Source organism: Wolbachia endosymbiont of Wuchereria bancrofti, from assembly GCF_002204235.2.
Taxonomy (GTDB): Bacteria; Pseudomonadota; Alphaproteobacteria; order Rickettsiales; family Anaplasmataceae; genus Wolbachia.
Genome location: NZ_NJBR02000002.1, coordinates 1 through 57,671, shown reverse-complemented (window position 1 = coordinate 57,671; position 57,671 = coordinate 1). Strand labels below are relative to the sequence as shown.

The following is a 57,671-nucleotide window of genomic DNA, read 5'->3' as shown; positions in this document are numbered from 1 at the left end:
AAGTATGGAAACATAGCAGTTTTCTGTGATTTGAGTATAATTCTAACTTTACCTAATTAAAAAGATGAATTATTTGGTGGACTATATTTTAGCATCTCTTTCCTTACCATTTTTTATTACTGAAAATTATTTGTTAATTACTGCACTGGTTCCGCTTTTAAGCGCAGTAATTATTCTTTTTACTGGCAAATGGCCTACGGTAAGCAATGGCATTACTGTTGCTTCTTCTGTGCTTCTATTTGCATATACATGTTTATGCACTTTATATTGGGCATATGGCGATCATTCTCAGTTTATCCTCATGAATTTTGGCAACAATTTGCATGTTAGTTTAAAGCTAGAGTCTACTGGAGTAGTGTTTAGTTTATTAATATCATTTTTATGGATATTAACCAGTATATACACAATATATTATATGCAGAACAACTATCCTGATAGTAATTACTCAGATTTCCTATGCTTTCTTTTGGTATCGATCAGCTGTACAATGTTTATTGCTTTTTCCGGCGATTTGCTTACTACGTTTGTTTTTTATGAACTTTTGACTATCAGTACTTACCCTCTTGTTACTTATAACGCAACAAATGAGTCAACAATAGCTGGACGTTATTATTTTGGTGTGTTGTTTTTTTCTTCCTTAGTACTGTTTTTTCCAGTTCTTGGTCTCTTGTATAATGAATTTCATACTTTAGACTTTGTGAACAGTGGAATATTTGAATTTGATACCTCACTCGTTACTTTTACTGCAGTGTGTTTTACTATGCTAATTTATGGCTTAGGCAAAGCTGCATTAATGCCAATGCATTTTTGGTTACCAAGGGCGATGGTTGCACCAACTCCTGTAAGTGCATTGCTACATGCTGTTGCTGTTGTAAAATCTGGGGCTTTTATTATCATAAAAGTCATATTATACACTTTCGGTATCGATAATCTGCAGCGCTTTGCACAACAAAATTGGTTTGCTGGAGGGTGGCTTCCGTATGCTGCAGGATTTACCATCATTGCTGCTTCACTTATTGCATTAAAGCAGAAAGAATTGAAAAAATTGCTTGCTTACTCTACTGTTTCTCAGTTGTCATATATTATACTATTTGCTTCAATTTTTAGCGACCTCAGTGCAAGAGTTGCAATTTTTCAATTAGTTTGTCACGCATTTGCAAAAATCACTTTATTTTTCATTGCAGGCAGTATAATAACGAAAACAGGTGAAAAATATATAGATAGAATGCACGGCATAGGACGAAGTATGCCAATTACCATGGTAGCATTTGCTATAGGTGCGTTATCTATGATAGGAGTGCCACCTGCTTCAACTTTCTGGGGTAAGTTTCTCATTTTTCAAGCTGTTTTTAACTCTGGTAATATAGCACTTTCTGTGTTTGTCACTCTAGTATTAACTGTAGGCACTGTACTCAATGCTATGTACTTTTTGCCAATAATTTACAACGCTTTTTTCTCAAAATCTTCCAAGAATTTTTTTATTAAAAAAACACCTGTTTTTCTAATTTTACCACCAGTTATCACTGCGATATGTACTTTTATTATTTTCCTTGTGACACCATTTATTTTGCCACTTTGCTGAACAGATGTGACTTTGAGTTTATATTAGTCACTTACCCTTTGCAAAAGGCATGTTTTCGTTAAATAAACAGACTGTACTTGATCCGTTTCTTAAGGTAAACACCGAGCCTACTCTTTCAATTATAAGGTAATCATCAACTGTACGGAAATTTACTAGAGACTCATACCCTGCAGAATCAACCATAAAAACTGCCGGAAAATCAGAATTTACCTTATTAAATTGCAGATATGTAAATCTCCCGTCATCGAAGGCTTTAGTTGGTATTATTGACTGGCTGCCCTTAACATGTGAGATGGAATAATTAAAATTTATGCCCTTCTTTACAACTTCAATATCATTTATATCGGGAATAGTGGTAGGGTTAGCTTGTTCAAGGATATCACCATTGTTTGTTGTGTAAATTTCATCACTGCTAAATAGTGGATAAAGAAATCTTACTTCGTATGCTAATCTTGGATCATCCAATCCGGTTGCTTCCTCAGCATGAAGTTCAAAGTAATAGACTCTTTTGTTAGTAATTACAGTTGCGTTAGTGTCAGCAATATCATCTATAGGCTTGATAAATAACCTGTTACCTTGAGGAACAAGCTGCCAACCAGTTGGATCACCCATTGAAAGGTTTTGTATTGTCTCACCTGGTTCAAACAATATACTGGATTGGTAACCATAAAAACCAGTGTACTTATGTATAGCCTGTGGATTATAGTTTATTACCTTTATGTGACTGTCTGCAGCTATTGAACGTGGTTCCTGTTTTGCAAATGCGTCACCACCACAAAAAAGCAATAGTACAACAAGCAGTAAGCTAATCATGATATTAAAACTATATACTAATCCTCATTTTATCATTGAGAGACATGAACTGCAACTGTTAAGGCATCAACTCTTATGTACTACTTATTTGTCATTTCTTCAAACTCACCAATTAAAGTTCTCATGTCTTTTGGTAAGTCAGATTTAAATTCTACATATTTTTTACTTTTTGGATGATATGAACCTAGTTTATAGATGTGTATGCTTGTCCATTGAATTTACAGATAAAGTCGGAGCTTTTAACGTATTTTTACACTTTTGCTACTTATTTTTTCCGTAAACTTGTTCACCGACAATGGAATGTCCTATGTGACTCATGTGTACTCGATTTGGTGTGTTCTATCTGTTTCTAAAACACATCTAACTAGGCTTGCTTGCCCTATAACTTTCTGCACTGAGTAATGGGTGACTGCTAACTTGCCAATTATTTTTGTTACGTACATCATTTCTTTATTTACCACGTTGGGAGCAATATTAGTTTTTATAGTTTCCAGGTTAAAAAGTAATATTACCTAAACTACTGCTCAATATTCACGCTTTATTTCACGATTTAATAATATTTCAGACAGAAAACTATGGATTTTCTCATTTTTTGCAATTACCATTAGTCCACTACTGATATCTTTATCGAGTCTATGAACAATTCCTGGCCTTACATGGATATATAGGATTTTACTAAGATGCCGATAACTGTATTTAAGAGCGTGTCATTGTTTGTTCCAGCACCTGAGTGAACGGTTAGTCTACTTTATTTGTTGAGAACTATAATGTCCTCATTTTTGTAGATGATATCAAGTTTTATGTTGTGATTAGGCTCAATTAATGTAGATTCGTTGTTAAAAGCAAGATGCATTACATACTCCTCACCTAGTTTTACTACGTGATCGTTATTAGTTATGGGCACGCTGAGTAACTTTACTTACTCATTTTGTATCAATCTTTGAGCTTTACTGCATGATATATTGCGTTTTTCAGCTATATAGGTAGCTAATCTTCATTTTTCTCAGCACTATTGATATTTGAGGTTTTATCTTGTGGCAACTAACCTACTTCGTTAACTGAGCTATATTGTGATCTACCTTGAGATTAAAAAAACTTTCTGTAGTGCCTGGACCCATGAATTTTCTTATACTTCAATTTAGTTAATTGTATATGAAACAGACTTCAAAAACGAGCTTTTTGGCTCAAATGCACATGCCGGGGCTGCGGTTAGAACACACTTTATTAATCTTTATGTTGTGATTTGTTAACCAAATTGAATGTGTACTATATGTTTCTAGGTCAGCATGTTTAATAATTTGAGTGTTACAAGCTGGATAGTCAAATTTGCTTAATTGAACTATTAGATCAACATTGTTACAATTTTCTAACATATCTTCTTTTTTATAAGCTAGCAGCACTGATTTATCGTTTCCCTTGTTGTGTATATAACTATAATTATAGCATTTTAATCTTTTGTCTGGATTGTTATATTTAGTATGATTCAAAATTTAATTCTGCCCATTTTGCTTTGCCCAAGTTTTAACAATAAAGTTTCTGCTTTTTCTGGTAAGAGAATATAGTAAGTTGTTGCTCTCCTTTACTGCAACATTATCAGCACTGACTAAGATGTTAGGAGTTCTATGTATAGCACTAGAGAAAATACTCAGCACAATAAAGAGAACTCCAAAGAAACGCCAATTCCCTTCCCATAAGCACGGCCATGATAATCCAAATATTATGATGAAAATTGATGATGCAGGAAAAACCCGAATAGGAATAACTAAATATTGAAGGCTAACGATTACGTTTGTTATATACAAAACGCTATACAATAGGACGCTCTATAAGTGGCGCTATAATTCACTCAATACCTAAAGGAATCGATAAAACATAAATTATTCCAAATGGAATAATAATCAATGTGGCTATCGGTATAGCAATTAAATTTGTAATAATGCCACTGATTGAAAAATAGTTAAAATTGTATATTGTGTACGGAACAGTTACTAAGCTTGCTATTAATGAGCTAATCATTATTGACACAAAATATTTCATTATTTTTATTTTTGAATAACTTGTTGGCATTAATCTGATAACTGGTAACCGGCGCCAAGACAGCAGAAAACGACATCTGAAAACCAGGCTATAAATTGCTTCCGGTTCTATTATGAGTATCCTGAAGCAGCAAACGCAATTACTATTAACCCTCAATATTTTCTATCTATCATTATTGCAACAAGTACTAAAATTACCATAATGTATGCGCGCTAAGCGGGAATTTGCATACCAGTGATTAATAAATAAAACGTGGTTGGCAAAATGGTAAGAAATGAAGATATTTTCTTAGTATTGTACTTAAGAGTCAAAATCTCAGATATTGCAAATAAATTACAGAATGCTATAAAAAATAGACCATCAACGAATGTGATAAATGTAAACCAGATATAGCAAACAAATGTGCTATATCTTAATCCTCATATTGCTATTCATAGTTTTTTGTTCTATTCCATCTTTTTTGCCAATTATTAATGCAGAGACTATATCTGCATATGGTTCTTTAGTATTTTGCTTCAGATTTTCGTAGGAGCTATTTTACTTGTTGCAAGACCTGTTGCACTTATTTTCTGATAATATGCTACTCTTACAAAACCATGTGCCTACTCTGAAGGTGCAATTTAGAGGAAAAAGCTTTGCTGATAATTTTACCTGATCGACCTATTTTAATGCTTTTTCCCACTTTAGTTCTAACTGATATTCTTATGTTGTTCAACTTGAACTTCGTGTTTTTTTTCATAAAGCAAAATTGTTTATATGAGCTCCCTGTCATTAACATCTTTCGCTGTGGCAACGATATTCTTTACGTACCTTCTTTATTAAGAATGTTGAGTATCGACTACTAAAACTGTTCTTAACTTGCTGACTGTAAATCCTATGATCACTGCAATTAAAGCAGTATATAATATCACATATCTTTTATGCAGCGTTGCAATCAAAATTAATGTAGGTAAAAGTGCAAAAAAAATAGGTATAACAAAGCTGGGTTCAGAGTTTTAAGAGAAGTAGATTAAAGTTCCCACACACTGAAAAACAGGGAACCACAGTATTAAGTTATATTTTTCATTGCGTAAGTTGCTACGTATATAACTAACTATTATGCAAGGAAAGTTAACAAATACACAAAATATACACCGTAGTGTAATTTTATTCTTTTATTTCCTATTATTCATATATAATAGCTAAATAAATAACGATGCGGGGTGGAGCAGTTCGGTAGCTCATCAGGCTCATAACCTGAAGGTCGTAGGTTCAAATCCTACCTCCGCAACTTTTACCTTCATCTCGGAAAAGTGATGTTTGAGGTGATATACAGGATTTAAATACTAAAAAAAAACTAAAATTTTGAACATGAAAAAGGTGCATTTACTTATATCGTTATTTATAATCTGTACTACAAACTTGGGCTATACAAAAATATCTTATTGTAAGCACCACCAAAATTTCTGAAAAAATTATCGATAAAACAATTGTTCAGACTATTCTAAGTGAAATGAAGTAGACTACCTGTTTTAATTCAGAATCTTGTGTCACGACTGAAATTACTGCATAATCCAAGTAGTGATGTTGATGTGTCTTAATATATAATCAAATTTATACATAAGGTGCTAGTACAACCAGATAAAATTATCAAAACCATAGATGACTTCAACGAAACCTGTTTGTATGGTAAGCCAACTAAGGCTCATTATACAGTGAAAAACATAGTTCTGCTAGAAAATTGGCAACTCTTAACTGAGAACCATGACTACTTCACCAGCGTTCAGGTATGGAACTTTTATGCCATGCTAATATAGCAGATAAAATAGATTTTTCTTGGTTAAAGGAAAATATGAGAGATCAGCACATTAGAGAAGTTGATTTTATCATTACAGCTGGGCTAAATAGTGATGAAGTTGGGTTTCTTGCTTTATATAAAAGCACAACCCTAAAGGGAAGATAATTGTAATGAATCTTATACAGCCAAAACATCTTGGAAATGGTGATATATTAATGGTGGGAGATGTGCAGAAAGCTTTGCCTGATCTGCTCAAGAACTTATCTTAAATAACATAACTTAAGGATACAACTGCTCTATTTTCCAGTTTTTTCTCTTAAAGAGAGTGTACCTAAACCTAGTATGTCTTCTGTGCTTACCTTCTTGCCAGAATTCAATTATTTTTGGAATTATGCAGAATCCTACCCAAAAGTCAGGACGAGGGACTTGTGTATTGTAAAATTCTTTCTTCTTCAGTTCAATAACTTGCTCGAAGTCTTGCCAATTTTTCAAAACGCGCGATTGTTTTGAACACCATGCACTAAATTGACTATTGCGTGCTCGAGATGAAAAATATTGATCAGCTCTTTCACTGTCTAGAAGTTTAACCTCTCCTTCAATTCGTACTTGCCTAAAAAACTCTATCCAGTGAAATACTAGTGCAGCCTTGGAGTTCTCGGTCAATTCTTTCCCTTTTCTACTATTTACATTAGTGAAGAACACGAAACCTTCTTCGCTATATTCCTTTAGCAATACTACCCTTGCAGATGGAGTGCAGTCTTTGCTACAAGTTGCTAATGTCATTGCAGTTGGTTGTTTACATGGAGAATTAAGTACTACTTTATACCATTTTGAAAACAAATCAAACGGATCTTTTTCAGGCAAAAACATCATACCCAAAGTGAAGTCTTAGTTCTGACATGCATTGCAAAAATAAGTACTACGACCATTTTGTCGTATAAGTGTTATAATATTATTGCAAATTTTGCAAGGTTTTTGAACTTTACCATATACATAAAAACTATTTTGAAAGTATCCAACAGATCCAGATGGCTGTGCATAATCTTTTAACGTCGACCCACCAGCTATGATTGCATCACTCAGAGTATTTTTTATTTCAGTAGCAAGTTTTTCGCACTCTTTATACGTCAAATCTTGTGCTGATCTCAGTGGTGATATGCGAGCTCTAAACAGACTCTCAGAAGCGTATACGTTGCCTATACCAACTATTAATTTATTATCCATTAATGCTGACTTGATATTGACCGTTTTGTTCTTCAGTAGCTTCTGTAAATAACCTCCATTAAATTCATCTGTAAAGGGCTCTATTCCGAAGTCATTAAAAAAATTTACTTCTTGTTCTTTATTTAAAACAATGACTAACCCGAATTTTCTTGGATCATTAAAAATTATTGAAGTATTGTCAGAAAATGAAAATATCACATGATCATGTTTATTCTGTGCTTGCTCGTCTTTAGCATATATGAGCTTTCCGCTCATGCCAAGGTGTATGGTGACAACTATATCATAGTCTATGTGCCAAATTATATATTTGCCTCTACGCTTGATATTATTTATTACTTTACCCTTTATTACATCATCGATATTTTGTGTAATTGGTACACGCAAATTCCAATTGTTGACTGTAACACCGCTTATTTGCTTATTTTTAATCTTATCAAACAGAAAATTAGAGATTACTTCCACTTCTGGGAGCTCTGGCATCTTGTCTACCCTGCTGCTGTTTTTTTCTTTTTACAATATTTTGCTTTAGAGCTTTTACTAACCTTTTTCTCCCCTCTTTTTTTTCTTTATTCTTTTTTATATTATTCATTATCATTGTATATAAATTCTGCCGTTATAGCTCAGGTGGTAGAGTACATCATTGGTAATGATGAGGTCCCAAGTTCGAATCTTGGTAACGGCATACTGATTATATTTATAGTATTGCATGCTCCATAATAAAAACTTGGAAAAGAGTTACAGAGGTAAGTTATCATGCTTTTTCCATATTCTTTCTATTTTTTTATTTTTTAGTAGCTCTAATGCTTTGTAAAAATGATACCTCGTTTTGCTTGGCACTATTATGTCATCAATATATCCGTGTGATGCAGCAAAAAATGGATTAGCAAATTTTTCTTTATATTCTTTAATCAGTGTTTGTTGATCTTTTTCATGCCGAAATATAATTTCAACTGCACTTTCTGGACCCATCACGGCTATTTCAGCAGTTGGCCAGGCATAATTTATGTCGCCTTTTAGATGTTTAGAATTCATCACAATGTATGCACCACCATACGCTTTTCTGGTAATAAGGCTAATCTTTGGTACAGTCGCTTCAGCATAAGCATAAAGCAGCTTTGCCCCGTGTTGTATTATATTATTGTATTCTTGATTTGTACCTGGCAGAAATCCTGGAACATCAATAAGTGTAGTAATAGGAATGTTAAATGCGTCACAGAACCTTACAAATCTTGCAGCTTTTCTTGAAGAATCAATATCCAAACATCCTGCAAGATACATAGGTTGATTTGCAACAATGCCAACAGTATTTCCTTTAATTCTACCGAACCCAATTATAATATTACGAGCAAAATCAGGTTTTAGTTCAAAAAAATTCCTTTCATCACAAACTTTTTCAATGAGTTCATGCATATCATAAGGGGTATTAGGATTGTGAGGAATTAGGGTATTTAAAGATTCATTAATGTCATCAACATCATCACAGATTGGTACAGATTTCGGTAATTCTTGATTATTTGCTGGTAGAAAAGTAAGGAATTCACGTATTTTTAGCAACATTTCAACATCATTATTAAACGCAAAATCTGCCACTCCTGTTTTACTTGTGTGAATTTTTGCTCCGCCGAGATCTTCGTGATTTACGTCTTCGTAGGTAACTTTTTTTACTACATCTGGTCCGGTTATAAACATATATGAACTATTTTTTACCATGAAGGTAAAATCAGTTAATGCTGGGGAATAGACTGCACCACCAGCGCATGGACCCATGATTAAGGAAATTTGTGGTATCACGCCTGATGCATTTACATTTCTTTGAAAGAGTTCTCCGTAACCAGCAAGAGAATTTACTCCTTCCTGAATTCTGGCTCCACCAGAGTCATTTAGTCCAATAATGGGAACTCTGACATTAATTGCCATATCCATAATTTTACATATTTTTTTTGCATGTGATGCACCGAGAGACCCCCCAAAAACAGTGAAATCCTGAGAATAAACAAAAACTTTTCTGCCATAAATGGTGCCATGGCCAATTACAACACCATCACCTAAAAAATTAGCGTTTTGCATACTAAAATCAGTTGCATGACGCTTTACGAATTTATCGTATTCTTCAAACGAATTTTCGTCGAGCAATATACTAAGCCTTTCTCTAGCAGTTAATTTCCCTTTTTCGTGTTGTTTGTTAATCCTATCAAGACCACCCCCTTTTTCAGCTTCTAACGTTTTGGTCTGTAAGTTTTCCAGTGCTTTAAAGTCTTGCATGTGGTAAAACAGCTTTCAAATTGATTGTAAACCTTATTAAGCTTATAAACTCCATTAACTATACACATACACCGTTGCTGTATGCAACAGTGTATATGTAGTAATTGGTTAATTTCCTGATAACTCCTGTCCATTGCTCTGAGAATGCTGCGATTCACTAACTTTTTCTAAAGCAAAGGAAGGTGGACTAACTTCACTCTTTTTTGCTTGCACAAAACCTTTGGCAGCCTCAATAACCTTGCTTATACGAGGTTCTTTTGCTAATTCTTCACAATACTTTGAAAAAATTTCACAATTTTTGTCGTCCATATACACCATTATTTTGCTAAAGCCTGAGGTATTTTCAGAAGATAAAATCATTTCAATTTTTTTCTCACCTACTGGGAAAGTCATCTGAAGTACGCCCTTCATATCACAATATTGTCCGTTTTGTATTCGGATTATATTATCTCTTTTCCCAATCTTTAATGCTCCATCTAAACCTTGAAATTCTGGGTTATTCAGAAACTTTGCAGGGACCACAACACTTTCTTCTGGACATCTTACATAATAAAATCCATTATCTCTTTCTACTGTAACACCCTTTATCACATCTTTTTCTTTGTTTTTTTCAATGCCGCCACGTACAATCTGTTTTAGATTTGACAAGTAATCTTCACGCTTTTGCAGTATATTGCTTGGTAGTATTTTCGAGACTCTTGTGCTTATATTGTTACCTTTTGAAACTAGATCAGACATTTCTAACCAAAGAGGCCGTAGTTTGCTTTTTCCAGTCTCAGTAACATTGGCATCGCTTTCCATAAGATGTTGTAAAACCAGCATTAAATAATCTATTACTGATAACTTTTCTCCTTCTCGAAATACATCAATATGACATGGTACACTAAACATGATCTTGTTCTTTTTTGCATCTTTTATAGATTTTCGAAATTCCTTTGCTATATTTTCTATGGCTATATCATTAGGTAAGTTTTCCAATTCATTATATAAGATAAGAGCATCATATATTTCACGCAGCGTATTTGAAATATTTTCTTCCATATGTTCATTAACATGTCCATAAATTGTCTTGCTTGATTGCAAATTCCCCATTTTTTCTGAATATCCTGGTTGTTTTGATCTTTCACTACTTGCACTTTCTATTTTCTCTAACACTGGCATAACCACCCCCTACTTTACATAATAAAGTTAAAATAAAATCCCTTAATTTTAGGATATTGATGTAATCTACAAAGTCAATAGTTAAGTTGAAAAGTTTCAGTTATAATTTACTTCATATAGGACATGCTCTTAAACTATGTTAAAAATCGCTATAGTAGGCCTGCCAAATGCTGGCAAGTCAACCTTATTTAATAGGCTAGTGGGAAGAAAAGCAGCAGTAGTTAGTAACATTCCAGGGATAACAAGGGATAGACAAGAAGGAGTCGGGAGAATTAGTGATTTGGAGCTTAAAATTATAGATACAGGAGGATGGAATGATCGAACTAAATTCTCCCTTCAGGTTGTTGAACAGATAGAATTTTCTTTATTTAGTGCAGATGTAATTTTCTTTCTTGTTGATGCAAAAGTGCCAAATGAGCAAAACAAAGAATTTGCAAAATGGTTAAAAAGAAGAACAAATAAGTCTGTGATACTTATAGCAAACAAATGTGAAAGTTATAAATCTGAAAATATTGATTACCTGCAGTTTTTTAATTTCATAGGCCCAGTATACATCTCAGCTGAACATAATCTTGGCATGGTTGATCTTTACAATGCATTGGCTGGTGTTATTGATTCTTCTACAAGTTCCTCCTCTGTTATTCCAAAACCCTTGCCTGTCATCAAAGTAGCTGACACTGGGATCCAAAAAAAAAATGAGCAAATTCCAACGTTACATGCTAAAAATCAATTTAATGAACCTAATAGGCTGAGGGTTGCAATAATTGGCCGTCCAAATGTTGGAAAGTCAACTTTTTTAAACAGTTTACTTTCAGAAAACAGACTAATAACAAGTTCAGAACCTGGCACCACACGTGACTCCGTAGATATTACATATAATCACAATGGAAAGCTTATTACTCTCATCGATACTGCGGGAATTCGCAGAAGGGCAAATCTTATAGATGATCTAGAATTAAAGTTTATTAAAAAAGGCATGGAATCAATAAAGCGCTCTCATGTGGTAGTTTTGATGCTAGACTCTTTACTTGGCATTAAGCAGCAGGATTTATCAATTAGTGAAGCTGCAATCAAAGGAGGGAAGGGGATTATCATTGTTTTAAATAAGTGGGACTTAATAAATAAAGATGATAGAAGCAAGTTGATAAAATTTGTAAGACAACAGGAGATAACTAGGTTGTTCTTGGAAGTGCCAACTGTAACGATTTCTGCACTGAAAGGCATTCGTTGCAGTGATGTAATAGACAAGTGTCTTGAAGTGAACGAATTCTTGAATAAGAAAATCAGCACTGCAAAAGTGAATAAGTGGCTAGTTGATGCTTTAGGTAGGCATCCTCATCCATTTGTAAAAGGTAGAGCAATTAGGATGAAATATATTGCTCAAATTGGTACTAAACCTCCGGCTTTTTCTTTAACATGTAATGTGCCTGAAGGTGTTGATGAGAGTTATAAACGCTATTTAACTAATGATCTTAGGAAGAATTTCTTTATAGATGGTATACCTGTTAGACTTCTTTTAAAAAAGAATAAAAATCCCTATGTAAAATGAAATTCTGCTTTATACTTTCAGAGGTATGTATAATAATTCACTTAAAATTATGTATAGTAACTCTAGAGTTTCTGCAATCTTTCTACTATCAAGTGCTGTTGCTCTAATTTTTGCATATGTACTAGAGTATTTTTTCAATATGCTACCATGCAAGTTATGTATATACGAGCGGATAATTTATTATGTTGCAGGATTACTTGCAGTGGTTTATATGCTCAAAAATAACAAGATTCTGATTTATGCAATGTTTTGCAGCTATCTTATAGGTGCAGTAATATCTTTTTATCATGTAGGTCTTGAATTCCACTTGTTTCATGATGTTTTAGGCTGCGCAGAGCAAGCAAGTAGTAACGCTAGCGTAGAAGAGCTGAGAAATAATCTATTAAACCCTGATTACTCTCCATTTTGTGACAAGCCTCGTTATATCTTAGGTGTTTCCCTAGCAACATGGAATCTTATTTATCTTATAGCAGCTCTGTTCTTATCAGGTAAAATTTGTTGTGGAGAAGGAAAGAAATCTGAACAGCTTAAGGTATAGCAACAGTAGGTTCTTGCATCAAACAATTAGAGTAAATCATGCTGGGGAATATGGTGCTATCTGCATTTATTACGGTCAAAAGTTTATTCTTAAGAAATCTTCTATAATCAATAAAATAATCGAAATGGAAGGGCAGGAAAAGAAACATTTTCACTATTTTAACGAAAAAATTAAAGAGCAAAAAGTTCGCCCTACTGTTTTATTGCCAGTTTGGTATGTATTAGGAGTGTCACTTGGTGTTGTCACTGCAATTATGGGCAAAAAAGCTGCTATGGCTTGCACCGCTGCAGTTGAGGAGGTAATCGGAGAGCATTACAGAGAACAAGTTTCATATTTAGAAGATGGGGAATTAAAAGAAACAATAAGTAAATTTTGCGATGAGGAGCTAGAACACAGAGATATTGCAATTGAACACAACGCTGAAAGTGCGCTTGGCTATAATATTTTAGCTTCGTTTATAAAAACAGGCTGCAAAGTTGCTATTTATTTATCTAAGTTGATTTAGCTAATTCTCAGGCGACTTTTTGTTCATAAAGATGAAATTATGTAAATGTGGCAACTCAAAAGTATATATTAGACCTTTTGCATGGTTTTTGGCAACGCGCTAGTGTATAACAACTGTTGTTCAATAGAAACGAAAAAAATTGCTTGACACATTTTGCCAGCTTTATTATTGATAATAATAAAGCTGTTTCATAATTTAAAGCCTATCGAAAGCCAAAATCTAGAGGTATATGTTTTTTATTGCATTGTACTTAATTTCCAGAGTATTTTTATTATATTCTTTCTGGACTTTTTCTATAGTAGGGTTCCTATACCTAATATCATGAATCGCGCTTATAAAGCGTTCAGGACATTAAAGAACGTCAAATAGACAACAAAGAATGTGGATAATTAGTCACTACAGGGCTTCTTTTACCTTTTTTTACTTGGTAAATTTCTTAAATATTTATAGTTGAAGCAATTTAAAAGCAGCAGCGTTATAAAAGACGCCAATATTTAAAATAATTGCCTTTTTCATAGATTATTCAAGAAGTCTATTGTATAATGTTTACTCTTAAAGTAAGAGATAATCTATGGATTTGAGTAAGATAACTATGGCATCAGATGCAGTAAATGTGATTATTGAAATAAGTGCAAATACTGAGCCCATAAAGTATGAATTTGATAAAGAACTCGGATTATTACGAGTTGACAGGTTTTTATCTACTGCAATGGTCTATCCTTGCAATTATGGATTTGTGCCAAATACCTGTGCGGGTGATGGTGATCCTGTAGATGTTCTGGTGTTAACTCAATTTCCCTTAGCGCCTGGTGTTTTAATATCGGTACGTCCGGTGGGTGCTTTGCTTACTAAGGATGAGAAGGGAAAAGATGAAAAAGTATTAGCTGTGCCTGTTTCCAGTGTTGATAGCTATTATGATCACGTAAAAAACTGTTCTGATTTGCCTAAAAACCTACTGAATAAAATTACTCACTTCTTTTTACACTATAAAGACCTAGAGAAAGAGAAAACAGTGACAGTTGGAGAGTGGGTTGATGCAGAAAAAGCGAAAAAAATTGTTGAGAGCGCTATTAAAAGTAGAAATTAATGCATGTTAATTTTAGTTATTGTGTTATAGTAAAGTCATAGTTATTAACTGGTTTGAAGGATTTTTGGTATAAGATGCTATTATTAAAAGGTTAGACAGGTTGTAAAGTCTTAGTATTATATAGAGTATTTGTCTTGAAGTTCAAGATTTGGAAGGGTGGCTGAGCGGCTGAAGGCGGCGGTTTGCTAAACCGTTATACGATTAAAAGTCGTATCGAGGGTTCGAATCCCTCTCCTTCCGTGTGTTATTAGCACATTATAAGATTTACTGTGTTAACCTATTTTCACCTTATCTAGACATACACAATATACCTAACTTTATTGGACTTTTTGTGAAGCTATAGAGTTCAGATGAGTTCTTATATTTTCCTGCGGCCATACTGCTCCTATGAAAGTTCTGAATCGCTCTTTGTTCCTCATGCTCGTTTTTTACTATAGATTAATTATTTGGTTATAGTATTATCTTAATTAAGCCTATGCTTGGAATATTTATGAGAAGTGTTTTATACTTTACGTTGTTATTTGTCGTATTTGGATCACTAAACCTATTTGCTGTGGAGCAAGTTGAAGAAAAAAAAACTGATGCAGATGAATCAGTTGATTCTGTACATGAAAATGTAGGTGTGAAAAAGGATCTAAAACAAGATTTGCTGGCTAAAGAAAAAAGATTTGGTGTAGACGAATCAGTTGGTTCTGTGTATGAAGATGTAGGTATAAGGAAAAATCCGAAACAAGATTTACTGAAAAACACGACCCAACGGGGAGACGAACTAAAATCTTCCAGGAGCGATTCTGCGAACGTCGATAAGTTGAATGCTGAAGGAATACAGGATACCAAGATCGAAGGAGCGACCAATAAAAAAAAATTGCAACACGATAAAAATAAAGTCCCTCCAATTGAGAAAGTTGTGAGCGGAGATGAGAAAATTAGTAAAGATTTGCTAGACCTTAGTAATAATCCACTGGAAAAAAGTACAGATAGACCTGCTCAAGATTTACCGGATGTTGCCAGCGAGGAAGTGAAAAAAGATGTAAAAAAAGAGCCTTCAAGTGCTGATTTGAATGAAGATATAGCTAACCAACAGATAGATCTACAAGTTGATAAAAAGGTCGATGTAGAGAAAAGTAAACCTTCGGAAAGTAATGCAAGTCAATTGTTGAAGGAAAAAAAAGAAAAGGCAGAAGATCAGGCAGGAAAAGAAAAAGTAGAAAAAGTAACTGGGGACCTTAATGGAAAAGATCGAGAAAAACTTATCACTAAGAAAGATGAAGAAAGCAAACAAGAGGAAAAGGAGAATCTACAAAAATGGACAAAGCTAGATAGAGAACCAATAAAGGAATGGTGTCATAAAAATGCACAAAGCAAGTCAATATATAAGCGACAATACGATAACCTTAATGAGCATCTTCCGACAACCATATTTATTGATGACTACAGTAAACAGCTTTTTTACTGTATTAAAAAGAATAACTTAGTTTGCTTAAGAGGAATAATAAATAAATTGGAAGAATTTGGATCGACAGTTCGAGAGATATTAGAATTTAGAAATAAACTTGGAGATACTCCTTTAATTTATGCAGTTAAGCAAGGTAAGATAGATATAATACGCTTTCTCTTATTACAAGGTGCTAATCCTAAAGTAGTTAATAATAATTTTCAATCTCCTATTGATATAGCAATTGAAAAAGAACAAGTTGATATAATAAATGCAATTGCTGAAATGATACCACATCTTTTAGAACATAAGAAAGTAGATAATAAGGAAAGCCAAATGTATGATTGGGCTGTAAAGACAAAAAAAGATAATGAATTACAATGCAATGAAGACTGAGCAAATGATTAGATTTTTGGTATTAATTTTAGTTGGTCATTTGTGTTACGGGAATGAAATAAATGATGCAAAAAATCCAGTTAGTGATTTTTTAGATACTTTGCATAAAATAAAGTATGTGTCTTACAGTAAAAAAGACTTTGCTAAGTTTCTAGTGCAATGCCACAAAAAAGGTATTCAAGAGGATTTTAGAAAAGGTTTTGGCTCTAACTTAAATGGAGCAGATTTCAGTAAATTGTACCTCAATGGATCTATTTTTAATGGAGTAAGTCTAATTGGTGCTGATTTTTCTCATACTGACTTGTCAGGTGTATCCTTTATTAATTCTGATTTACGTGGTGCTAATTTTTCTAATGCTAATTTGCAAGGTATAAAAGTAAAAGGTACGAATTTGAGTTTTGCGAAATTTATTTCTGCAAATTTGACAGATATTATATTTGATCAATCTGATGTTAGTTGTGCTGAATTTGTCAGCTCTGACCTCAAAAAAGTGAGAATGCAAAGTATGACCGGTTTACATACTAATTTTTCAGATGTCAAAATAAATTTTTCCAGCTTATCAGACTCAAATGTGGGCTATATAAGTTTTAGTGATAGTGAAATAAACAATACTGTTGTGCAAAGAAGCAGTCTTGATAATGCAAATTTTTTTGGAGTGGATTCATATAAACTAAAAATACAATTTTCCTCATTGAAAAATGCTAATATATATGGCACGGAAATAAAAGAATCAGACTTCACAGGCAGCAATCTTTCTAATGTTTGCCTTGATTCTTCTGCTATAATTGACAGCAATTTTGGTGGAGCTAATTTAAGCAAAACTAGAATTTCCTATGTAAATGGTGATAATTCAAGTTTTGTTCAATCTATGTTGAATGGTTCCAAGATAAAACATTCATATGTTTCTGAAGTCAGTTTTCAAGATGCTGATTTATCCAATATTGGTTTTAGTTTTAGCGAGCTACATCAAGTTAATGTTTCTGATTCTGACATTCGCCATGGAGAGTTTCGTAATACTAGAGTTGCACATTCTAATATGAATGGTTCGTTTTTTGACCATTCGTTATTTACCTCTGCGAAGATAGAAAGTACAGACCTTTCCTCAACTTCGATGTATAGGGTAAAAATAAGAGACTCTCAAGTTTATAATAGTAGACTTTTTCACAATAGCATCGATTCTAGTGAAATAGAAAGCTCAACGTTTTTTAATTTAATAGCGAATAATTCAATCTGGTCTAATCTAAAAGTAACTAGTTCAAATTTTGTTGAAAGTGACTTTGGATCTTCTTTACTTCGCGGTAGTGCCTTTAAGAAAACCAGTTTTTTTCTTAGCAACTTCAATAATTCAACGGTCAGTGGTACGTCTTTTCATTCTTCTAGCATATATAAAGGCTCGGTTGTTGATGCTCATTTAGCAGATTGTGAGTTTGATCATTCGATTTTGATTGATAATGAAGGGCAGGAGAAACTTGCTGGCTTAGAGGGTGCTATAACTTCAATTGAGAATTTGCAAGAAAAGATATTACAGGGTGAAAAGTTTGATGTAAATTATTCTTGCTTTGAGTTTAAGGATATGAATCTAGAGAATGCCGATTTCTCTAATTCGATATTGAGTAGAGCGAAATTTATAAATGTTAATTTAGATAAGGCAAACCTTAAGAAAGCTGATTTACGCCATACTATTTTTGATAATTCTTCTCTTATTGGTACCAATTTATCGGATTCCAATTTAGATCATTCTAGCTTTTTTAAACCTGATTCAAAAAGTGCCATATTAGAAAATGCAAAGTCCTAATCAAATGAAGAACCTTGTAGTGTGCTTGTTAACTTATACTTAGAAGAGAAAATGGCTGCAGAGAATGAAGGTGTATTATTGGTTTTATCTTCTCCTTCTGGAGCTGGCAAAACTACTATATTAGAGAGATTACTTGAGCGATCGACTAACTCAGTTAGATCGGTTTCTATGACTACACGCAAACCTCGCCCCGGCGAAATAAATGGAAAAGACTATTTTTTTGTTACCAAGAAAGAATTTCATGAGTTATGTGAAGCTGGTCAAATGCTTGAGTACGCCAGAGTTTTTGAAAATTTTTATGGCATACCGAGAAGTTTTATAGAACAGAACCTGAGCAGTGGAATAAGCGTTTTACTAAGTATAGATTGGCAAGGAGCATTTCATTTATTTAAGCTTATGAGGGAAAAAGTTGTAAGTGTTTTTATACTTCCCCCTTCAATGGAGGAGCTTAGGTTGCGTTTGCAAAAACGTAATAGTGACAGTGCAAGTGAAATAGAATACAGGTTAGCCGAAGCTCAAAAAGAGATGAGCAAGCGCGATAAATATGATTATGTAGTAATCAATGATGATATTGATAAGAGTGTAGAAGAGATAAGTTCTATATTAGATAAAGAAAGACTTAAAAGGTCAGGGGTTTAGGTGACTATATGCAATTAATCATCAGTGTTATATACGTTCTTTTCCTTTTCTAATCTCTCTTGCTCTTCAATGCAATATACAGCAAACGGATTAGCTTTAAGTCTTGCGATTCCTATTTCTTCCCCTGTTCTATCACAATAGCCGTAGGTGCCTAGTTTTATTTTTTCTAATGCCTCCTTGATTTTTTCTTTTCTATCTTTTCTGCGCTTAATTAATTTTTCATTTCCACTGTCTTCATCAGAGTAGTATGCACTATCTTCTAGTTCCTGCTTCTCTAGCTCAGCAAGGATTGATTCCAACTTTAAGTTGAAGTATTCCAACTGTTTTACGCTCATATATTCTTCATCTTCTGAAGGAGTGTAATCTTCTGATAATTTTGTTTTTGATGACTCTTTCATGGTTATGTTATTAATTAATTAATAAACCTTGTATAATTTGTGAGTAAGAAATTATACTATCTAAAATTAAACACTATAATTTATAATAAACATTTAAAAGCCTAGTATGATTAGCTCAATAGGAAGATTAGCGATAGATAGTAAAAATTTTATCTATGCGATATGTGCTTTTATTATAATGTTAAGTCTATCTTCATTTGCACTTGAAAGCAGCAGTAAGCAAGAAATCATGTTAACGCTAATATGGATATGCACTACGTTTGTCTTGCAAATCTCTACAAGTAATTTATTTGTTTTTGATTATCATGATGGAATATTAGAGCAAATTTTTATACAGCCATTTTCCCCTAGGTTTGTAATTGCTTATAAAATTTTTGTTCACTGGTTATTGTTCGGGCTGCCAATCTCAGTGATTTCTTCCATATTCAGCTTCGTAGTTTTGAGTAGTAACATTGAACACTCAATAGCGGTAGGCTTATCTTTATTACTTAATACGCTGATAATAATTAATATCTCAGCTACTGGAAATGCATTAGTGGTTGGTCGAAACAACTTAGCATCGGGAATATCACAAATTCTTGTTTTGCCAATCATAATGCCAACATTTGTATATTTTAAATTACTAGTTCATTTCGAGGGTTTGTTCTTAAGTATTCATATGTTACTTATTACTGCTTTAATTTTTGCCATTTTAATGGTTAATGGTACTATAGCTACTCATATGGCATTGAAATTTGCTGTAGAGCAGAATTAGAAAATTTTGCCATTACTCTATATAGGAAAACTGTTGCTGATAAAATCTAAACCTACCAAATACATTTCTGTAGATTCAGATCTACTTGATTTTGGCTTAAAGTATTTTACTATTTTGAACATTTTTTTTAATTCATTATAAAAGTCTTTGTCAGATTCTCCTTGAAAGATTTTTACTACAAACTTGCCACCATAAATTAGGAAATGTTTTGCAAAGTTCAATGCTGCTTCGCATAAAAGCATGATTCTAATATGGTCCAGCGATTTTAACCCGCAGGATTCTGGGGCCATGTCAGATAGAATTACATCAAATTTTTGATCTTTAAATCTTTCCCTTAAAGTTTCAAGTTCATTTATATTGTATTGTATATATTTCACTCCACTAATTGTGTTTACTGGCTTTATATCAATAGCAATTACTTTTGCACCTTTCTGAGATGCAACTTGTGACCATCCACCAGGAGAAGCACCAAGGTCAACAATTTTTTGCCCTGCTTGGAGTAATTTAAATTTATTATCTATTTCTATCAACTTATATGCTGAACGTGATCTATAACTATCCTTATTAGTTTTTTGTACATACTGGTCATTTAAATGACGGTGCAACCACCTTGTTGAGGATAGTTTTCTGCCTTTAGCTGTTTTTACTCTAGTTTTTATTGCTAACACCTTGTAAAAATCACTTATTATTGATGATATCTTTGAGCTCTTTTTCGACTACTTCTTTTACCAATGTATGGAGGTAATTATTTAGCCACTCAGGCAACTGAGGTTTTAAAAGAGATGTAACTAATTCTTCAATAGTGAGGTTTGATTTTTTTTGTTGTTCGTGCTGTAGTTCGTTTTGCATTTTTTCAAGTAGCTTTTTAATCTCTTCCATGTTCTCTTTTTAAATTAGATGATCGCTATTTTGCCCTTGTAAACCACTATTATTCCTTTGTTATTATCTGTTTGAGGTATTATTGTGCAAACGAACGTCCTTTTCTTTTCTGTGAGTTATAACTGTGGTTATTAAATTGAGTATTATTAAAAACTATTTCCTCGCTCTTATGATCATTGTTGACATCTTGTTTTTCGTTATTCTGCTCTTTAATATCTTTTTCTAAATCTTCTAAATACTCCTCTTCAAGGTACAAAACATCATCATCCTTCTTCTCCTTTTCTATTTCTATTGCATCTTCTATTTCCACTGCATCATTACTTGAGCTTTTACCAGATATAGCTTTCTTTATATCTTCTAGGATATCTTTTACAGATTGATTGCTTTGTTCATCATTCATAACACTAATGCCATCAAATTTAGAGATTTATACTATTTATTATAAAAAGTAAATTATAAACATTAATCACATAATTGCTTTGTGCTTCAACTAAGTCCGAACGTGCTTTGAATAACGTGTCTTCAGTATATAAAAGATCAGTTATACTCTTTAAATTTAAGCTTACTTCTTGTTCAACCCCTTCCAACGCTAGAGCTGCTGCTTTTTCAGCTTCTTGACTTGCTTTAATGATAGCCTTTGCTGTCAACACATCATTCCAAGCATTTACAACCATTTGCTCTATGTTTTTTACTGTTTCATAATAATCGTAAGTGAATTTTTTTGCATCCATTCTAGCTTTACTGATGCCAAAAGCATTTATTCCTCTTTTAAAAATTGGAATATCGAGAGTAAAAGCAACGCTAGCACCTTCTAAAGGCTTTTTGATGTTGATATTTCTTATGTCAAAAATTTTATTTATACTAAGGTGCAGAGAAGGTAGCCACTTAGAAGTTTCAGCAAACACTCCCATTCCTGCTGCTTTTTTTTGATAAACTGCTGTTTTCAAAGATAGATTGTTGGTTCTTGCTAGCTGTAAACATTCATTTAATTCTGGAACAGAAGGTAATTTATCACTAGCTTCAGAAAGTTCATCAGGTTCTTCCCCAATTAGGTGGAAGTAAGCAATGTTTGCCGATTTTAATTTGCCTTCGGCATCAACTCTTTCTGACACTGAAGATGAAAATTTTGCTTTTGCCAGCGAAACTTCAGCGTTGGTCACTTCCCCGAGAGAAAAACGTTTTTTTGCCTCTGATAAATTTTCCAAAGAGACGCGTTCTTTGTGCTCTTTAAGCTGTAATATTGCCCTACTTCGTAGAACATCAACGTATACTTTTACGGCATTAAGTGCAAGCTCTTGCTTTGACTTTTGAAATTGAGTCTTTGCTGCTTTGAGAAGATGACTTGATTGACTGAATGTAGCAAAAGTACCGCCTCCATCTATTATTCTCTGACTTAATGTAAGGAGTTCTCCGGGGTTTTGTATACTGTTGACGATATTAAAATTACTATCAAAATAGTATCGAAGATTAATATCTGGCAAAAATCCAGCTATCCCTAAAGATTTATAGTATTTTTTAGCGATTTTATATTGGTAAAATTGAGACTTGAGCTTTGAACTATTTTTAATGGCTTTATTTACAGCTTCTTCAAGATCAATCGCATAGCAATTTACAGTACTAAAGATAGCCGCAAGTATAATAATCAAATGGAACATTCTACTCCTATATATATTGGCTGTGCAACTAAGTTACTAGCATAAGTTGCTTTAATAATCAATAACTAATATTGTTGACATTGCTTAGAAATTAAGTGTATCATAGCCTACTATTGTTCAGTTAGAGTGATGAAGACTTTTTTCTTAAAAGAGGGACAAATCGATAAAAAATGGTTTGTTATAAACGCAGAAGGGCTAGTAGTAGGAAGACTTGCAGCATTTGTAGCAACAATGTTGCGTGGAAAACATAAACCTGAGTATACACCTCATATGGACTGTGGCGATAATATAATTATCGTCAACGCAGAAAAGGTACATTTTACCGGAAAAAAATTTAAAGAGAAAGTTTACTACAAGCATACAGGTTACCCTGGTGGTTTAAAAAAAACTACCCCAGATAATATTCTTAATGGTAAGTTCCCTGAGAGGGTAATAAAAATGGCGGTGAAAAGGATGCTTGATGATGGTCCTATGGCGCGTAAACGTTTTGGAAATTTATATGTTTATTCTGGTCCAGAGCATAAACATCAAGGGCAGCAGCCTAAAAAGATAGATTTTGCTTCTTTAAATCGTAAAAATAAAAAATAATAGAATAAGAATGGAAAGTTCTGTAATAAATCAATCAGAAAAAGTAACTAAGCCAGCAATTGATTTGTTTGGTTGTTTGTATGCTACGGGTCGAAGAAAAGAATCTGCAGCAAGAGTATGGATAAAACCAGGAAGTGGAAAGTTCAGTGTTAATCAGCAAGACAAGCTGCTCTCTTACTTTAAGAGAGAATCAGTGTGCCAAATAGTGAAAATGCCACTTATTGTAACATCTATGCTAGATAAATATGACGTATTTGCAACTGTAAAAGGTGGAGGACTATCTGGTCAAGCAGGTGCATTAGCTCATGGAATAAGCAAAGCTTTAAGTAAAATAAGCCAAGATTTATATTCTATATTACGTAAGAGTGGGTATTTAACACGAAACTCGTGTGTTAAAGAACGTAAGAAATATGGTCAACGTGGGGCTCGGGCAAAATATCAATTTTCTAAGAGATAATTATTTTGAGTGATATTTTTTTTGTGTATATTATACAAATGTTAAAAAAATGCATAGTATATTCTATTTTCATGATAAATTTAGTTGACTATCGGTATGAACGTAATATGTTGTTTGTGTAATTTTTTCAATATTAAGGTAGTTTATGAGTAAAGAAGACATAATAAATAAATTAAAACAAGCTTGTTCTAGTCAAGATGTAGAAATAACAAAGTCTGATTTGAGCAAGATTTTTGATGCGCTTATGAAAATAATAAAGGGTAAACTAGATGAGGAAGGTGAAATACGCCTGCATGGAATAGGCACATTTTCTACTGCTATAAGCCAGGAGAAACAATGTCGTAATCCTCAGAATGGTGAAATCATGACTGTTCCTCAAAAGACAAGAGTGAAGTTTAAAGCAAGCCAAACTCTTTTAAGTATTTTAAATAAGGAGAAAGGAGAAGTAATTAGTTAGATATTATCATCTTCATTGTTTTTACTACGCTGTATAACCCATCAAATATAGCTTCGCTGATTAAAGAGTGGCCTATATTCAGAGTTGAAATGTGAGGTATTTTTTTCATCCTTTGAGCGTATTTATAAGTTATGCCGTGCCCTGCATGGCATTCTATCCCTAATTTATTAATATACTCTGCAGTATTGGTAATTAATTTTAGTTTTTTTTCTAATGGATTATTGCAGTAATCACCTGTATGGATTTCTACTATGTCAGGCTTTATTTCTGACTTTTCAAGATATTTTAGTTGATTAATATTCGGATTGATAAACAATGAAACCTTTATACCAAAACTATGCATCTCTTCTATTATACTAGAAAGTTTACTATGCATGTTAATTATATCCAGGCCGCCTTCAGTTGTTAATTCTTCTCTTTTTTCTGGTACTATGTTAATTGAATAAGATTTTACCTTTTTTGCTATTTCAAGCATTTCTTCCTTGGCTGCAATTTCAAGGTTTAGTTCAGTATTAGTGTTTTTTTTCAGGTTAAACACATCTTCATCTCTGATGTGCCTTCTATCTTCTCGTAAGTGTACAGTGATAAAATCTGCTCCGGCGTTAATGGCTATTTCTGCGGCTTTCAATGGATCTGGATAAGGGGTTCCACGTGTGTTGCGAAGGGTTGCAATGTGGTCGATATTAACGCCTAGTTTCATGATTTACTACATAAGCTACTTAATAAAGTATACATGTTATTAGGTCTTTTGCTATGAATATTACAGCCTGAAAGCAAAGCTACAAAAAAACCGCTTGATAAACTTCTCCAGCCTCCTTATTATAGCAATGAAGGTGTTTAGTTATTTAATCTGTAGAGTAAACACTATCTACTATGAGGGTGTTTTTTGCCTTTTTTTTCTATTTGGTAAACTTATTAATGTTTGTAAATTTAAATCTACTGCAGATGGTAGCGTGTAACGCTGGGATAACATCATAGAGGCATTATCGCATAAAATTTAGATAACGAGGAAGGAGTAGAATTATCTCTTTACAAAGATTTTATCAATAATACGCATATCAATTATACTCCAATCGCTAAAAGTAAAATCGGTTGTATTTTGTAAGCGATTTAAATAATTCCATGCACTATGAGGATTATCTTCAGGCAGTTTTACTATAGAGCCGTTATCAAGTATGATGTTCCATCTTCTATCTCCTATATAAACACAAGAAGAAATGTGATCACTTAATTGAGTTTTACTTTCTAGTATATCTTTAATAGATTTTAGGTTTGATAGTGCGTTTTGTCCTGTAATTACGATAAAGTTATCTGTAGGATAATCATCTACAATCACTTTACCTTCGGAATCAATTACTGAAGTTTTGTTATTATCCTTCCATAGAGCAAACGGTTTATGTTCATCTACATTAATGTATAGAGTGTTAGGCAAAATTCTATGAATTCTTACGTGCTTTATCCATTTGCTTACGGATTGTATGCTATCAGCAAGCTTTGAAGGTGATATATATATAATTGGCTGCGTTTTATTTACCAGATTTAAAATATCCTTCTCATTTGTAAATTTATTGCCATTTACAACTACTTCATCGATTGAAAATCCACTACTGAGTAGTAGACTAGACAAATAGTCATTACACCAAGTGAGATAATGATTAAATCGACTTGTGATTTTATCAAGTGAGCTATAGAATACTAACGTAAAAAAGAGTACTGTTATGATAACCAAAGCACACTTATGTAAAAAACTTCTTTGACTTCTAGTAGAATTACTCAACATTTACTTGATCTCTAATATTTTTTTGTGCTGTAGACTATCTTCAATGATAATTTTAACTAATTCATTAAAATCAATTCCTTTTGTCAATTTTGCAATTTCTGGTACTAACGATAATTCAGTAAAGCCAGGGTGTGTATTGATCTCAAGCATTTTTAGAGTATTATCCTTAGGATTATAGCGAAAATCTGAGCGAGAAATAGTTTTACATCCTAGAAATCGATGAACTTTCAATGCATGTTCCAAGGTCATTTCATATATGTTGTCAGGAATTTCAGCAGGAAATATGTGCTCTGCAAACCCGTTTGTGTATTTTGCTTTATAATCATAGAATTTATTTTTTGGTCTTATTTCCATAGTGCCAGCTGCTTCATCTAGTAACACAGCAGTGTGTAACTCTATACCTGGTATGTATTCTTCTATGATCATTAAATCTCTTGTTGTCCAAACTGGTTCTTCTTCCTCAATTCCAGCGTCATGCACTGGAATGACGCTAAACATGTTTTTTAATTTTAAATAATCCTCATGCGAGAAAGTTATGTGCACTCCAATACTTGAACCTTCATTAATGGGTTTTAAGACATATGGATAATCAATTTTAATATTATTTTTTAGTATATCTCCTCGACTGATTATGTACCCTTTTGGAGTGTCAATACCAAGGGATCGGAATATATGCTTAGACATTGCTTTATTCATAGCAATAGCCGAGGCCATAACTCCAGAGTGTGTATATTTTATACCTAAAATCTCCAATAAACCTTGAATGCAGCCATCTTCGCCATAAGGCCCGTGTAGAGCAATGAAAGCAAGGTCAGGGTTAATTTTTTTAAGCTTTTCAGCAGTGTTGCTGTCAACGTCTATTTCTATTGCATTATATGAAAGGCTATCAAGCGCCTTCTTTACTGCTTTCCCACTCATCAATGATATTTTTCTTTCACGAGAAAATCCACCGCTTAAAATTGTTATAGTTAGGGCCATGAGCACTTTTAGAAGAACCGTATTAATTATGACTATATACATGAACTTCGTAAATAGAAGAGAAAATTATCTTGAAGATTTATGGGTTGTTGCCACTGTCCTTGCAATTTTATCATGAAAAAACTGCTTGTGTCGGTTAAATATGCACATATGAAAATTAGTATTATGATCATGAAAATTAAGCTTAATGAGGAGTCAAACTACCATTAGAGGTATACTTATAAAAAAAATTCCTTCTCATGAAAAATATAGAAAAGTAAATAACTTCAAACGAGACATGCCTAATTATTGCTTGCACTGGAGTGATATTTTAAAGTGTATTTGCATCTTTTATATTAATTTACACAACAATTGTCCTGGAGTACTACCAAATCTTCTTATCATGAATGCCCGAATACTATCGATAGCAAAAAAGATAAGCAACCACGTGTAATGAATGATTTAGATCGAGCGATGTGAGAGATCGTTCCTACAAGAATCAAACAGACTAAAGAAATTCCCATAATAATAGGATGGTCAATAATATGTGCTGTACACGTCTAGTTACCCCCACATAGCTTAAATTTAAATTACATTCTTCAAGTTTATAGTCTATTACTAACGTGTTTGCAATTTTATCGTGAAAGAACTGCTTGTATTTATCAAATGCTACAAATATTAAAACCAAGATTAGTAAAATTAGAAACCACTCAGCAATATAGAAGGGTACAAACAAAAGCACCTTGAGAGTACTTCTTACTACTATTTGCATTAAAGCAGTGTTTTTAAGTGTGTTTGCATCTTTTATATATACAAGTAACAATTTTCCTAAAGTCCAACCAAGTCTTGTTATCATTAATGCTTCTAATGCTATATATACTAAGATTTCTTAATGTACCTAAGTCTTCTAATATTTCATGTCGTTCTAATATGAGGTTAGTATCAGTGTCAGGAAAGACATGATTTAAAGAGTCGGCAAGAGGTTCTTCTGGTAATATAAATGAAATTAATAAAGATGATGGACAGAAGACTAAGAATACCATATGGTCAACTATATGCGCTGCAACACGTTTAGTAATTTCCGCCTAGTTTACTTTAACATCCATTTTTATCCTCCATATGATCGTCTAATATACCTATTAACAGTTAATAGTAGTAAAATTACTGTATTACTTAACCTATTTTCAAGTTAATATTGTATGTTATCAAGAACATAAATAACACAACTATAATCAGCAACCAAACCATGAGGTACAAGAAGTTTCTTTTTCCTTCAGTAGCATTACTCTAGATTTTCATCGAAATAAGCTATTTTGTCTTTTTTTTCTTTATATTCTTCTGCAGTATGGAGAGGTTGCTTTTTAGCTGTGATATTTGGCCACTTTTGCGAGTACTCTATGTTTATGTTATAAAATGATTTGAAGGTTTTTTGTTCGTTGCTCAATAACTCTTCATCTAGTTCTAAAATGTCTTTTATAGAGTCGTCGGTTACGATTGCATCTACTGGACATTCAGGTATACACACTCCACAATCAATACATTCATCAGGATTGATTACGAGCATGTTTTTGCCTTCATAGAAACAGTCGACAGGACACACTTCCACACAATCCGTATATTTACATTTTATGCATTTATCTGTAACAAAATGCGTCATAAAGTACTATATATTTATAATTTTAGGTACACTAAACTAATAAGAAATTCAAGTCTTTTGGTTGTATTATAGCTTAAATGCTGATAAATATTGGGTATCTTTTAAGTAATTGGAAGAACGTTCCTTTATGAAGATAAGTAAATTGAATAATGAGGAATTGAAAATATGGCTGAGCTTACAGAACCTCGGGACCGAAAAAGTTTTTTAGTATGCTAAAAACACGTGGCCATTGGATGAGGCATTAGAGTGTTTCGATGGACTCACTAAACGATAAAAAGGTATATAGCATTCAGGATGCGCGAAAAGAAATCGATGATACAGAAAAATTCGAGCTAAAATCATGCCTGAATGTGGTCTAGATTACCCTAGCATTTTAGGAAATATACCGGGTTATCCCCTGTAATAACTGCGCTTGGTGATGTGTCGTTATTAAGCTGTGAGATGATTGTAATAATTGGTAGGCGTAACTCTTCAGTAAATGGAAGAAATTTTGCCAGTAAGCTGGCACTTGATTTAAGCGAAGCTGGTTTTGTTATCGTTTCTGAGCTTGTAAGAGGAATAGACACTGCGGCGAACAGCATAATATACAAAATCATCTAACTATTGCTGTCACAGCCAGCGGAATTGATGTAATGTATCCAAGAGAAAATTTTGATCTATACAGGAAAATCGCTGAAAATGGTAGATTAGTAATTACTGAGCTTCCATTTGCTACTAAACCAAAACCTCAGTGTTTTTCTCAGAAGAATCGTGTTATATCTGATTTATCGCTAGGTGTAAAGGTAATGGAAGCATCGAAAAGTTCTGGTTCCCTAATAACAGCAAATTTTGCTTTGGATCAGGTAAGAGAAGTGTTTGTGGTTTCTGGTTTTCTTTTAGATTGGCTCTCTAGTGGTAGCAATTATCTAATAAGAAAGGTGCTAAACTTATCGAATCTGCTAATGATATAATAGAAAGTGTGAGGTTTAATTTACCTTCTTGGCAAAAAAGCCTATTTAATATTGAGCATTGTCCTGTTAACCAAAAACAAGAAAAATTATAACAAGCAAGATCTGTTATAGTTAATCATGTCAACTCTGTCTCCATTGGTATAGATGGGCTCATCTTAACAAGTGGGTTATCTAAACTTGGCTCTGATGGCTCTCTTAGAACTGAAGTTGGAAAGCAAAATAGAACGATCAACAGGGAATAAAGTATCAATGATTTTTTTTATTGTTTTAGCTACAACACTTTACTTTCTTTTAAGCAGTTGGCCAAGTCAAGGAAGGTGAATCTATCTCTTGTTGCAAATGCAAGATCTACCACTTTGCAATATTGCTCTTTATTCCAATTGAGGTGCTCTGGTAAATGTGGAATTGACAGATCTTCAAATATTTTCTGCAGACATTTTGCAGGTAATAAATTTTGTTTAATTAAACTGGAAACATTACTCCATTCCTTATGAATGATCTCTTTGATTTTCTGCTGCAGAATTTTTTTTTGTTCTAGAATTTTTGTAAATTCAGTATTACCGAAACACTTAATTATATGTTCTGTGTCTAGGGTAGTTGGTTTGATGATGGGATTTTGTATTGATAATGTTTTTTCCTGCAAATTAGCCATGGTAATCGTTGTAACGGCAATTTTTTCACCATGTAGTGAGGAGTAATCTTTCGTTACCATTTCCATTGCGTGAGCTATTATGTGCTCTCCTTGGCTTGCAGAATAGCTACCTTTTGATATTACCATCCCAAATCCTGAGATCAGTAAGGCTTCTATGAGTAATAGGACTACTTTTTTGCTTCTTTTAGCAAGCGCTAGATGCTCTCTTAGCAAAATTTGCTCCAGGTCGCGGATAAATGTAAAGGGTGATTCATTGTATTCTGTGCCAAGTAGTAGGTGAGATAGTAACCAGTCGGCTTGCACTGTTGAACGACAGATGAAATCTGCAAATCCGCTTAGTGTGAGACGCGGTGGTGCATTGGCGATTATATCAATGTCGATGTATATTGCCTTAGGAAGATGTGCTTTGAACGATTTTTTATATCCATCTACTAATATTGAAGCATTTGCAGAAGTATATCCATTCATAGAAGCAGCTGTTGGAAAAGATATGTAATTTTTGCCTTCTAGGTAGCTTGCGTACTTACAGACATCATTAACAGTGCCGCTACCGAATGCAACTATTAAACCACTATCTTCCACCTTGTTTCTGACTGAATTTGTAATGTCAAGAGAGGCGGTAGAATTGCCAGAAATGATTAAATTAGGAGTTTTATTGAGTATGTTTTTATTTAAAAGCTCTGCTGTGTTTTTATCTGCAACTAAAAAAATGTCATTTTCGTATTGTGTGCATATTTCATAGATATTGTCTGCAAAGTGATGACCTACTATTACTATAGAGGTTTGTTTGGTTTGATGTAATATTTGTTTTAAATAATGCATAAAATGTTTACAATATAGTAATATCAGTATTTTAAGGTGACATGAAAATTGACCCTGTAGAGCTAACTAAGAAATTAATTTCTTTTAAGAGTATAACACCAAGGGACGGTGGAGCAATAGAGCATATAGCAGCGATCCTCGAGAAAAGTGGTTTTGACTGTGAGATTTTAGAGTTTGGTGATAATAAAACTAAAGTTAAAAATCTTTATGCAAAATATATAAACGGGGTACAAAACTTGTGTTTTGCAGGCCATGTTGATGTTGTACCACCAGGTCAATTAAAAGATTGGACATCTGACCCGTTTAGTCCAGAAGTTAGGGATGGGTTGTTGTATGGGAGAGGAGCAACTGACATGAAAAGTGGGATAGCTGCGTTTATTACTGCTATGGTAGATTTAGTTGCAGAAAAGTTTCGATTCAACGGTTCGATAAGTGCATTGATTACCAGTGCTGAAGAAAGTACGGAAGAATATGGAACAAAGGCGGTTTTGAAATGGATGGAGAGTAAGCATAAGAAAATAGATTATTGCGTAGTGGCTGAACCAACCAGTAGTGAAAAATTAGGTGATACTATAAAAATAGGCAGAAGAGGTTCTGCAACATTTGAGCTAATTTGCCATGGAAAACAAGGGCACGTTGCTTATCCGGATCTAGCGGACAATCCAATATATAAGATGATATCAATATTGAATAGGATAAAAAATACTACTTTTGATAGCGGTAATAAATATTTTCAGCCTTCAAATTGCGAAATTACTACTATCGATGTTGGAAACAATACTGACAATGTAATACTTGATTCAATAACTGCAGGCTTCAACATTAGATACAACAATATGCAAACACCTGATAGTTTATATAAGTTGATTGATGAAATATGCTTCAGTGTAACTAACGATTATAAACTCTCTATGCATAGCAGCAGGGGTGCTTTTCTTTCTACTCCCGATAGAAATACTGATGTTATGTTTGATGCAATAAATAGAGTTACCAATATTGATGCTGTGCTGACTACAAGTGGTGGCACATCTGACGCTGCATTTATTAAAGATGTTTGTCCAGTGATTGAATTTGGGATGATTAATAAAACCTCACATCAGGTAAACGAATGTGTATTAGTGAACGATATACACAAATTAACAGCTATATATAAGGAATTTATAAAAAGTTATTTTTACCCCACTAATAGGATATTAAGTCAGATTAATGTAATTGGTAATGTACCTGATAGCCCATTGTTAGCTTGAGTGTATTTTAGGCTAGTAGAGACAGCTAATTGGAAAAGATCCTTAGGTGGTAAAACTAAAGAAAACTTGCATGTAAATTTCTCAAGGTGTAAAATTAAAGATGTTTTAAAATGAATAGGTTAATTATGAATCTTGTGACAAAATCTGCTATCAATTTTACTGCTCCAGCTGTTCTTCCTAATGGGGAAATAGTTGATGACTTCTGTCTGAGTGAGCACATAGAAGGTAAGTATGCTATCCTTCTTTTCTATCCACTTGATTTTACCTTTGTTTGTCCAACTGAATTGATATCGTTGAATAATAGAATAAGTGAGTTTGCAAAGCGTGATGTTGAAGTAATAGGAGTAAGTGTAGATTCAAAATTCTCACATTATCAGTGGCGAAAAACTTCAGTTAGCAATGGTGGTATCGGAGAAATTAGCTACACTTTAGTGTCTGATATTAAAAAGTCTATATCAAGAGACTATGAAGTGTTGTATGATGACTCAATTGCACTAAGGGCAACTTTCGTTATTGATGGTAAATTTATTGTGCGTCACCAATCAGTAAATGATTTGCCTTTAGGGCGTAATATAGATGAATTTATTAGAATCGTTGATGCAATTAAACATAACGAAAAGCATGGTGAAGTGTGTCCAGCTGGGTGGAAAAAAGGCAAGCCGGCAATGCAGGCAAGTGATGAAGGAGTGACTGATTATCTAAACTCATACAGTGAAGAATTATAGGTTTGGTACAAAAGTTCTTATTATTGGATCTGGGGCAGCAGGTTATGCTGCTGCTATATATGCAGCACGTGCAAACTTGGAGCCAGTTGTAGTGACAGGAATGCAACCTGGTGGCCAGCTTACGATCACTATGGGTGTTGAGAATTATCCTGGTTTTGTTTCAATACAAGGTCCAGAACTAATGGAACAAATGAGGTTGCATGTGGAAAAGGTGGGAGCAGAAATAGTAAATGATGAAATAAAGAGCGTTGAACAACTTGAGTATTCTAATGAGTATAAATTTAAGTCTTCTGGTGATAACGATGACTACTATTCCGATGCAGTTATAATTGCAGCTGGTTCACAAGCGAAGTGGCTTGGTTTGGAAAGTGAAAAGAAATTTCAAGGTTACGGAGTTTCAGCATGTGCAACTTGTGATGGTGCGTTTTTTAGGAATAAGATTGTAGCCGTGATTGGTGGCGGAAATACCGCCGTTGAAGAGGCGATATTCTTAACTCGCTTTGCTAAGGAAGTTATATTAGTACATAGGCGTAATAAATTGAGAGCGGAAAAGATAATGCAAGACAGGCTCTTTGCGAATAATAAAATAAAAGTCATATGGAATCATACTGTAGAACAAGTTCTTGGGGAAGAGAATCCAAAGAAAGTTACTGGTATTATAATTAAATCAACGAAAATTGATGAAATCCAAGAATTGAGAGTGAATGGGGTATTCATTGCAATTGGGCATGCACCAAATACAGGTGTTTTCAAAAGTTTTATTGAAATGGATGAGCAGGGTTATATAATTACAAAACCTGGAACAACTTTAACTAGTAGAGCGGGGGTATTTGCTGCAGGTGATGTTCAAGATAAGGTATATCGCCAAGCAGTGGTTGCAGCAGGTACAGGGTGCATGGCTGCACTTGATGCAGAGAAGTTTTTAGAATGCACAAGTAAATAAAGAGTTAAAGAGTAGGAAATGTGTAAGGTTGCTTTTTTGAGAAGAAGGGAGGGTTTATCACTATTTTCTTTTTTTGTTGTATGGTAATAGTGAATTATTGAAGTAGATTTGATGTGCATAGTAATAGAACAAGTATTACTGGTTACAGATTTAGTTGGATAACTCCTGGACCACTTAATAAATCAACACAAAAGCTATTTCAGGCTATTGATAATGAAAGCCTAGAAGATTTTGAACGGGCTATAGCAGAAGGTACAGATGTTAATACATTTGATGAAGAAGGTATAACACCTTTAATGTCTGTTGCTGGTACCTACATAGCTAGCAGTAATCAGCCCACACTGAAAGAAATGACTAAGTTGCTTATACAAAACAGAAATATCGATATTAATGCTCAAAGTAAGCAATCTGTTTATGAGTAAAGACAAAAGAGAGATCAATTTGGGCGTCTAATATATTTATTTTGTGGTCGGAAAGTGGCAGAGGTACGGCCAGGTTATTATAGATGTTGTGATAATGATCAAGTTGTAAATAGTGTAAATGATCAAGGTGAGTGTGTATACTTAGGTGACTTATACAATGATGTGATGGAGTCTGTTGAAACTTCTAATATGAAAAAAAATACGGCCTTGCATATTGCTTGCCGGGTTGGAGCTGAGGATATAGTGGAAATGTTGCTCACACCTCAAAAATATAAAACTTATATTAGAAATTATGAATATAAGAACCCTCTAGGTTATACTGCAAGAGGATTTGAGGATACAATAAGACTAGAATTTGAAAAGGCATAAAAAGGGAAAGAATTATTGAATGTTCTGCATAGTAGAAACGTTTATCTAGTGAAAATTCTATTGGATACAAAACTTAATCCTAATTGCTAGAGAATAGCCTCAAATGGAGAAAAGAAACACCACTTGACCTAATGTCAAATCGTGTTTAGAAGGAATAACACAAGATAAGCAAGAAGGTATTGATAAAGCTTTTAGAACATAAAGATCTATACTTTAGTCAAGTAAAGTCGACACCTGCAATAAAGCTTAATATACAATTGAAGCAAATAATTGAACGGGCTATTATAGAACGATTAACTGATGCTATTAGTAGAAAAATTTAGATGATGTAAAAAAGTTAGTAGAAGGTAGTTGTTTCATGAATCGTGCAATTGTTACTGCTATATTGAGGAATATTAGTGATCCAATCGGATCTATTACAAATTATCTAGATGAAGAATTTCTTGCAAGTGCAGTGTAACATTTTGCAAGTACAAATGATATACAGGTAGGTTTTGAACAGTTTGTGTGAAAGCTTGTAGACGAACTTGAAAGCACAAAAGCTCAACTTAAAGCTCAACTTATAGAAGAAGAGCAAAAGCTGAATAGGGTTGTGCATGAAGAAGCGATTGAAACTAGCAGAATTTCACGATTAAAAGGAGATTTGGAACGAGCAGAACGAGAAAGAGTGGATCAACGAGTCAAATAGCTCGACTCACTAATGAAAATGCTCAACTTTGTATTCGAAACCAAAGTTTAAATAGTGGAAACCAAAAACCTCAGAAGCAAGCGCTCAGAATAGAAAACAAAGTAACTACGCTTTTGCATCTTTTACATTGTTTGAATATGCGCTGTTGGTGCATGTTTAACAATATCTGATTTAAGCAATATGCATTTCGCTTGTTGCAGCTGCATTGATTTTTCTTACGGCAGGATGTTGTTTAAAGCTAACACAACGCTTAGTAGCAATGTTAAATACGATCAAGTTGCAGACTATCTCAATCGACTAAAAGATAATTTAGAGTTTTAACTTTTTATCTTTTTCCAGGCTTTGTTGGAAATTTTTATACATATTAAAAACATCCTGATAATTTAGGTGAGTATAAACTTGAGTGGTTTCGAGGCTTGAATGACCAAGAAGTTGTTGTATAGATCTTATGTCAACATTTTCTTGAAGCAAATGAGTAGCAAAGCTATGACGGAATGCATGTGGAGATACAATTTCCGGCAAATTTAACATTCTTCTTATTTTCTGCAAACGATTAGCGACATAAGTTCTTCCTAATTTTTTTCCTCTTACTCCCACAAAGAGATGTTGTGCTTCATTGTTAACACTAAGATAAGGGCAAGCTTTTATGTATTCTTGTATGAACGTTTTTACTACTGGGAGAATAAATACCTGCCTTTGTTTATCTCCTTTACCTGTTACTATTAAGCTTTCATTTCTGATATCACTGACTTTAAGATTCAATGCTTCACTGATTCTTAAACCTGTGCCGTATAACAGGACAATAATCGCGATTTCTCTTTTTATTATCCAAGGTTCGCCTAAGTCAAGCAATTTTGTTTCTTTCACTGAAGTTTTTGTATTGCCTTCTGTCATTCCAGCGCTTAACACTGGAATCCAGTTTTTGATCGAAAATGTGCGCTTGTTTGTGATTAATTTTCTGGTGTCTGAGCACTGGAATCCTGGCAGACTTAAATTGCAATGTTTGTACAGTTGTGTGCTTGGCACCGGTTCTTTTTTTTTGGTCGCATACTGGAATAACAAAGAAGAGTGAGTTTCTTGTAAATAATAGTTATGCAAGAAGAAATCTACTAAAGTTTTTATATCAGATATTGATAATGCTTTAGGCAAAGTTCTCCTTTGAATTGGCCTTGACAGGGAAAATACAGCCTCATTGTTTACTTCATAATTGTTTTTTATATACTTGAAGAAGTTTCTGATTACTGATAATGCACGAGTGTTAGATCTTGCGTTTATACCTCTTGCATAGCGGAAACTAAACCAACTCCTGAGCTCAGGTACGCTCAATTTTTCCAAAGAGCCAACATTTACTTCTTCACCAATGTGAGCACTGAGGAAACTGATAAAATCTTTTAGATCCCTCATGTATGATTCTAAAGTGTTAGATGAATAAGACCTATAGCACCTTAGCCACTCATGCCAATTTTCAATGATTGGACCTAAGTCCACAGTTACTTTTTAAAGAAAGCATCTATGCACGCATCACGGAAAGCTTCATTTATGTCAGGATGGGAGTGACAAATTCTATATATATCTTCTGCTGCTGCACCATATGCCATTGCCACCGCTGCCTCGTTAATTAGCGTATCGGCATGTGCACCTATGATATGCACACCTAATATTGTATCTGTTGTACTGCAAGTTAGCACTTTCACGAACCCTTCAGCATCATCAGTGATTTTTGCTCTGCCGTTTGCAGCAAATTGACATTTACCAACTTTGTACTTTCGACCAGCGCTTTTCAGTTCCTCTTCAATTTTACCAATTGAAGAAGCTGCAGGGTGAGTATAAATGACCGATGGTATGATTTCATAATCAACGTGAGGGGACTGCCCAGCTATTATCTCTGCAACTGCCACTCCTTCTTCTTCTGCTTTATGAGCAAGCATTGCTCCACCGATCACGTCACCGATGGCAAATATTCCTTTCACATTAGTTTCATATCTATTGTTGACTTGAATAAAACCACGATTATCTTCCTCTATTTTTTCATCGATACCAAGATCCTCAGTGCATGGTTTGCGGCCTACTGCAATGAGCACCTTATCTGTCTCTATAGTGTTCGTTTGATTATCTTTAATAGAGGAAACTTTCACACTCAAAGAATTACTATTTTGTTTTATTTTCTCAACTTTAGTGCTGAGCAAAAATTTTATTCCTTGTTTTTGTAGACTGGAAAGCAAAGACTTACTTAATTCTCCATCCATTGTTGCAGCAATTCTATCAAGAAATTCTACTACAATAACTTCAGACCCTAGCCTGCTCCATACGGAAGATATTTCAAGCCCTATTGCCCCAGCTCCAATTACGACGAGCTTTTTTGGCACTTCAGTTAAAGATAATGCACCAGTGGATGAAATAATATTCTTCTCATCGATATTAATTCCTGGTAAAGAACTGACGTTGGAACCGGTTGCAATTACTATGTTTTTTGTCTTCAACACCTTGTCTTCAACTGAAACTTTGAGGCTATCTTGATCAAAAGAAGTAATTTTCCCGAGGCCGTTGATTTTAGTAATTTTGTGGAGATTAAACAGATAATCTATACCTTTCCCAAGCTCCTGAACTCTGGCATCCTTGTACCCTAGCATTTCTTTTAGGTTAAAGTTTACATCTTTAGTTTTTATGCCAAGTTTTGGCAGGTTATTTTTCGTGCAGACATACTGGTAAGAGGAGTGAAGTAACGCTTTAGAGGGTATACATCCAACTCGTAAACACGTGCCACCAAAGATGCTGTTTTTATCTATACAAACGACTTTCAATCCAAGTTTTGCAGCAGCAATAGCACACTTATAACCACTTGGACCACCACCTATAACAATCAGGTCATAATTAGTCATGAAAAACAAACCTATTTTCTAAAGAATAAACACCATTTCCTTCAGTTGTTATGTATATCTTGCCATGGGTAAACACTGGAGTATGAAACACATTACCCGGTATTTTAATAGTTTCTTCTGCACTTTCAGATCCAGGGAAAGCAAGCATTGAACCTTTGTTACTTGTAACCCATAGCGTATTAGCATACATAACTGGAGCAAATAATTGCGTATTTTCTATTAAATCAGACGTCCAGACTACTTCTCCACTTTGTATATCGATGCCAATTACTTTGTTGTCTTTAGTCACTGTAAAAATTCTACCACCGGTTTTTTGTGCCTTTACAGGGATAAGCGGACTATAGTATGACTCAATGTCTGATACACTTTTTACCTTTAGTGGCTTGGACCATAAAATATTTCCTGATTTTATGTCAATACTATAAATGTAAGAGTTATTTTTGGCTATTAAAATGTTATCACATACTCTTGGTGTGGTGGTTATATCTGTGAGCGGTGTATCAAAAAGGTTTGTAGACAATTTTTGGCTCCACAATTTTTTACCATCTTCATTGAAGGCTATTAGTTCACCGTTTGAGAATGGTGCTATTATTTTATCATTGAAAATTGCTGGCGATATGGAGTATAAACCTCGAATCTCATTGATACCATTTTGGTAAGTCCAAGCAGGACTGCCATCTTTTACATCAAACGCATGCAGATAGTTATCAATGGTCAAAATTATCAGTTTGTTATTTATTACTACTACTTTTCCTCTTGCAGGAGCTCTCAGTTCTTTTTCCCATTGAATCTCTCCAGTTTTTGCATCTATTGCGTGTAGAACGTTATCTACTACAAAGAAAACATTTCTTCCATAACGCGATAGGCTTATGTTACCAATCTTTTTTCTGTGTGGAAGGTGTAATTTCCAGTTTGTAACCCTTGAGTTGTCAATATCAAAGGAATACAAGGTGCCATGTTTATCTGCCAGAATAACACTATTTTCTGTGAGCACTGGAGCCACATATCCTTGGGATAATTTTTTATTCACTAGACTTATTCGTTCGCTTGCCATTGTGTAACTGCTACACGATAATATTATCATAACAATTATTACTTTCATTACTTATTGAAAACAAGATTTATTAATATACATGCTAGAAATCTTAATTACAATAAAAATGTTCTTATTGCATGTTGAAAGTGTAGGACTTTTTCACAAAAAATCAGTTGCATTCTTTACAGGAATAACGATTTTCAAATCGTCAGGGTATCATGCGAGTAACTGACATCATTTGTTGTGTTTAATAAATTGGCTTCACGTTAGCCATAGATATTTAAGAAGTTTACCAAAATAGAAAAAAGGCAAAAAAAACAAAGTAGCTAATTATTAACTCTTTACTTTATTTGATGTTGGGTGATACCTTAAACCTTTATAAGCACGTTTCAGCTTGTATAAGTAAAAATCTAGAGCTTTTATAAAGCGGTGCACATAGTGCAAAAAATTAAACAGTAGTATACTAAATACAAGATCTTCTTGTCATTTTAATCTGCCCAGATTGGAAAGTTATAAAATAACTTCAATTCTATTGTAAGAGGAATGACAAAGCTTGTCAAGTAGTTTTTTAGTCCTGTTTCTGTGTAGCTAGAAAGATCTAGATGCTAGTTTTAACTATTTAGGGTAACAAGAGGTAACGCCATTGATTGCACGTGTTCCATCTGTTATATATAGTCTTTTGAATACGAGAAAATTAGTGAGTGAGTATGATATCGTAGTTATAGGTAGCGGCCCTGGTGGTTATATAGCAGCAATTAGAGCGGCACAACTTGGGTTTAAAACTGCAATCATTGAGAAGGAAAAAAGTTTAGGTGGTATATGTTTAAATTGGGGGTGTATACCAACTAAATCGCTACTTAGAGCGTCTAAAGTCTATGAACTCATAAAAAGATCAGAGGAATTTGGTATAAAAGTAAAGGATGCAAGCTTTGATATACAGTCGATAGTAAAGTGCTCAAGGAACGTTGTTGGTAAATTGTCAAGCGGTATTGCGTATTTGATGAAAAAAAATGGCATCAAAGTCCACCAAGGTTTTGGTAAACTTGCAGGTAATCATACTATAAAAGTTTCTAGTAGTAGGGAGGAACAAGAGATTTCTTCCAAACATATTATTTTAGCAACAGGTGTGAGAACGCAAAATCTGCATGGGATAGAAGCAGATGGAGATTTATTATGGAATGCACAGCATGCTATGACCCCGAATAGATTGCCAAAGTCACTACTAATTATAGGGTCTGGTGCTATAGGAATAGAATTTGCGAGTTTTTATAGTACTTTGGAAGTTGATGTAACAATCATAGAGATAAAGAACGCTATTTTGCCGCTGGAGGATAAAGATATTTCAAATTTGGCACAAGAGATATTTACAAGAAAGGGAATAAAAATATATACAAACAGTAGTGTAAAAGCCTTTACTAAAGGTAAGAACTCTATTAAAGTGCAACTGAGCAGTGGTGAAAGCAAAGAGTTTGATAAGGTAATTGTTGCAGTTGGTATTCAGGCAAGCACTGAAAATATAGGTTTAGAAAATACAAAAGTTAAATTAAGTGCTTCTGGTTTTGTTGAAACGAATGAATGGTATGAAACTGATGAATCAAGTGTATATGCAATAGGTGATGTAGCTGGTCCGCCATGTTTAGCGCATAAAGCAAGCCACGAAGCCGTGATCTGCATTGAAAAAATCGCTGGTAAAAATGTTCATGCGTTAAGAAAAGAATGCATACCAAATTGCACTTACTCTCATCCGCAAATAGCAAGTGTTGGCCTTACTGAAGAGCAGGCAATAAAAGATGGGTATGATATAAAAATAGGAAAGTTTCATTCCAACTTTAATGGTAAATCTATTACGCTTGGTGAAACCGAAGGATTAGTAAAGGTGGTTATAGATAAAAAAACAGGTGAGCTTCTTGGAGCTCACATGATAGGAGTAGGAGTAACAGAGTTAATTAGCAATTTTGTCCTTGTAAAGCAGCTAGAAGGAACAGACTTTGATATAAAGTCTGTGGTCTTCCCTCATCCAACCATTTCAGAGATGATACATGAATCAGTACTTGCTGCATATGGTGAGTCGTTAAACAGTTGAGTTAATGTTCCATTGTTTTGGAATTGTCAATATCTTGAGTAGTAGCTTGATTTGGTACTTCAGTTCCAACAGATTGATTGCCAGCATCAGATTTTTTTATGCCTTCCAACCCTGCAGCTGCTTCTTTCACTTCACGTTTTTTCTCTGGTTTAAGGTCTTCTAGGCTTTTTCCTTTGCTATCTAAACCTTGTTGTTGATCAGTATTTCTCATTTTATTTTGAGCTTGCTGAGGGAGATCAACAGTTGATTTAAGGGGAACTTTTATTATGTTTTTAACAGTTTAAAAAAACTCTGCTCCTGCTTTCTCTTTGTTCTTTAGGTTTATTTTTTTTCACATTAGATTCTTTTTTGCTATTACTACTTTTGGGCATTGTAACTCACTATCATAAAGCTTAATAAGATTATGTGTGCAAACTATTAAATTATAGTTAATAATCTAGCATCATTTTGTTATTCACAGATGGATATCATTTTAGCAACAGGTGGTACAGGTGGACACATTTTTCCAGCTATAACCTTAGCAAGAGCAATAAAAAGGCAAGGATACGATAGCATATTATTTGCTGATAAAAAAATAGGTAAAAATACTGACGTGAAGGACTATACCCTGCCACTAAATAAACCGAGTGGCAGTAAGTTTAGGTTTTTTCTCTTGTTGATATATAGCTGTGTGTTAGCATTATATCAAATAAGAAAGTTAAAACCAAAGCTGGTCATTGGTTTTGGTAGCTATGCTTCTTTTCCAACTCTTCTTGCAGCAAAAGTTCTTTCTATACCTATAATTTTACATGAACAAAATACAGTTTTGGGGAGAGTAAATAAATTCTTTTTCAATAGTGCAGAATTAATTGCAACTAGCTTTCCAGAAACTAAGTATGCAAAGGGCAATAAATGTGTTTTTACAGGAAATTTTGTTGATGTAAAAGCAAAGAGCCATTCTGGCACTAAGAAAATCCTAACCGTGTTAATCATAGCAGGTAGCCAAGGTGCAAGTTTTTTTGACGATGTAGTAAGTGGCGTAATTTGTAACCTGCCTATTGAAATAAGAAAGAAGATTAGAGTAGTACAACAATGCACGAAGAAAAATATGAATAAGGTAGAAGGCTTATACAAAGGAGGACAGGTTATTTGTGAGTTGAGTGAATTTTTTGACGATGTGGGAAGCAGATTAACCGATGCTCATTTGGTAATTAGCAGGGCAGGTGCAACTTCAATAGCAGAGATCACTCTTGCTAGACGTCCTGCTATATATATTCCTTATCCTTGCTCAAAGGATGATCATCAATTTTATAACGCGAAATATGTTAAAGATTCGGGGGCAGCTGTAGTAGTTGAGCAAAATAGTGAGGCGAAAAAAAATCTAACGAAGTTACTGGTTAATCTGTTATGTGATTCTCAAAAACTACGTGATATGGCTAATAATACTAAGAAAATAAGGATAAAGAATGGGGTTACTGAGTTTATTAGAATAGTAATTCACAAACTTGGTTGACTAATATGGCTGCTGGCTTTTTCTTCAAATACGTCCCATAGGTCTTTTTCTAGTGATATATTATATAATTTATTGATGTAAACTATCCCCGTGGGTGAAGTTATGTTGATTTCAAGAAGAAAGTCATCTACAATATCAATGCCAACAAATATTAGCCCTCTTTTCTTTAATTCAGGGCCAATTTTATTACATATTTCATTGTCTTTATCGTTCATTTCAACAGGTTCAAAACTTGCTCCAAGCCGCAAATTTGTTCTGATTTCTCCACTAACTCTTGGAACTCGTTTCATTACCCCAATTGGTTGACCATCCAGCAACAATATTCTTTTATCTTTGTCTACATTTTTACAGAATGCTTGTGCAATTACAGGACATTTATATTTTGTAATCATGAGTTCCACTACTACTTGAATACTGTTTTCATTTTGTATTCTTATTACATCGTTTCCTCCATAGCTGTACAATGGCTTCAGAATAATACCTCTGTAATCGTGGTAAAAATCTCTGATCATTGATATATTTTCAGTAATCAAAGTTGGAGGAATTAACTCTGGAAATAATGAAGTTATCAATTTTTCAGGACAATTTCTCATTTCTGTTGGATTATTAATTACCAGTGCTCTAGTTTTTTCTAAAATATAGGTGGTTGTAATGTAACGCATATCAAAAGGTGGGTCCTGTCTGATAAATATGATATCCATTTCATTCAAGTTAATAGCTACATCTTCTTTAGAGGTAAAACTACAATCATCAACACTGACTTTCTGAGCAAGAGCAATTGGCTGATTTAGCTTTAGTGCTAAATTGCTAGGGGCATAGGCAAAAACTTTGTACTTCCTTCTTTGCGCCTCTTTTATTAATGCAAATGTAGTATCAGTTTCAAAGTTTATGTTTTCATCCATTTGAAAAGCTACTCTTGTTTGCATATCACTTTGAACATAAGGATTACTGCCGAAAACTAAGTTTCAAAGAAGTCCGTTAATGACGTAACTTGCTGTTTCTGTACCGTATATAGCTCACAACTTGTTTTACTCCCTTTACTTTTCTTGCAATTGCTATTACGGCTTTTAATTCTGCTTTATTTTGGGCTATACCCATCAAATAAACAACTCCATCAACCGTATTGATGCCATAGTTAATTGATTTGATGTTTCTTTTTCCCAGGAGTCTTGTTCTTATTTCTGCCGTTATCATACAATCCACAGTGGTATCAAACATGGAAGTAGTTTGAATTGGTGTTACTCTTGTCTCATTTATCACTTCTTTAACTTCTTTTTGCTGCCAAGCTATTTTTTCTGCTGTGAGTTGTTTCTCAGGAGTGTCAACGTTTCCAATAAGCAATACTCTTCCTTCACTTACTCTAACCTTAATAGATGAAAATAGCCCATGTTTTAAAAGTTCTTTGTTGATTCTAATGACCATGGTTGTGTCATCAACGATATTTCCCAGGGATTTATCTTGCATTGTTATTGCTGTTGCTGTTGCCACTACACCACCTATTATAAGGGTTGTGCAGCTACTCTGTGTGATCAGAAAAATTGCAAGCAATAAACTTGTTATTAATTTCATTATTGGTTTTTAGAATTTAGAGCTCTTATTAAGAAATGTTAATAAGCTTTTTTGATTGTGTAAATACCATAAATTAAGTAAGACTTTAAATCTTGAATATTTTAATAGTGTACCTATAATGGAGTACTGAAGATTTTTTGCGGGTATGGCGGAATTGGTAGACGTGCCAGGTTTAGGTCCTGGTGAGCTTGCTCATGGGGGTTCAAGTCCCTCTATCCGCACTTGAAATCATGTAACTTAGGTTTTAAGAAAAAATTTATAATCACTGAATACACTTTTGGCTGTGTTAAAAAACCTGTTCTTAAAGATTGTATTTAACTTAAATTCTGATAGAATGACTCTGTTAGAATATAAATTAAAATGTTGATAAATGGATTGTAATGTCTGGTAATATACCTCAAAATGTGGTAGAAGTAGATACATTAAGTAGTATATATACTTATAAGGAACTTAGTATAGATAAACTAAAGCATGAGTATGAAATCACGGTTGGTAGCAATTATATAGAACAAAAGGTGAATTCTAGACTACAAGAAATAGCAAAAAACGCAAAATTGCCTGGATTTAGGTCTGGAAAGATGCCCTATGATCTTGTTGTTACAAATTATAAGAACGAAGCTTTGGAATATGTAGTAAATAGTACGATTGACTATTGCTCAAGTGATTTAATGAAAAAAATTGAAGTTAAGTCTCACATTTATCCTAGGGTTGATATTATATCATTACCAAATCTGAATGAAAAGGGTGAGAAGAGCAATTTTGTATACAAACTGTCTTTTGAATCGATGCCTGAAGTGCCAGCAATAGATCTTGATAAAATAAATTTGAAGAAAGTTGAAGCAAGGATTGAAGAGGAGGACATAAAAGGGTTTGTCGATTCTATAAAAACAAGATTTCCTAGCTTTATTTCTGTTGATGATGCTTCATATCGGGCAAAGAATGGAGATAAATTGGTAATTGACTTTGAAGGACGAATTAGAAATAAGCTTTTTCAGGGTGGGAGCAACAAAAACTTTAAAGTTACTTTAGGATCTGGCACATTTATTAATGGTTTTGAAGATCAATTAACTGGTATGAAAAAAGGAGAAACAAAAAGTTTTAAGTTGAAATTTCCTGAGGATTATCGAACCATTTCCCTTGCAGGACAAGAGGCTAATTTTTCTGTTCGAGTTAATGATATTCAAGTTGCTGAAGATTTTGGAGGTGATGATGAAATGGCTAAGAAAATTGGGTTTAGAGATTGTTCTTCGCTCAAAAATCATGCAAAAGAAGTAATTGGTGGTCAGTGTGAAGAAATGAGAGATCTCTTGATTAAGAAGGAGCTATTTGACTATTTGGATGCTAATTATAGCTTTGACTTACCTACAGATGTAGTAAGACAGGAGCAACAGAGAGTGGAAAGGGAGTTGGGCTCTAAGGATGACTCTTGTAAGGAAGCTGAAAGGCGTGTAAAACTTGCAATGTTATTTATGAAGTTTAGTACAGAGCATAAGATATCGTTAACTCAAAATGATATTTTAAATGTTATTGTAAATCAGTATATCAGTAAAGATGTGCCATTTGATAGGGTATTTAAGCATTTTAGGTCAGACAGGCAATTTCAAGAGTTAGTTAGAGGGCAAGCTCTGGAACACAAAGTTACGAGTTACATAATAGAAAAAGTTAATAAAGAAGAGCAAATTGTTTCTGTGAAAGAGTTAAAAGAATTGTTTGGTAATATTTAGTAGGAAAAGGTATGACTCTTATACCAATTGTAATTGAGCAAACTAGTCGTGGTGAGCGTGCTTATGACATATATTCTAGGCTAGTGAAAGAGAGGATAATTTTTGTGACTGGTCCTGTTGAAGATAACATGGCCAGCGTAATAGTAGCACAGCTTTTATTTTTAGAATCGGAAAACCCTGATAAAGACATTTATATGTACATTAATTCACCAGGTGGTGTTGTAACTGCTGGTTTGTCGATCTATGATACAATGCAGTATATAAAGCCGGATGTTTCAACTTTGTGTATAGGTCAAGCTGCGTCTATGGGTTCTTTATTACTTGCAGCTGGCACAGAAGGTAAGCGTTACTCTCTACCTCATTCAAGAATTATGATACATCAGCCATCTGGTGGTTATCAGGGTCAAGCAACTGATATAGAAATACATGCTAATGAAATTTTGCGGGTTAAGAGAAAACTGAATCAGATTTATGAAAAACATACTGGAAATTCACTGAAGAAAATTGAAGGAATGATGGAAAGAGATAAATTCATGGATCCTGAAGAAGCGAGAAAAATTGGCTTAATTGATAGAGTAATAGCTGAGCGTAAGGATATTAAGGTCGAGAATATTAAAATTGAACAAAAGGTAGGTTAATGGATAACAACAATGGCGATTTACACTACTGTTCTTTTTGCAACAAGGCACAAAATGAAGTAGACAAGTTGATTACTAATTCTTCAGATGGTTTGAAAGTATTTATTTGCAACGAGTGCATAGAGTTATCCCATAAAGCAATAAGTCAAAAGAAAGGTGGATCTTTTAATTCAGATTATATGTCTGATGTAAAGTTATTACTAAAAAAGCCTGAGGATATAAAGATTTTTCTTAGCAAGCATGTTGTAGGTCAAGAGCACGCACAACACGTTTTGTCTGTGGCTATGTATAACCATTGTCAATCCATGGCACAGTTTAATGCCATAAGTGATATCGAAATTGAAAAATCGAATGTGATGCTCATTGGTCCCACTGGTTCTGGTAAAACTTTGCTAGCTAAAACGCTTGCTAAAGTTTCAGATGTACCATTCGCTATGGCTGATGCGACAACTTTAACTGAGGCAGGTTATGTAGGTGATGATGTGGAAAGCGTGTTATCGCGTCTATTGCAAGCTGCAAATTATGATGTTGCAAAGGCACAGCGTGGTATAGTGTTTATAGATGAAATAGACAAAATCACAAGAAAATCTGAAAGCACTTCGATAACACGTGACGTTTCAGGTGAGGGAGTCCAGCAAGCTTTGCTTAAGATCATGGAGGGCACAGTTGCTTATGTTCCACCACAGGGTGGGCGAAAGCACCCACAACAAGAGTTTATACAAGTAGATACTAATAACATACTATTTATTTGTGGAGGAGCTTTTGAAGGTCTAAATAAAATTATTGAAGCAAGAAAAAAGGGAACGTCAGTTGGCTTTGGAGCAGATATAAGTCAGTCTAAAGAGCAAAAGAAAAAGAATACTTTGCATGATGTTCAACCTGAAGATTTGATCAAATTTGGTTTAATACCGGAATTCGTAGGACGGGTTCCAATAACTGCTGTTTTAGATGAGCTGGATCATGAAGATCTAGTACATGTATTGATAGAGCCAAGAAATGCGCTAATAAAACAATACAAGGCGTTACTTGCTTTTAGCAAGGTAAACCTTGAATTTTCAGATGAAGCAATATCAGCTATTGCTGAAAAAGCTATGAGTTATAAAACAGGTGCAAGGATGTTACGTGCTATTTTAGAATCACTTTTGCTTGATGTTATGTATACAGCTGGAAATGGGGGTTTTGAGGGTAGTACAATAGTAATCACTAAGGAAATGGTAGAATTAGGGAAAGCAGTGATTAGTCATAATAACAAGGGCAATGTTATAACAGTTAATGATTAATTTGAGACATGTATTATGAAAGTTGAATGTGCTGTAGATTCTGGTTTTGCTACATTGCCAGTATTACCTTTAAGAGATGTAGTAATTTTTCCAAATATAGTGGTGCCTTTATTTATAGGCAGGGAAAAATCTATTGGCGCACTAGAGTATGCAATTAATAATCGCAGTCGTCAAAATGAGATTTTTCTCGTAGCACAGCAAGATGGCTCTATTGATAGTCCAGAGCCAAAAGATCTGTATGAAGTAGGTGTGTTGGCAAATATTGTGCAACCCTTGATAAAATTACCTGATAATGCAGTAAAAGTTGTAATCCAAGGAGTGAGCAGGGGGAGAGTTATAGAGTATATTGACTCTCATGCTTTACTACAAGCTAGGGTAGAGTTAGATAGTTATCATGAGTATGAGGAAAGTGAGGATAATGTTGATCTGGAAGCTTTAAGGCGAGCTGTTATAAATGCGTTTGATAGCTGGTGTAAACTAAACAAAAAAAATCATCCTGAAATTATTGTTAATCCCATTGAGCAGATCAAAAAAATTGATCAGCTTGTAGATACGGTAATTTCTTATTTGAGTATAAAAGCATCAGATAAACAAAGTATACTTGAAACTTATGGCTTGGAAGAGCGTTTAAAAAGAGCTTTTGCCTTTATTGAAAGGGAAATAAGTATTTTGAACGCGCAAAACCGTTTATATAAAACGATTAAATCGCAAGTTGAAAGTACTCAGAAAGTTTACTACCTTAATGAGCAGTTGAAGGCCATACAGAAAGAATTGGGTGAATTTGAGAATGGAGAGGAGGGAAATATAATAAATGAATTTGAAAAAAAGATAAATGAAATAAAGCTTTCCCAGGAAGCAAGGGAAAAAGCTATGACTGAGTTAAAGAGGTATAAAAAAATGAATCCCATTTCTCCTGAAGCTACAGTTATATCTAATTATCTATATTGGTTGCTTGATCTACCATGGGGAAAGTATAAAGATGCGAAAATTAATTTAAATGCAGCTAAAAAGATCTTAGATGAAAACCATTATGGCATAGAAAAAGTAAAAGATAGGATAATAGAATTTTTAGCAGTATTAAAGAGAGTAAAAGAGATAAGAGGTCCTATACTTTGCTTAGTTGGACCACCTGGTGTTGGTAAAACTTCTTTAGCTAAGTCTATGGCAAGAGCGGTAGGAAGAGATTTTGTTCGCATAGCTCTTGGTGGTGTACGTGATGAATCTGAGATACGTGGCCATAGAAAAACTTACATTGGTTCAATGCCTGGCAAAATCATTCAGCATATGAAAAAAGCTAATTCGTGTAACCCACTTTTTTTGCTTGATGAAATAGATAAGATGGGTTCTGATTCGCGTGGTGACCCTGCATCTGCATTGCTTGAAGTTTTAGATACTGAACACAATAAACACTTTACTGATCATTACTTAGAAGTTGAATTTGATCTTTCGAGTGTAATGTTTGTAGCTACAGCAAACAGCTTAAATTTGCCACACCCTTTGCGTGATAGGATGGAGATTATACAATTATCTGGTTATACTGAGGATGAAAAAATCAGTATTGCTAAATATCATCTAATTCCCAAATTAAAAAAAGAGCATGGCTTACGTCAGAGAGAGTGGAGCATAACTAATGATGCACTATATGAGTTAATACGCTTATATACACGTGAAAGTGGTGTCCGTAGTATGGAAAGGGAGCTTGCAAAGCTCATGAGAAAAGCAGTTAAAGAAATATTAGCAGGTCAAAATAAGAAAATATCTGTAGGAGTTGACAACTTACAAGATTATTTGGGAGTGCGTAAATACACCTTTGGTATTGCAGAAAAAGATAGCTTAGTAGGGGTAGTAACTGGACTTGCCTATACTGAAACAGGTGGTGATATTTTAATGATAGAATCAGTCCTAATTCCAGGCAAGGGGGAAATAAAATACACAGGAAAGCTTGGGGAGGTTATGCAAGAATCTATAAAGGCTGCATATAGTTATGTTCGATCAAATTGTCTCTTTTTTGGTATAAAACCTGAAAAGTTCAAAAATAATGATATACATTTACATCTACCTGAGGGTGCTGTGCCAAAGGATGGTCCTTCTGCTGGTAGTGCAGTATGTACATCCATTGTTTCTCTTATGACAAATATACCGATTAACAAGAATGTTGCTATGACAGGTGAGGTGACATTACGTGGTAGAGTTTTAGCCATTGGAGGTCTGAGAGAAAAATTACTTGCGGCGCTCAGAGGATCAATCAAGACTGTGATTATACCTGGCGAAAATGAAAAGGATATGCAAGAAATTCCAGCAAATATTAAAGAAGAGATCAACGTAGTTTTTGTTAAGAACATTGATGAAGTTATAAAAATTGCTTTGATACGACCTACTATTCCAATTGAAAGCGATAATAGAAGCAGTGCACTTTTTTCCCCTATAAAAAATAAAAAAGATGATTTTCCTGGATTATAGAAACACTCAAGTGTTGAAATATTGCTATGTTTGAATACATAGGAGTTTTTACTAATAGACAGTGTAGGCATTCTGCTATTAATTGTTACGTTCCTAGGTAATTTGGTTTATTGCCCTTTTTGCAAAAATATTACTAATTCTTTACCACTTTCTCTGGTTAAGATCAAAATAAAGTAGTTAAATTTTATCTTGTATTGTTTTTATGTTTATAGTATATTTATTATGTATTAATATTTAAGAATTAGGATAAAAATTTAATTATTTTATATACATTGTTTACTTCTTTCTTTGTCTAGCCGTGCTTTGGAGATGATTGGATTAGAGGTAGGATCTACTGTGATGTGCCTTTATATCATGCTAACTTTTTTGCAGCTGATATCGTCTATCATTATACAGGCATCACTAAAGTTTCAATTGGAGCTATGGCATTACGCTCTGCTTATGATTCTACAGAAAAAGGATCTGAAGTGGGATTTCTTGCAAAATTACATTATAATCATAAGATTAAAGGTACAGATATCGCTCCATATATTACTGCTAGAATAGGTATTACTGGAACCAAGCAATCTTACAAAAAATTTACAGATAATGATATTTTTTTTGCTTATTATAGGTTACAGAAACTGCAAAGACTTTCTCACGGTGTAGAACTTGGGATAAGATTTAATTGTAGTGTATGGCTCCAGGGCGTGAGGTATTATATAATAAGTGAGAAAATTGTGATATTTCTTCTTTAGTTGCTCAAAAACTTAATTATACCTGCCAAAGACCTCAATTCGCACCTAAAAGGTGCGAAGTAGGAGGTTATTATGTCTGACTACCATATGTTATTCAACTAATAAAAGATTTGCAAATGTTTTTTCAATTAACTATGGAAGAAAATTCCTCTGCATAAGAATTTTTCATAGCATTCAGTGTATCATAATCTGTAAAATCTAGTTTTATTGGTGTAATGGTAATAAATCCTTCTTTGATTTTGCCTACACTACCGCTACCTAAATGTTCTCGAGACCAATTTAAACTTAAAGAACCATCTGGATTTTCAGTAAAAGTTAAGTCCCCATCAATGTTGTATTCACCTTGTTCAGCAAATTCTATTCCTTTTACTTTTTCTGTAGCGGAAAAATTTATGCTCATCGCTATATTTTTAGGCCAGCCAACCTTAACTAGTTTAGCAATAACCTTTGGGGCAAAAATCTTTGTATTGTACCAGTTTATTCCACCATGGTATGCTTGACTTAGCGCAATAGAGGGTATAGATCTTGCAGCACCTTCCATTACAGCGCCGATTGTTCCTGAATAACAAACATCATCTCCAACATTTGACCCAATGTTTACTCCAGATAATACTAAATCTGGCTTTTTATCCATAATCTTATTTAGTGCAATAATTACACAATCTGCAGGGGTGCCAGACACACTGAACTCCCTTTCACTGTGTTGGTTTATTCTAATAGACTGCTTCACTGGATGATCAAGAGATCTTGCTGCTCCGCTTCTATCAGTATCTGGTGCCACTATCCAGATTTCCGATGCAAAATTTCTTGCAACCTCTTTAAGTAATTTTATTCCTTCACTTTCGAAACCGTCATCATTTGTTATTAATATTATCATATAAAATTTTGTATAGTTCCAAAGTTATGATAAATAATTCCGGTCATCAATTGTAAATAAATATATCACTCTTAAGCCGTTTAACTATCTGCAACTTCTTTTGTTGTTTCTCAGTACTTTATCAAGTATCATACGCTGAATTAAAGGAAATTCGCAACTTGACGATGAAGCTAATATGGTATTATATTAATGTAATTTAAGCATGGCTGATTTGGAAAAAGTGATAGAAGAGTTTACTAAACTGCGAGATCAGATCAATTATCATGATGTTTTATATCACCAAAAGAGTAAACCAGAAATCGCTGATGCTGAGTATGATGAGCTGAAGCAAAAGTTAGTTGAAATGGAAGGACAACTTCCGGGAGCGTGTGCAACACAAGATGGTGTTGGTGCTGCACCTGATGAGAAATTTTCTAAGATAAAGCATCAAGAACCTATGCTCTCTCTTGAGAATACTTATGATGAACAAGGTGTAGGGCGATTTTTATCTAGAATAAAGAGGTTTTTAATTGAAGAAGAAATAGAGGTGTTCTGTGAGCCAAAGATTGATGGGTTGTCATTTTCTGCAGTTTATGAAGATGGAAGATTTGTCAAAGCTGCGACTCGAGGTAACGGTTTTGTAGGAGAAGATGTCACACGCAATGTTGCAACAATAAAAGGCTTTCCCAGATTTTTGCAAGATGTACAAGATAGGTTAGAAGTAAGAGGTGAAATATACATCAATAATAGTGACTTTTTAAAATTAAATAAAGACAACGAATTTGCCAATCCTCGAAATGCAGCTGCTGGTTCTCTAAAGCAATTAGATGCAAACGTTACAGCAAGTAGACCGTTGAAATATTTTGCTTATTCTTTGATTGGTGGAAAAGAGAAAAGTCAAAGTGAAGTACTAAATAGGCTTGAGTTACTTGGTTTTTGCGTAAATGAACATCGATCCTTAACGAACAATCTAGACGGCATGCTGGAGTTTTATAACAAGGTTTATAATTGCCGCTATAATTTGGATTATGATATTGATGGAATAGTCTATAAGGTAAATGATTTGGTACTACAAAGTCGTCTAGGAAGTACCCACAAAGCCCCGCGCTCAGCACTTGCATATAAGTTTTCTGCAATTTATGCAAAGACAAAGTTGAATAAAATATTTATACAGGTGGGTAGGACAGGAGTATTAACTCCAGTTGCAGATTTAATACCAGTTAATATTGGCGGAGTGCTAGTAAGTAGGGCAAGTTTGCATAACCAAGATGAAATAAAACGTAAAGACGTAAGAGAAGGAGATATTGTAACAATCAAGAGAGCAGGGGACGTGATTCCTCAAATTGTTAGAGTAGACAAAGGTTCTCGTCATGCAGATGCACCTGGATTTGTATTCCCTGAGGTATGCCCTGAATGCGGTGGTAAAGTGCAAGCTGAAGGAACGGCAATAAAATGCTCTGAGGAATTAACCTGTGAAGCTCAAATAATAGGAAGATTAAGGCATTTTGTATCGAAAGATGCATTTGATATTTTTGGCCTTGGTGAAAAGCAGATAAAGTTTTTTTATGACCTTGGTCTGATAAAACAAATTCCCGATATTTTTAACTTAGAAGAAAGGTTGAATGAGTTTAGTCTGAAAGAACAGCCTGATTGGGGCGAGAGGTCAATAGCTAATTTATTAAATGCTATACAAAACAGAAGGGTAATAACTCTAGATAGGTTTATATTTTCTTTAGGTATTAGATTTGTTGGCCAAGTTGTAGCAGAATTGCTCGCAAATTATTATGTTTCTTATGATAACTGGTATAGTTCGATGATAAAACTGTTATCAAATGATGCTGAAGTGGGTGTAGGTGGCATAGAGAAGAGAATAGCCAAGTCTTTTAGTGATGAGCTAGTAGGTATAGATGGCATAGGGGAAAAAGTGGCTGAGTCTTTGAAATCGTTTTTTTCTAAAGAACGTAACATCAAAATGTTGAAGGATCTTACTGATTATCTTCAAATCCTTTCTGTGAACTCCAACTCTAGTGACTCTGTTTTAAATAATAAAATCATAGTGTTTACCGGTAAACTACTTACTATGAGTAGAGGAGAGGCGAAAGTGAGAGCCAAAGCTCTAGGAGCGAAAGTCAGCTCAAATCTTTCTGCTAAAGTTGACTACCTAGTTGCAGGAGAAAAACCAGGAAACAAGTACAAAAAAGCAGTGGAATTAGGTATAGGAATTTTGAATGAAGACCAGTGGTACAGAATGATAAATTCGTAAGTGTATGAATAACCATACCTTTTAAGTGGTACACGAGTTTTAATATCAATTTCTGTAGATAAGTAAAGCTAATTGCCAAGTTAAGATTATAGGCACTCTTTATTAATTTGTTATCTTATTTCTAGGGTTTAGTGCAACATTGTAAATCATACAAGAGTTTTCTTTTATCGGGATAGACCTGCTCCTGTAGCATTAGATCTCTTACATGGTTTTTGGTAGTGCATTGGGCATATAACAACGTTATATTAAAGACGAAAAAACTACTTGGCAAACCTCGCAGCCCCTTATCATGATACTGAGGCTCATTATTTATCTTTGCAATCTATGCAGGTTGATGACAAAAAGCTTAGGGTATTGGGTATCATATTTAATTTTTTGCACTATGTGCACCTTATATCTTTTATACAATCTGATTTTTACCCATACACAAGCTGAAACGCGCTTATAAAGTGTTTAAGAAAGTAGAAAATGCTTAATTGACAAGAGAGTATGTGAATATTAGCTACCTCGGGGTTCTCTTACCTTTTTTTATTTAATAAGTTTCTTAATATTTATAGCTGAAGCAGTTCAAGGGTACACAAAAAACGCCAATTTAAAAATTTTAATTTAGGTTATGTAAGAAGTCACGCAGGAGTTCTTTTTTGATGAATCTGAAATATTTACTTCTGACATCTAGTTTATACGTTTGGAATAAATTTTAGATTCTTGTTCTTGTGTGGGTCTTTCTTTTGCATGCACTTAATTGAGTGAACCTTTCTTTTCAAAATAGTTATCTGTGAGTTCTAAAAAGAGTGAAATCAGCTCAGGGAGAGTGTAGTTATGTTCATTCGATGAATGTAACTCTGTAATTGGAAAAAAGTGAATGTTGTTGTTTTAGTAGGTAGTAATGATAAAAACTTATTCCGGCGTTTTTTCGTTACTCCAACTTTAGGTTCAGGATTTTTTGCTCTTGGTATTTTAGCTAAGTTAGTATCCTCTATGAGAAACTCTTTGTATTGTTCAAAACCTTCAAATTTTTCTTTTTTTTGATGGTCTTTTTTTCTATATCAGCAATTTTAGCACCTATAGCTGCCTGTTGACTGATAAATCTGTCGTTTTCTAAATTGAAACAAATTGTGTATGGAGTAATGTCATTAATTGTCGTGTGTGGCTTAAAATACTACCCAAAACACTTAAGTACAAATTCTATTATAGGGGGAAATAGCTATTTAGGTTTTGATATATGTAATAAATTAACTAAAAGTTTTTTAAGTGAGCTGAAGGATTTATTAATAGTGCACCTTAAATGGACATTGTCATCTTTAAACTTTTTATAAACCTCAGCAGCTATCGGCCCTCCAGTGCAACTACTATATAACACTATGTTGTCTGAACGAATGCCTCGTTTTAAAAGATCTGAAATGATTTCGATACCTGTATTTACTTGATCTACCCATTTAAAGAATGGCCTTTGCTTTTTCCAGAACTAGGAAAATTAATGAAGTGAACATCCATACCTGCTTCGATGCGGTTCAATTCCATTCGCTTTTATCTTCGTCTGATTCTTTTGCGAAAGTATATGTAAGTTCTGGGAAATAAACTATACGCTTTTTCTTTCTGTTATCTACATTGCTCTTTGGGTTCAACATCACTATCTTTTTAATCCACATCCCGTTTTGAACTTCTATAAACTCTTTCCTAGTTTTTATTGTATTTTCTTTTATTGCTTTCGTTTCATACTTCCCATCATACTAATTTAGTAATACATAAAATTTTGAAAAAAGTCAATCTTTATTAAAAAATCAACTTTTTATATACCTATCTTTATGTCTATCGAAATTACAAGCTAGATTTAAGCTTGTAATAGTAAGAACTGGTATAATATCTCTTGCATCTAAAAAGCCTGTAAATAGCTTAAAGTAACTTTAGTGTTAATTAAGGAGGGGTTATGGTATTCGTTCAGTTATTTAATAGGGAATTAGATAATTTGCACTTATTAAGACATCAGTTTTATCAATTATGGAATGAAGGGAAATTTAAGCCTTGAGGCTTTACAAGTCTATGCGAAGAATATTATCATCATGTTGCTGCGTTTCCTCGTTATATTGGTGGTATACATTCTTTGTGTCTAAATCTTAAAATGCGATAGGTTTTACTTGGTAATTTAATAGAAGAAGAACGAAGTGATGAGAACCATCCCGAGTTATGGCAACGTTTTGCTGAAGGTTTTGGCGTTACACGGTCTGATTTCCGTAAAGATGCAAGGAGACAAGAAATTAGTCGATGGTTACTTCGATATCGTACGATCAACCTTTGCAATGGGTCTTGGTGCTCTATATGCCTATGAACGTCAAGCTCCAAAGGTTTCGAAATCTAAAATTGAAGGTCTGAAAAAACACTATTTAATAAATGATGGGCGTTCTTCTCCAATTTTTTACTGTTTATATGGATGCTGATAAGTGGCGTTCTGAGGAGTGTACAAGCCTTATTGCTTATTTAGATGAGGAGGAACAAGACAAGATTATGCGTAGTGCTAAAAAGGGCGCGAAACTCTTATGAGATTTTCTTGATGGAATGCTAAGTGTGCATACATATTGCTGAAAAGTTTTACATTGGTAAGAGGGAAGGCTTTTTGTAAACAAATGAGCTAACTTCAGGGGCATATGAGTTTTATAAACTATAAAATAAGGAAATGGAGTTAAATACGAAACCTTTGTGTAACCTACTTGTCCAAAATTCATGGCTTTAGGTTCATTTATGGTATGGTGCAGAAGAGAAGTTTCATCTCCAGTTAGTTAGTATTGATATTGATTTTACCTTTAAGTCTCCTTGGGCTTATAACTGACCGACTTGAGGATACTGTTTGCTATCTGCAGGTAGTATAGAATATTTGATCTCTCGTTCAGGACAAGCAGTTCAATTTAATCGAGCATTTTACTTGTAATGTGTATATAACTATTAATAAATTTTTGATATAAAAAAAGCATATTATTTTTTCTGTAAGAGTGACTACTCGCGAAGTTGCGCCATTCGCTCCAAATGTGCATGTAGATGTTCTCTTTTTACTTATTGTGATATACTGCAAGAACAGAAAGATAACTAATGTTTATATTTCTATTGGCTCAAATATAGGGGATCGCTTTTCTAATTTACAAAAGGCTGCTTCCTTCTGAAGGAAGACTATTTTAAGGATCTAAAATTTTCAATTATTCTGGAAATTAAGGCTATTCTACCAAGTGGTGCTCCAGTTGAGTGGGACAAGCCATTTTAAAACATGGTTTTGTATGGAAGTTGTTCTTCTTCTGAAGAGCTATTAGAAGGTCTAAAATAAATTGAGTGTGACAGGCCTTCTACAGGTCTATGAAAAATGAACAACTCGTCTTATTGGTTTGGATATTTTATTATGGGATGATTTGACACTTGAGACGCCCTACCTTAAGATTCCTCATCCGGAATTAATGAACAGACCATTTTT

The 57,671-nt window shown here is 34.0% G+C and carries 57 protein-coding genes, 4 tRNA genes and 1 pseudogene; 34 read left to right on the top strand and 28 right to left on the bottom strand.

The genetic code is table 11. The features are described 5' to 3' along the window. Positions 1-76 precede the first annotated feature (76 nt). The gene (locus tag CCY16_RS00305; protein WP_088414049.1) at positions 77-1,582 is read left to right on the top strand and encodes a proton-conducting transporter transmembrane domain-containing protein; all 1,506 of its coding nucleotides are present in this window, start codon (positions 77-79) and stop codon (positions 1,580-1,582) included. A 27-nt stretch (positions 1,583-1,609) separates the two neighbouring features. Here the strand turns inward: CCY16_RS00305 and virB9 are convergent, their stop codons facing one another. The 4 genes from virB9 to CCY16_RS05260 form a co-directional block, all read right to left on the bottom strand. Continuing rightward, positions 1,610-2,395, bottom strand: a complete 786-nt coding sequence (gene virB9 / locus CCY16_RS00300; protein WP_088414033.1) for a P-type conjugative transfer protein VirB9 — start codon at positions 2,393-2,395, stop codon at positions 1,610-1,612. Positions 2,396-2,709: 314 nt separating this feature from the next. Then, on the bottom strand, positions 2,710-2,841 hold the full coding sequence (locus tag CCY16_RS06585) for a hypothetical protein (RefSeq protein WP_281250486.1): 132 nt from the start codon (positions 2,839-2,841) through the stop codon (positions 2,710-2,712). Between the two features lie 78 nt (positions 2,842-2,919). Next, positions 2,920-3,000: a hypothetical protein gene (locus CCY16_RS05870; protein WP_245800650.1), complete on the bottom strand. Its 81-nt coding sequence runs from the start codon at positions 2,998-3,000 to the stop codon at positions 2,920-2,922. Between the two features lie 579 nt (positions 3,001-3,579). Beyond that, positions 3,580-3,768, bottom strand: coding sequence for a hypothetical protein (locus CCY16_RS05260; protein ID WP_143696887.1), 189 nt, complete (start codon positions 3,766-3,768; stop codon positions 3,580-3,582). A gap of 235 nt (positions 3,769-4,003) precedes the next feature. On the opposite strand from CCY16_RS05260, the gene CCY16_RS05430 reads away from it, so the two are divergent. Continuing rightward, on the top strand, positions 4,004-4,168 hold the full coding sequence (locus CCY16_RS05430) for a hypothetical protein (protein WP_218916630.1): 165 nt from the start codon (positions 4,004-4,006) through the stop codon (positions 4,166-4,168). A gap of 69 nt (positions 4,169-4,237) precedes the next feature. Here CCY16_RS05430 and CCY16_RS00285 read toward each other — a convergent pair whose 3' ends face one another. After that, positions 4,238-4,588, bottom strand: coding sequence for a ComEC/Rec2 family competence protein (locus CCY16_RS00285; RefSeq protein WP_179946001.1), 351 nt, complete (start codon positions 4,586-4,588; stop codon positions 4,238-4,240). Positions 4,589-5,628: 1,040 nt separating this feature from the next. Here CCY16_RS00285 and CCY16_RS00280 point away from each other — a divergent pair. Both CCY16_RS00280 and CCY16_RS05425 read left to right on the top strand, forming a co-directional pair. Then, positions 5,629-5,702 (top strand) — tRNA-Met (locus CCY16_RS00280). A gap of 498 nt (positions 5,703-6,200) precedes the next feature. After that, positions 6,201-6,374: a hypothetical protein gene (locus CCY16_RS05425; RefSeq protein WP_179946000.1), complete on the top strand. Its 174-nt coding sequence runs from the start codon at positions 6,201-6,203 to the stop codon at positions 6,372-6,374. Positions 6,375-6,488: 114 nt separating this feature from the next. Here CCY16_RS05425 and pdxH read toward each other — a convergent pair whose 3' ends face one another. Then, on the bottom strand, positions 6,489-7,073 hold the full coding sequence (pdxH, locus tag CCY16_RS00275; protein WP_179946003.1) for a pyridoxamine 5'-phosphate oxidase: 585 nt from the start codon (positions 7,071-7,073) through the stop codon (positions 6,489-6,491). Between the two features lie 24 nt (positions 7,074-7,097). Then, a complete protein-coding gene (gene mutM, locus CCY16_RS00270; RefSeq protein ID WP_088414025.1) occupies positions 7,098-7,913 on the bottom strand; it encodes a bifunctional DNA-formamidopyrimidine glycosylase/DNA-(apurinic or apyrimidinic site) lyase in 816 nt (271 codons plus the stop codon). 129 nt (positions 7,914-8,042) lie between these two features. On the opposite strand from mutM, the gene CCY16_RS00265 reads away from it, so the two are divergent. After that, positions 8,043-8,115: transfer RNA gene (locus tag CCY16_RS00265), tRNA-Thr, on the top strand. A 53-nt stretch (positions 8,116-8,168) separates the two neighbouring features. On the opposite strand, the gene CCY16_RS00260 is transcribed toward CCY16_RS00265, so the two are convergent. Together CCY16_RS00260 and CCY16_RS00255 are read right to left on the bottom strand one after the other, a co-directional pair. Continuing rightward, a complete protein-coding gene (locus CCY16_RS00260) occupies positions 8,169-9,695 on the bottom strand; it encodes an acyl-CoA carboxylase subunit beta (protein ID WP_088414023.1) in 1,527 nt (508 codons plus the stop codon). A gap of 108 nt (positions 9,696-9,803) precedes the next feature. Next, complete coding sequence (locus CCY16_RS00255; protein WP_088414021.1) at positions 9,804-10,856, bottom strand: hypothetical protein; 1,053 nt, start codon at positions 10,854-10,856, stop codon at positions 9,804-9,806. A gap of 136 nt (positions 10,857-10,992) precedes the next feature. Here CCY16_RS00255 and der point away from each other — a divergent pair, with 136 nt between their 5' ends. From der to gmk, 8 genes are all read left to right on the top strand, one after another. Beyond that, a complete protein-coding gene (gene der, locus CCY16_RS00250) occupies positions 10,993-12,405 on the top strand; it encodes a ribosome biogenesis GTPase Der (RefSeq protein ID WP_088414019.1) in 1,413 nt (470 codons plus the stop codon). Positions 12,406-12,430: 25 nt separating this feature from the next. Continuing rightward, the gene (locus CCY16_RS00245) at positions 12,431-12,943 is read left to right on the top strand and encodes a disulfide bond formation protein B (RefSeq protein WP_245800648.1); all 513 of its coding nucleotides are present in this window, start codon (positions 12,431-12,433) and stop codon (positions 12,941-12,943) included. Next, the gene (locus CCY16_RS00240; protein WP_088414015.1) at positions 12,906-13,448 is read left to right on the top strand and encodes a demethoxyubiquinone hydroxylase family protein; all 543 of its coding nucleotides are present in this window, start codon (positions 12,906-12,908) and stop codon (positions 13,446-13,448) included. The genes CCY16_RS00245 and CCY16_RS00240 overlap by 38 nt, the downstream gene beginning before the upstream one ends. A gap of 571 nt (positions 13,449-14,019) precedes the next feature. Next, positions 14,020-14,535 (top strand): inorganic diphosphatase, encoded by a 516-nt coding sequence (gene ppa, locus CCY16_RS00235; protein ID WP_088414013.1) that lies wholly within the window; start codon positions 14,020-14,022, stop codon positions 14,533-14,535. A 150-nt stretch (positions 14,536-14,685) separates the two neighbouring features. Next, a tRNA-Ser gene (locus CCY16_RS00230) sits at positions 14,686-14,775 on the top strand. Positions 14,776-15,010: 235 nt separating this feature from the next. Further along, the gene (locus CCY16_RS00225) at positions 15,011-16,366 is read left to right on the top strand and encodes an ankyrin repeat domain-containing protein (protein WP_245800646.1); all 1,356 of its coding nucleotides are present in this window, start codon (positions 15,011-15,013) and stop codon (positions 16,364-16,366) included. 4 nt (positions 16,367-16,370) lie between these two features. After that, entirely contained in the window at positions 16,371-18,161 is a 1,791-nt protein-coding gene (locus CCY16_RS00220; RefSeq protein ID WP_088414045.1) for a pentapeptide repeat-containing protein, read from the top strand. A gap of 51 nt (positions 18,162-18,212) precedes the next feature. Continuing rightward, positions 18,213-18,800, top strand: coding sequence for a guanylate kinase (gmk, locus tag CCY16_RS00215; RefSeq protein WP_088414011.1), 588 nt, complete (start codon positions 18,213-18,215; stop codon positions 18,798-18,800). Positions 18,801-18,814: 14 nt separating this feature from the next. Here gmk and CCY16_RS00210 read toward each other — a convergent pair whose 3' ends face one another. Continuing rightward, positions 18,815-19,198 carry a TraR/DksA family transcriptional regulator gene (locus CCY16_RS00210; RefSeq protein ID WP_088414009.1) on the bottom strand — a complete coding sequence of 128 codons (384 nt, stop codon included), beginning with the start codon at positions 19,196-19,198 and terminating at the stop codon, positions 18,815-18,817. A gap of 106 nt (positions 19,199-19,304) precedes the next feature. On the opposite strand from CCY16_RS00210, the gene CCY16_RS00205 reads away from it, so the two are divergent. Further along, positions 19,305-19,952, top strand: a complete 648-nt coding sequence (locus tag CCY16_RS00205) for a heme exporter protein CcmB (protein WP_088414007.1) — start codon at positions 19,305-19,307, stop codon at positions 19,950-19,952. Between the two features lie 17 nt (positions 19,953-19,969). On the opposite strand, the gene CCY16_RS00200 is transcribed toward CCY16_RS00205, so the two are convergent. The 4 genes from CCY16_RS00200 to CCY16_RS00190 all read right to left on the bottom strand — a co-directional run bounded on the left by CCY16_RS00200 (position 19,970) and on the right by CCY16_RS00190 (position 22,486). Continuing rightward, positions 19,970-20,557: an RlmE family RNA methyltransferase gene (locus tag CCY16_RS00200; protein WP_088414043.1), complete on the bottom strand. Its 588-nt coding sequence runs from the start codon at positions 20,555-20,557 to the stop codon at positions 19,970-19,972. Positions 20,558-20,630: 73 nt separating this feature from the next. Then, entirely contained in the window at positions 20,631-20,831 is a 201-nt protein-coding gene (locus CCY16_RS05865; protein ID WP_245800644.1) for a DUF2497 domain-containing protein, read from the bottom strand. 79 nt (positions 20,832-20,910) lie between these two features. Then, positions 20,911-21,231, bottom strand: coding sequence for a hypothetical protein (locus tag CCY16_RS05860; protein ID WP_245800643.1), 321 nt, complete (start codon positions 21,229-21,231; stop codon positions 20,911-20,913). A gap of 19 nt (positions 21,232-21,250) precedes the next feature. Continuing rightward, entirely contained in the window at positions 21,251-22,486 is a 1,236-nt protein-coding gene (locus tag CCY16_RS00190) for a TolC family protein (protein WP_088414005.1), read from the bottom strand. Positions 22,487-22,615: 129 nt separating this feature from the next. Between CCY16_RS00190 and rplM the strand changes: the two genes are divergently transcribed. The 3 genes from rplM (at position 22,616) to CCY16_RS00175 (ending at position 23,988) form a co-directional block, all read left to right on the top strand. Further along, positions 22,616-23,074 carry a 50S ribosomal protein L13 gene (gene rplM / locus CCY16_RS00185; protein ID WP_088414003.1) on the top strand — a complete coding sequence of 153 codons (459 nt, stop codon included), beginning with the start codon at positions 22,616-22,618 and terminating at the stop codon, positions 23,072-23,074. 10 nt (positions 23,075-23,084) lie between these two features. After that, the gene (gene rpsI / locus CCY16_RS00180) at positions 23,085-23,531 is read left to right on the top strand and encodes a 30S ribosomal protein S9 (protein WP_088414001.1); all 447 of its coding nucleotides are present in this window, start codon (positions 23,085-23,087) and stop codon (positions 23,529-23,531) included. 145 nt (positions 23,532-23,676) lie between these two features. Then, the gene (locus CCY16_RS00175) at positions 23,677-23,988 is read left to right on the top strand and encodes an HU family DNA-binding protein (protein ID WP_088413999.1); all 312 of its coding nucleotides are present in this window, start codon (positions 23,677-23,679) and stop codon (positions 23,986-23,988) included. On the opposite strand, the gene CCY16_RS00170 is transcribed toward CCY16_RS00175, so the two are convergent. The 5 genes and pseudogenes from CCY16_RS00170 to CCY16_RS00150 all read right to left on the bottom strand — a co-directional run bounded on the left by CCY16_RS00170 (position 23,981) and on the right by CCY16_RS00150 (position 28,382). Next, a complete protein-coding gene (locus tag CCY16_RS00170; protein ID WP_088413997.1) occupies positions 23,981-24,688 on the bottom strand; it encodes a pyridoxine 5'-phosphate synthase in 708 nt (235 codons plus the stop codon). The two genes, CCY16_RS00175 and CCY16_RS00170, sit on opposite strands and share 8 nt — an antisense overlap. A 321-nt stretch (positions 24,689-25,009) precedes the next feature. After that, positions 25,010-25,768 carry a cell division protein FtsQ/DivIB gene (locus tag CCY16_RS00165; protein WP_088413995.1) on the bottom strand — a complete coding sequence of 253 codons (759 nt, stop codon included), beginning with the start codon at positions 25,766-25,768 and terminating at the stop codon, positions 25,010-25,012. Then, positions 25,758-26,752: pseudogene (locus tag CCY16_RS00160) on the bottom strand (D-alanine--D-alanine ligase). Before CCY16_RS00160 ends, CCY16_RS00165 begins: the two are co-directional and overlap by 11 nt. A 481-nt stretch (positions 26,753-27,233) precedes the next feature. Then, entirely contained in the window at positions 27,234-27,581 is a 348-nt protein-coding gene (locus tag CCY16_RS00155; protein ID WP_088413993.1) for an RDD family protein, read from the bottom strand. 426 nt (positions 27,582-28,007) lie between these two features. Then, entirely contained in the window at positions 28,008-28,382 is a 375-nt protein-coding gene (locus CCY16_RS00150) for a ferredoxin family protein (RefSeq protein ID WP_088413991.1), read from the bottom strand. A gap of 441 nt (positions 28,383-28,823) precedes the next feature. Here CCY16_RS00150 and CCY16_RS07070 point away from each other — a divergent pair, with 441 nt between their 5' ends. Further along, positions 28,824-28,982, top strand: coding sequence for a DNA-processing protein DprA (locus tag CCY16_RS07070; protein WP_281250485.1), 159 nt, complete (start codon positions 28,824-28,826; stop codon positions 28,980-28,982). A 32-nt stretch (positions 28,983-29,014) separates the two neighbouring features. Continuing rightward, the gene (locus CCY16_RS07065) at positions 29,015-29,332 is read left to right on the top strand and encodes a DNA-processing protein DprA (RefSeq protein WP_281250484.1); all 318 of its coding nucleotides are present in this window, start codon (positions 29,015-29,017) and stop codon (positions 29,330-29,332) included. Between the two features lie 271 nt (positions 29,333-29,603). On the opposite strand, the gene CCY16_RS00140 is transcribed toward CCY16_RS07065, so the two are convergent. Then, positions 29,604-30,806 carry an iron-containing alcohol dehydrogenase gene (locus CCY16_RS00140; RefSeq protein WP_088413989.1) on the bottom strand — a complete coding sequence of 401 codons (1,203 nt, stop codon included), beginning with the start codon at positions 30,804-30,806 and terminating at the stop codon, positions 29,604-29,606. Positions 30,807-30,847: 41 nt separating this feature from the next. Between CCY16_RS00140 and dapE the strand changes: the two genes are divergently transcribed. The 5 genes from dapE to CCY16_RS00115 all read left to right on the top strand — a co-directional run bounded on the left by dapE (position 30,848) and on the right by CCY16_RS00115 (position 34,512). Beyond that, the gene (dapE, locus tag CCY16_RS00135) at positions 30,848-32,053 is read left to right on the top strand and encodes a succinyl-diaminopimelate desuccinylase (RefSeq protein ID WP_088413987.1); all 1,206 of its coding nucleotides are present in this window, start codon (positions 30,848-30,850) and stop codon (positions 32,051-32,053) included. A gap of 125 nt (positions 32,054-32,178) precedes the next feature. Next, positions 32,179-32,778, top strand: coding sequence for a peroxiredoxin (locus tag CCY16_RS00130; protein ID WP_088414041.1), 600 nt, complete (start codon positions 32,179-32,181; stop codon positions 32,776-32,778). Then, on the top strand, positions 32,765-33,721 hold the full coding sequence (gene trxB, locus CCY16_RS00125; protein WP_088413985.1) for a thioredoxin-disulfide reductase: 957 nt from the start codon (positions 32,765-32,767) through the stop codon (positions 33,719-33,721). Before CCY16_RS00130 ends, trxB begins: the two co-directional genes overlap by 14 nt. A gap of 113 nt (positions 33,722-33,834) precedes the next feature. Next, positions 33,835-34,143, top strand: a complete 309-nt coding sequence (locus CCY16_RS00120; RefSeq protein ID WP_088413983.1) for an ankyrin repeat domain-containing protein — start codon at positions 33,835-33,837, stop codon at positions 34,141-34,143. 54 nt (positions 34,144-34,197) lie between these two features. Beyond that, on the top strand, positions 34,198-34,512 hold the full coding sequence (locus CCY16_RS00115) for an ankyrin repeat domain-containing protein (RefSeq protein ID WP_088413981.1): 315 nt from the start codon (positions 34,198-34,200) through the stop codon (positions 34,510-34,512). Positions 34,513-35,509: 997 nt separating this feature from the next. Here the strand turns inward: CCY16_RS00115 and CCY16_RS00110 are convergent. From CCY16_RS00110 to CCY16_RS00100, 3 genes are read right to left on the bottom strand one after another with little or no spacing between them, the layout of a single operon-like run. Next, positions 35,510-36,688, bottom strand: a complete 1,179-nt coding sequence (locus CCY16_RS00110; protein ID WP_088413979.1) for a tyrosine-type recombinase/integrase — start codon at positions 36,686-36,688, stop codon at positions 35,510-35,512. Between the two features lie 2 nt (positions 36,689-36,690). Continuing rightward, positions 36,691-38,079, bottom strand: a complete 1,389-nt coding sequence (gene lpdA / locus CCY16_RS00105; protein ID WP_088413977.1) for a dihydrolipoyl dehydrogenase — start codon at positions 38,077-38,079, stop codon at positions 36,691-36,693. Further along, positions 38,072-39,181, bottom strand: a complete 1,110-nt coding sequence (locus CCY16_RS00100) for an outer membrane protein assembly factor BamB family protein (protein WP_088413975.1) — start codon at positions 39,179-39,181, stop codon at positions 38,072-38,074. The genes lpdA (CCY16_RS00105) and CCY16_RS00100 overlap by 8 nt, the downstream gene beginning before the upstream one ends. Before the next feature lie 631 nt (positions 39,182-39,812). Here CCY16_RS00100 and lpdA (CCY16_RS00095) point away from each other — a divergent pair. Beyond that, complete coding sequence (lpdA, locus tag CCY16_RS00095) at positions 39,813-41,198, top strand: dihydrolipoyl dehydrogenase (RefSeq protein WP_088414039.1); 1,386 nt, start codon at positions 39,813-39,815, stop codon at positions 41,196-41,198. A 1-nt stretch (position 41,199) separates the two neighbouring features. On the opposite strand, the gene CCY16_RS05850 is transcribed toward lpdA (CCY16_RS00095), so the two are convergent. Next, the gene (locus CCY16_RS05850; protein ID WP_245800639.1) at positions 41,200-41,409 is read right to left on the bottom strand and encodes a hypothetical protein; all 210 of its coding nucleotides are present in this window, start codon (positions 41,407-41,409) and stop codon (positions 41,200-41,202) included. A gap of 249 nt (positions 41,410-41,658) precedes the next feature. On the opposite strand from CCY16_RS05850, the gene CCY16_RS00085 reads away from it, so the two are divergent. Beyond that, positions 41,659-42,690, top strand: coding sequence for a UDP-N-acetylglucosamine--N-acetylmuramyl-(pentapeptide) pyrophosphoryl-undecaprenol N-acetylglucosamine transferase (locus tag CCY16_RS00085; RefSeq protein ID WP_088413973.1), 1,032 nt, complete (start codon positions 41,659-41,661; stop codon positions 42,688-42,690). Here the strand turns inward: CCY16_RS00085 and gshB are convergent. Together gshB and CCY16_RS00075 are read right to left on the bottom strand one after the other, a co-directional pair. After that, the gene (gene gshB, locus CCY16_RS00080) at positions 42,675-43,616 is read right to left on the bottom strand and encodes a glutathione synthase (RefSeq protein WP_088413971.1); all 942 of its coding nucleotides are present in this window, start codon (positions 43,614-43,616) and stop codon (positions 42,675-42,677) included. The genes CCY16_RS00085 and gshB overlap by 16 nt on opposite strands. Before the next feature lie 52 nt (positions 43,617-43,668). Beyond that, positions 43,669-44,259 (bottom strand): BON domain-containing protein, encoded by a 591-nt coding sequence (locus CCY16_RS00075; protein ID WP_088413969.1) that lies wholly within the window; start codon positions 44,257-44,259, stop codon positions 43,669-43,671. A 139-nt stretch (positions 44,260-44,398) separates the two neighbouring features. On the opposite strand from CCY16_RS00075, the gene CCY16_RS00070 reads away from it, so the two are divergent. From CCY16_RS00070 to CCY16_RS00045, 6 genes are all read left to right on the top strand, one after another. Beyond that, a tRNA-Leu gene (locus tag CCY16_RS00070) sits at positions 44,399-44,480 on the top strand. Positions 44,481-44,639: 159 nt separating this feature from the next. Then, positions 44,640-45,983: a trigger factor gene (gene tig, locus CCY16_RS00065; protein WP_088413967.1), complete on the top strand. Its 1,344-nt coding sequence runs from the start codon at positions 44,640-44,642 to the stop codon at positions 45,981-45,983. 11 nt (positions 45,984-45,994) lie between these two features. Next, positions 45,995-46,621, top strand: coding sequence for an ATP-dependent Clp endopeptidase proteolytic subunit ClpP (gene clpP, locus CCY16_RS00060; RefSeq protein WP_088413965.1), 627 nt, complete (start codon positions 45,995-45,997; stop codon positions 46,619-46,621). Continuing rightward, complete coding sequence (gene clpX, locus CCY16_RS00055; protein ID WP_088413963.1) at positions 46,621-47,901, top strand: ATP-dependent Clp protease ATP-binding subunit ClpX; 1,281 nt, start codon at positions 46,621-46,623, stop codon at positions 47,899-47,901. The genes clpP and clpX overlap by 1 nt, the downstream gene beginning before the upstream one ends. A gap of 15 nt (positions 47,902-47,916) precedes the next feature. Further along, a complete protein-coding gene (lon, locus tag CCY16_RS00050; protein ID WP_088413961.1) occupies positions 47,917-50,361 on the top strand; it encodes an endopeptidase La in 2,445 nt (814 codons plus the stop codon). 341 nt (positions 50,362-50,702) lie between these two features. Then, positions 50,703-51,098, top strand: coding sequence for a hypothetical protein (locus tag CCY16_RS00045; protein WP_088413959.1), 396 nt, complete (start codon positions 50,703-50,705; stop codon positions 51,096-51,098). A 124-nt stretch (positions 51,099-51,222) separates the two neighbouring features. Here the strand turns inward: CCY16_RS00045 and surE are convergent, their stop codons facing one another. Further along, entirely contained in the window at positions 51,223-51,975 is a 753-nt protein-coding gene (surE, locus tag CCY16_RS00040; RefSeq protein WP_088413957.1) for a 5'/3'-nucleotidase SurE, read from the bottom strand. A gap of 202 nt (positions 51,976-52,177) precedes the next feature. On the opposite strand from surE, the gene ligA reads away from it, so the two are divergent. After that, a complete protein-coding gene (gene ligA / locus CCY16_RS00035) occupies positions 52,178-54,217 on the top strand; it encodes an NAD-dependent DNA ligase LigA (protein WP_088413955.1) in 2,040 nt (679 codons plus the stop codon). A 1,511-nt stretch (positions 54,218-55,728) separates the two neighbouring features. On the opposite strand, the gene CCY16_RS05845 is transcribed toward ligA, so the two are convergent. Next, on the bottom strand, positions 55,729-55,866 hold the full coding sequence (locus CCY16_RS05845) for a hypothetical protein (RefSeq protein ID WP_245800637.1): 138 nt from the start codon (positions 55,864-55,866) through the stop codon (positions 55,729-55,731). Between the two features lie 739 nt (positions 55,867-56,605). Here CCY16_RS05845 and CCY16_RS05840 point away from each other — a divergent pair. Beyond that, complete coding sequence (locus CCY16_RS05840; RefSeq protein WP_245800635.1) at positions 56,606-56,755, top strand: hypothetical protein; 150 nt, start codon at positions 56,606-56,608, stop codon at positions 56,753-56,755. Positions 56,756-57,671 lie beyond the last annotated feature (916 nt).

Excerpts from the sequence above, each read along its gene's own strand:
- CCY16_RS05425 (WP_179946000.1), top strand. The coding sequence starts at position 6,201 with ATGGAACTTTTATGCCATGCTAATATAGCAGATAAAATAGATTTTTCT.
- CCY16_RS00100 (WP_088413975.1), bottom strand. The coding sequence starts at position 39,181 with ATGAAAGTAATAATTGTTATGATAATATTATCGTGTAGCAGTTACACA.
- CCY16_RS00190 (WP_088414005.1), bottom strand. The coding sequence starts at position 22,486 with ATGTTCCATTTGATTATTATACTTGCGGCTATCTTTAGTACTGTAAAT.
- CCY16_RS07070 (WP_281250485.1), top strand. The coding sequence starts at position 28,824 with ATGATTGTAATAATTGGTAGGCGTAACTCTTCAGTAAATGGAAGAAAT.
- CCY16_RS05430 (WP_218916630.1), top strand. The coding sequence starts at position 4,004 with ATGTTAGGAGTTCTATGTATAGCACTAGAGAAAATACTCAGCACAATA.
- CCY16_RS05850 (WP_245800639.1), bottom strand. The coding sequence starts at position 41,409 with ATGAGAAATACTGATCAACAACAAGGTTTAGATAGCAAAGGAAAAAGC.
- clpX (WP_088413963.1), top strand. The coding sequence starts at position 46,621 with ATGGATAACAACAATGGCGATTTACACTACTGTTCTTTTTGCAACAAG.
- gmk (WP_088414011.1), top strand. The coding sequence starts at position 18,213 with ATGGCTGCAGAGAATGAAGGTGTATTATTGGTTTTATCTTCTCCTTCT.
- surE (WP_088413957.1), bottom strand. The coding sequence starts at position 51,975 with ATGATAATATTAATAACAAATGATGACGGTTTCGAAAGTGAAGGAATA.
- clpP (WP_088413965.1), top strand. The coding sequence starts at position 45,995 with ATGACTCTTATACCAATTGTAATTGAGCAAACTAGTCGTGGTGAGCGT.
- CCY16_RS05845 (WP_245800637.1), bottom strand. The coding sequence starts at position 55,866 with ATGTGGATTAAAAAGATAGTGATGTTGAACCCAAAGAGCAATGTAGAT.
- CCY16_RS00205 (WP_088414007.1), top strand. The coding sequence starts at position 19,305 with ATGATTAGCTCAATAGGAAGATTAGCGATAGATAGTAAAAATTTTATC.
- rpsI (WP_088414001.1), top strand. The coding sequence starts at position 23,085 with ATGGAAAGTTCTGTAATAAATCAATCAGAAAAAGTAACTAAGCCAGCA.
- lon (WP_088413961.1), top strand. The coding sequence starts at position 47,917 with ATGAAAGTTGAATGTGCTGTAGATTCTGGTTTTGCTACATTGCCAGTA.
- CCY16_RS00170 (WP_088413997.1), bottom strand. The coding sequence starts at position 24,688 with ATGAAACTAGGCGTTAATATCGACCACATTGCAACCCTTCGCAACACA.
- mutM (WP_088414025.1), bottom strand. The coding sequence starts at position 7,913 with ATGCCAGAGCTCCCAGAAGTGGAAGTAATCTCTAATTTTCTGTTTGAT.
- CCY16_RS00175 (WP_088413999.1), top strand. The coding sequence starts at position 23,677 with ATGAGTAAAGAAGACATAATAAATAAATTAAAACAAGCTTGTTCTAGT.
- CCY16_RS00085 (WP_088413973.1), top strand. The coding sequence starts at position 41,659 with ATGGATATCATTTTAGCAACAGGTGGTACAGGTGGACACATTTTTCCA.
- CCY16_RS00210 (WP_088414009.1), bottom strand. The coding sequence starts at position 19,198 with ATGAAAGAGTCATCAAAAACAAAATTATCAGAAGATTACACTCCTTCA.
- der (WP_088414019.1), top strand. The coding sequence starts at position 10,993 with ATGTTAAAAATCGCTATAGTAGGCCTGCCAAATGCTGGCAAGTCAACC.
- tig (WP_088413967.1), top strand. The coding sequence starts at position 44,640 with ATGTCTGGTAATATACCTCAAAATGTGGTAGAAGTAGATACATTAAGT.
- CCY16_RS00165 (WP_088413995.1), bottom strand. The coding sequence starts at position 25,768 with ATGTTGAGTAATTCTACTAGAAGTCAAAGAAGTTTTTTACATAAGTGT.
- CCY16_RS00260 (WP_088414023.1), bottom strand. The coding sequence starts at position 9,695 with ATGCAAGACTTTAAAGCACTGGAAAACTTACAGACCAAAACGTTAGAA.
- rplM (WP_088414003.1), top strand. The coding sequence starts at position 22,616 with ATGAAGACTTTTTTCTTAAAAGAGGGACAAATCGATAAAAAATGGTTT.
- CCY16_RS06585 (WP_281250486.1), bottom strand. The coding sequence starts at position 2,841 with ATGATGTACGTAACAAAAATAATTGGCAAGTTAGCAGTCACCCATTAC.
- dapE (WP_088413987.1), top strand. The coding sequence starts at position 30,848 with ATGAAAATTGACCCTGTAGAGCTAACTAAGAAATTAATTTCTTTTAAG.
- CCY16_RS00075 (WP_088413969.1), bottom strand. The coding sequence starts at position 44,259 with ATGAAATTAATAACAAGTTTATTGCTTGCAATTTTTCTGATCACACAG.
- ppa (WP_088414013.1), top strand. The coding sequence starts at position 14,020 with ATGGATTTGAGTAAGATAACTATGGCATCAGATGCAGTAAATGTGATT.
- CCY16_RS00225 (WP_245800646.1), top strand. The coding sequence starts at position 15,011 with ATGCTTGGAATATTTATGAGAAGTGTTTTATACTTTACGTTGTTATTT.
- gshB (WP_088413971.1), bottom strand. The coding sequence starts at position 43,616 with ATGCAAACAAGAGTAGCTTTTCAAATGGATGAAAACATAAACTTTGAA.
- CCY16_RS00245 (WP_245800648.1), top strand. The coding sequence starts at position 12,431 with ATGTATAATAATTCACTTAAAATTATGTATAGTAACTCTAGAGTTTCT.
- CCY16_RS05860 (WP_245800643.1), bottom strand. The coding sequence starts at position 21,231 with ATGAATGATGAACAAAGCAATCAATCTGTAAAAGATATCCTAGAAGAT.
- CCY16_RS00255 (WP_088414021.1), bottom strand. The coding sequence starts at position 10,856 with ATGCCAGTGTTAGAGAAAATAGAAAGTGCAAGTAGTGAAAGATCAAAA.
- CCY16_RS00150 (WP_088413991.1), bottom strand. The coding sequence starts at position 28,382 with ATGACGCATTTTGTTACAGATAAATGCATAAAATGTAAATATACGGAT.
- CCY16_RS05870 (WP_245800650.1), bottom strand. The coding sequence starts at position 3,000 with ATGGTAATTGCAAAAAATGAGAAAATCCATAGTTTTCTGTCTGAAATA.
- lpdA (WP_088413977.1), bottom strand. The coding sequence starts at position 38,079 with ATGACTAATTATGACCTGATTGTTATAGGTGGTGGTCCAAGTGGTTAT.
- CCY16_RS05840 (WP_245800635.1), top strand. The coding sequence starts at position 56,606 with ATGATGGGCGTTCTTCTCCAATTTTTTACTGTTTATATGGATGCTGAT.
- CCY16_RS00220 (WP_088414045.1), top strand. The coding sequence starts at position 16,371 with ATGATTAGATTTTTGGTATTAATTTTAGTTGGTCATTTGTGTTACGGG.
- virB9 (WP_088414033.1), bottom strand. The coding sequence starts at position 2,395 with ATGATTAGCTTACTGCTTGTTGTACTATTGCTTTTTTGTGGTGGTGAC.
- CCY16_RS07065 (WP_281250484.1), top strand. The coding sequence starts at position 29,015 with ATGTATCCAAGAGAAAATTTTGATCTATACAGGAAAATCGCTGAAAAT.
- CCY16_RS00130 (WP_088414041.1), top strand. The coding sequence starts at position 32,179 with ATGAATCTTGTGACAAAATCTGCTATCAATTTTACTGCTCCAGCTGTT.
- CCY16_RS05865 (WP_245800644.1), bottom strand. The coding sequence starts at position 20,831 with ATGGAAGAGATTAAAAAGCTACTTGAAAAAATGCAAAACGAACTACAG.
- ligA (WP_088413955.1), top strand. The coding sequence starts at position 52,178 with ATGGCTGATTTGGAAAAAGTGATAGAAGAGTTTACTAAACTGCGAGAT.
- CCY16_RS05260 (WP_143696887.1), bottom strand. The coding sequence starts at position 3,768 with ATGTTAGAAAATTGTAACAATGTTGATCTAATAGTTCAATTAAGCAAA.
- CCY16_RS00155 (WP_088413993.1), bottom strand. The coding sequence starts at position 27,581 with ATGATAACAAGACTTGGTTGGACTTTAGGAAAATTGTTACTTGTATAT.
- CCY16_RS00140 (WP_088413989.1), bottom strand. The coding sequence starts at position 30,806 with ATGCATTATTTAAAACAAATATTACATCAAACCAAACAAACCTCTATA.